Genomic DNA, 57,671 nt, shown 5'->3' on the forward strand with positions numbered 1-57,671 from the left:
CCGGCATCGAGGAACACAACAACTACGCCGTCGATTTCATCAACGCCACGCGCTGGATCAAACAGAATCTGCCGTATGCGAAGGTGAGCGGCGGCGTGTCGAACGTCTCATTCTCGTTCCGGGGCAACGATCCCGTGCGCGAAGCGATTCACACCGTGTTCCTCTACCACGCGATTCAAGCGGGCATGGACATGGGCATCGTCAACGCGGGGCAACTCGGCGTCTACGCCGATCTCGATCCCGAATTGCGCGAGCGCGTGGAGGACGTCATCCTCAACCGCCGCGACGACGCCACCGATCGTTTGCTCGAAATCGCCGACAAGTTCAAGACTGGCGCCGCGAAGAAGGAGGAAAACCTCGAGTGGCGCAATCAGCCGGTCGAGGCCCGGCTCGCCCATGCGCTCGTGCACGGCATCACGAATTTCATCGTCGACGATACGGAAGAGGCACGCGCGAAGATCGCCGCAGCGGGCGGGCGGCCGATCAACGTGATCGAAGGGCCGCTCATGGACGGCATGAACATCGTGGGCGACTTGTTCGGCCAGGGCAAGATGTTCCTGCCGCAAGTGGTCAAATCGGCGCGCGTGATGAAGCAGGCCGTCGCGCATCTGATTCCGTTCATCGAAGAAGAAAAGAAACGGCTGGCCGAAGCGGGCGGCGACGTGCGCGCCAAAGGCAAGATCGTGATCGCCACCGTCAAGGGCGACGTCCACGACATCGGCAAGAACATCGTGTCGGTCGTGCTCCAGTGCAACAACTTCGAAGTCGTCAACATGGGCGTGATGGTCCCGTGCAACGAGATCCTCGCCAAAGCGAAGGTGGAAGGCGCCGACATCGTGGGGCTCTCGGGCCTCATCACGCCAAGCCTCGAAGAGATGGCCTACGTCGCATCGGAGATGCAACGCGACGAGTACTTCCGCATCAAGAAGATTCCGCTGCTGATCGGCGGCGCGACCACGTCGCGCGTGCACACGGCCGTGAAAATCGCGCCCAACTATGAAGGACCGGTCGTCTACGTGCCCGACGCCTCGCGCTCGGTTTCGGTCGCATCGAGCCTGCTGTCGGACGAAGGGGCAGCCAAGTATCTCGACGAGTTGAAGGCCGACTACGATCGCATCAGGCAGCAGCACGCCAACAAGAAGGCGCAGCCGATGGTGACGCTCGCGGCCGCGCGCGAGAACAAGACCAAGATCGATTGGGCGGCATACCACCCGGTCAAGCCCGCGTTCGTCGGCCGGCGCGTGTTCAAGAACTACGATCTGAACGAGTTGGCGCAATACATCGACTGGGGGCCGTTCTTCCAAACGTGGGATTTGGCCGGCCCCTACCCGGCCATTTTGAACGACGAGATCGTCGGCGAATCGGCGCGGCGCGTGTTCTCCGACGCGAAATCGATGCTCGCGCGGCTGATCCAGGGCCGTTGGCTAACGGCGAACGGCGTGATCGCACTGCTTCCCGCCAATACCGTCGGCGACGACGACATCGAGATCTACACCGACGAATCGCGCACGCAGGTAGCGCTGACCTGGCACAACTTGCGTCAGCAAAGCGTGCGGCCAGTCGTGGACGGCGTGATGCGGCCGAATCGCTCGCTCGCCGATTTCATCGCGCCGAAGGATTCTGGCGTGGCCGACTACATCGGCATGTTCGCCGTTACAGCCGGCATCGGCGTCGAGGCCAAAGAAAAGCAGTTCCTGGCCGACCTCGACGACTACAGCGCGATCATGCTCAAGGCCCTCGCCGATCGCCTGGCCGAAGCGTTCGCCGAAGCCTTGCACGCCCGCGTGCGGCGCGAGATCTGGGGGTATGCGGCAAGCGAGGCGCTCGATAACGAAGCGCTGATCGCGGAGCAGTACGCCGGCATTCGTCCCGCCCCGGGGTATCCCGCTTGCCCCGACCACCTCGTCAAGCGCGACTTGTTCGCCGCACTCAGGGCCGACGAAATCGGCATGACCGTCACCGAATCGCTCGCCATGCTGCCTGCCGCGAGCGTGTCGGGTTTCTACATCGCCCATCCCGAGAGCCGCTATTTCTCGGTGGGCAAGATCGGGCGCGATCAAGTCGAAGATTTCGCACGCCGCAATGCGCTCAGCCTGCCCGAAGCGGAGCGGGCGCTCGCGCCGCTCTTATGAGCGTCGGCGGCAGGCGGCGTATAGGCAGGCATCGGAAGCTGGACGCGGCCGCGCCCCATAAAGGAAAGCCCGGCGCACGCGCTCACGTATGCCGGGCTTGGAATGCGATCGACTGCCTTTGATCCGACAAAAGCGCCAATGAAAGCGGCTCGTCTGCCGCGCCGCCGTTCGGGCTCGGCGCCAGCTTGCGCGACCTGGAACGTTTAGGGGCGTTCTTGGGGGCGCTTCACACGCCCCACAGGACGTCGGAGTTTTCGCGGTGCGCGGCCCGCAGCATGTCGAGGAACGGGAAAGCGCGCTGCGCGAGACCAATCGGTAGCTCGTGGTGCTCGTGACCCTCTTCGCCCTCGTGGAAGTGTCCTTCGTGCTCGGCGATTTCCTGCTTATCGGTCACGATCGCCGCCTCGAGCTTCGAGATGGCCGCGGGCAATTCGTCGTGGGTGATGACGCCACGCGCGCCCAACTGCTTTCCGATGATCCCGACGAGGTACTGGGCCAGATTTTCGAGCATAACCACTTCCGGCGCCGCACGACACTTGAATGTAATCAACATGATGGACCCGTTTCGTTCTGTTTACTTTCGCCTGACGGCGCCCCGCCGCATCGCTTACCGCGCGCATTCGGCGCGCCAGGCAGCATGCGAACCGAGCCACCCTTGCCGGGCGCCTCATTGAGACATATTAGCACCTGCTAAAATCCGCCTAGACTCAAACGCGCACCTTTGCGGCCCGCGCCCGTCATCGCTGCGGGCGCTGCCTTCCCGCCTCGCGCCAACCTTCCGCGTCCGCCCGGCGGACTGCCACTGCCGAACCGATCGAAACAGCATGCTGCCTGCACACAAACAAAGTCTCGAAGCCTTGCTCGCCGCCAGCGTCAAGCAAGTTGTCACCGAAGCAAACGGCGATGCCGCCGCGGTGCCCGCCATCGCTCTGGAGCGCCCGAAGGCGGCTGCGCATGGCGACGTCGCCTGCAACGTCGCCATGCAGTTGGCTAAACCGCTGCAGAAGAACCCGCGCGAGCTCGCTCAGCGCATCGTCGACGCCCTGCTCGCCCATGAGGGCGCGAAGGACTTGATCGAGACGGCCGAGATCGCCGGTCCCGGCTTCATCAACGTGCGCCTGACGCCGCACGCGAAGCAGGCGGTGGTCGCCGCCGTCATCGCCGAAGGCGCCGCATTCGGCCGCTCGGCGCACGCCGCGGGCAAACGCGTCTTGGTCGAGTTCGTGTCCGCCAATCCCACCGGCCCGCTGCACTTGGGCCACGGCCGGCAAGCCGCGCTCGGCGACGCCCTCGCCAACGTGCTCGCGAGCCAAGGCTACGACGTACATCGCGAGTTCTATTACAACGACGCGGGCGTGCAGATCCAGAACTTGGCGATTTCGACGCAAGCGCGCGCGAAGGGTTTGAAGCCCGGCGACGCCGGCTGGCCCGAGGCCGCTTACAACGGCGAATACATCGCCGACATCGCGCACGACTACCTGGCCGGCGAGACGGTCGCGGCCAAAGACGGCGAGCCCGTCAAAGGCACCGGCGACATCGACGATCTGGACGCCATCCGCAAGTTCGCCGTCGCCTATTTGCGCCACGAGCAGGACATGGATTTGCAAGCGTTCGGCGTCAAGTTCGACCGCTATTACCTCGAATCGTCGCTCTATACGGAAGGCCGCGTCGCCAAGACGGTCGACGCCCTGATCGCGACGGGCAAGACCTTCGAGCAAGAGGGTGCGCTGTGGCTGCGCACGACCGAATACGGCGACGACAAAGACCGCGTGATGCGCAAGTCCGACGGCACCTACACGTATTTCGTGCCCGATATCGCCTATCACGTCACGAAGTGGGAACGCGGCTTCTCGAAGGTCATCAACGTGCAGGGCTCCGATCACCACGGCACCATTGCACGCGTGCGCGCGGGCCTGCAAGCGCTCGGCGTGGGCATCCCCGCGGGCTACCCCGACTACGTGCTGCACAAAATGGTCACCGTCATGCGCGACGGCCAGGAAGTGAAGATCTCCAAGCGCGCCGGCAGCTATGTGACGGTGCGCGACTTGATCGAATGGTCGGGCGGCGCGCAGCCGGGGCAAGAGGCCGCGCCGGATTTGCTCGACGAAGCGACGATCCAGCGCGGTCGCGACGCCGTGCGCTTCTTCCTGATTTCGCGCAAGGCCGACACGGAGTTCGTCTTCGACGTCGATCTCGCGCTCAAGCAGAACGACGAGAACCCCGTCTACTACGTGCAGTACGCGCACGCGCGAATCTGCTCGATTCTCGCCGAATGGAAAACGCGCTTCGGAGGCGACGAAGCCGCCTTCCCGCAGATGGACGTGTCGGCGCTCACGAGCGTGCGCGCCATGGCGCTCATGCATAAGCTCGCCGAGTACCCCGACATGCTCACGCACGCGGCCTCCGAGCTCGCACCGCACGCGATCGCGTTCTACCTGCGCGAACTCGCGGGCGAATTTCACTCGTTCTACAATGCCGAGCGCGTGCTCGTCGATGTGCAAGCCGAGCGCGACGCGCGCATCGCGCTGTTGGCGGCCACACGGCAAGTGCTCGCCAACGGTCTCGCGATGATCGGCGTTTCGGCGCCGGCCAAGATGTAACGTTGCGCACGTTCGCCGCGCGGCTTAACGCACCGTCGCTATAATCGATGCCGCCGCCGCGCGGCATTCGCTTGGCGTGTGCCGCCCCCCGTGTTTCTTTCGCAGGTGATTCAGATAATGGCAAAACCGAGCCGCACTTCGCCACGCAATCCATCCAAGCACTCGAAGCAAAGCGGGGGAACATTCCTCGGCGTCGTGCTGGGCTTGATCGTCGGCCTCGCGATCGCTGTCGTCGTCGCGCTGTACATCACGCGCGCGCCCACGCCGTTCGTGGCGAAGGTCGCGCCGAACGCGGCATCCGAGGCAGGAACGGTCGAGCAGCAGTTCGACCCGAACCGGGCGCTGCAGGGCAAGACGCCGGGCCAGCCGGTGCCGCAGGCCGCTCAGCAACCGCCCGCCCCGCCCAATACCGCGCCGGGGCAATCGTCGGTGCAGCCGCAAGCGCCTGGCTTGCTGCAAGAGCCGCAAATCGTCGAGGTGCCGCCGTCGGGTGCGTCGAGCGCCAACGGCAACGCTCCTGCACAGCAGCAACAACAGCAGGCGCAGAACCAGCCGAACGCGGCCGCTCAGAAGAAGCCGCCTCAGGTGGCCAACGTGCCGCCGGCGGCCACGGGCAGCGCGCCGCATGCGAACAATGGCGCGCCGGCTGCGGCCGATGCGAACACGGGCTATTTCCTGCAAGTGGGCGCGTATAAGACCGCCGCCGACGCGGAGCAACAGCGTGCCCGACTGGCCTTCCAGGGCTTCGAATCGAAGGTGTCGCAGCGCGATGCGGGCGGCGTGACGTACTATCGCGTCCGAATCGGGCCGTTCTCGAAGTTCGAGGACATGAATTCGACGCGTCAGCGTCTGTCCGATGCAGGCATCGACACGGCTGTGATTCGCTTCGCCAAGCAGTAACCCCAATGACGGTCCTCGCCGTGCGCCACTGAACCAATCGCGCACGGCGTGGGTCTGAACCGGCAGTGCGTCGATGCGCACACGCGCCGCGGCGCGTCGAGTAGGTGCTTCATTTCCACCTGAACCCAACATGAAAAAACTGATCCGCACGCTGTTGTTTTCCGTCAGTCTGAGTGTCCTCGGCGTGGGCTTTGCCCATGCGTCGCCCGCGGCACCCGTCGCTGGCAAGGACTACACGATTCTGAAGACGCCGCAGCCCGTCGATGTCCCGGCCGGCAAGATAGAGGTGATCGAATTCATGTGGTACGGCTGCCCGCACTGCAATGAGTTCGACCCGTATTTGGAGAAGTGGGTCAAGGCGCTGCCGCCCGATGTGGTCTTCAAGCGGGTGCCCGTTGCCTTTCGCGACGATTTCATTCCGCATTCGAAGCTCCTTCACGCGCTCGATGCGATGGGTCTCGTGCAGCAGTTGACGCCCGATATCTTCCATGAAATCCATGTCAACAAGAACTACCTGTTGACGCCGGACGATCAAGCCAAATTCCTGGCGACGAAGGGCGTCGACTCGAAGAAATTCTTGGCCGCTTATAACTCGTTTTCGACGCAATCGTCGTTGAACCGCGATAAGCAACTGATTCAGGACTATAAGATCGACGGCGTGCCCACGATTGCAGTGCAAGGCAAGTACGAAACAGGCCCCGCCGCCACCGACAGTCTGCCGGGCACCATCCAAGTGCTCGATTACCTCATCTCGCAGATTCGCGCGAAGAAGATGTAAGCGGTTGCGCGCCGGCATGACTTCATCGTTGAAGGTTTTCATCACCGGCGCGTCCAGCGGCATCGGCCTCGCACTGGCCGCGGAATATGCACGGCAAGGCGCAACGCTCGGGTTGGTTGCGCGCCGCTTCGACGCGCTGTCCGAGTTCGCTCGGCGTTTTCCTCATCTATCGATTTCGGTCTACGCGGCGGACGTACGCGACGATGCCGCGCTGGCGGATGCGGCGGCGCTATTCATCGGCGAGCACGGGTTGCCGGATGTCGTCATCGCCAATGCGGGCATCAGCAAGGGCGTTGCCACGGGGCATGGCGATCTCGCGGCGTTTCGCGAAGTCATGGACGTGAACTGCTTCGGTATGGCTGCGACGTTCGAGCCGTTTGCGAGGGCAATGAGCGAAGCGCGACGCGGCACGTTGGTCGGCATCGCGAGCGTGGCCGGCGTGCGCGGGTTGCCGGGCTCCGGCGCGTATAGCGCCTCGAAGGCGGCGGCACTGACGTACCTCGAATCGCTGCGGGTCGAAATGCGCCCGTTCGGCGTGGCCGTGGTGACGATCGCGCCGGGTTATATCCGTACGCCGATGACCGCGCACAACCCTTACCCGATGCCGTTTCTGATGGACGCGGAGCGCTTTGCCCGCAGGGCTGCCGGCGCGATTGCTCGGAAGCGGCGATTCGCCGTCTTCCCTTGGCCGATGCGGCTCGTCGCGATGCTGCTGCGGTGCTTGCCGCGCTGGATGTATGATCGGGTCTTCGAGAAAGCACCGCGTAAGCCTCGGGCGGTGGGGTAGAGGAACCGCCCTCGATCCGAAGTACCATTCCCCGCTTCATCCCCAATGCGTGCCATCCCATGAGCCGAATCGATGCCGCCGGAGTCGAACATCCGCGCGCGAGCAATAACGCCCGCATCGTCTCCCTCGTCCCCAGCATCACCGAACTCCTATTCGCATTGGGGCTAGGCGAGCGCATCGTAGGTCGCACGGGGTTTTGCGTGCATCCGCGCGACGCCGTGCGCGCCGTTCCCAAGGTGGGCGGCACCAAAGCAGTCAAACTCGATGCCGTGCGCGCACTCGCGCCGACCCACGTCATCGTCAACATCGACGAAAACGAAAAGCCCACGATCGACGCGCTCGCCGAGTTCGTTCCGCATGTCATCGTCACGCACCCTCTCGCTGCGCACGATAACCTCTCGCTCTACGCCATGCTCGGCGCGATCTTCGGCCGAGAACAGGCAGCGCAAAGCCTAGGCGGGGCGCTGTCCTCACGGCTCGATGCCATCGCACACGCGCCCTGGCCCGAGCGGCGCGTGCTTTACGTCATCTGGCGCGATCCTTGGATGACGATCGCGCGCGACACCTATATTTCTTCGATGCTTCGCCTCGTCAACTGGCACACTTGGCCCGACATCGAAGGCGGCTACACCGGCGGCAACCGCTACCCTACGTTCGATTTCGACGACCCTGCCCTCGCCAGCGTCGAGCGCATCCTGCTCTCGTCCGAGCCGTATCGCTTCACCGCGAAGCATCGCGACGAACTGGCCGCGGACGCACGGCTCGCGGGCAAGACCGTGCAACTCATCGACGGTGAACTGACCTCGTGGTACGGCTCGCGCGCAATCGAGGGCATCGACTACTTGCGAGGACTTGCCGAAGCGGTAGCACGCGGCATTTAGCGCACGCGCGTCATGGGAGCCGATGCGGGTCGACTCGCGCTGCGTCGCTCATCGGTTCATCGGTTCATCGGTTCATCGGTTCATCGGTTCATCGGTTCATCGGTTCATCGGTTCATCGCCTCATCGCCTCATCGCCACAGCCCTTCGATCGCCAAACAATCAGCGCTCGCAGCGAGACCCCATATCCATATAAAGGGCCTATCGTTGTCGACACCGCGCGCTTGGGCTAAGCTCGTTGGCTCGACCCAGCCGCATCCACTATTTCCGGCCGTCCCTCGACCCACTTGGAGTTTCCATGCGCGTCAAACTGCTCGCCGCCACGCTCGCCGTCTTGCCCGCCCTCGCGCTCGCCAAGCCGCTCACCGTTTGCACCGAGGCGAGCCCCGACGGCTTCGATGTCGTTCAGTTCAATTCGCTCGTCACGACCAACGCCTCGGCCGATGTGATCTTCAACACGCTAGTCGACTACGACGAAGCGAACAAGAAAGTCGTGCCGTCGTTGGCCGAGAAGTGGGAAGTGAGCAGCGACGGTCTCTCCTACACGTTCCATTTGCGTCCGAACGTGGCGTTCCAAAGCACCGATTATTTCAAGCCGACACGGCCGCTCGATGCCGACGACGTCGTCTTCACGTTTGATCGTATGCTCGACGCGGCCAACCCCTGGCACAAGGTGGCCGGCCCCAACGGCTTCCCGCACGCGCAATCGATGGGGCTCGTGAAGCTAGTGAAAGCCGTCAAGAAGCTCGACGAGCACACGGTGCAATTCGATCTGAACGAGCCGAACGCCACCTTCCTGCCCATGCTGACGATGGGCTTCGCCTCGATCTATTCGGCCCAGTACGCCGATCAGTTGCTCAAGGCCGGCACGCAAACCGATCTGAACGCCAAGCCCATCGGCACCGGCCCCTTCGTCCTGAAAAGCTATACGAAGGACGCCGTGATTCGCTATGACGCCAATCCCACCTACTGGGGACCCAAGCCAAAGGTCGATCGGCTCATCTATGCGATTACGCCCGACCCGTCGGTCCGCATGCAAAAGGTCAAGGCCAACGAATGCCAGATCGCGCTCTCGCCCAAGCCAAGCGACGTTGCGCAAGCGAAGGAAAGCAAATCGCTCGCGGTCGTGCAGACACCCGCATTCATGACGGCGTTCGTCGCGCTGAACACGCAACACAAGCCGCTCGACGACGAGCGCGTGCGTCAGGCCATCAACATGGCGTTCGATCGCGCCAACTATCTGAAGGTCGTCTTTGAAAACACGGCGGCGCCGGCAGTCAATCCGTATCCGTCCAACACGTGGAGCTACGACAAAGCGATCGCCGCTTACCCCTACGACCCGGCCAAAGCCAAAGCGCTGCTCGCGCAAGCCGGATATCCGAACGGGTTCTCGACGACGATTTGGGTGCGCCCGCAAGGCAGCGTGCTCAATCCGAAGCCCAAAGTCGGCGCGGAATTGCTGCAAGCGGATCTGGCCAAGATCGGCGTGAAAGCCGAGGTCAAGATCATCGAATGGGGCGAACTCATCAAACAAGCCAAGCAAGGCGAGCACGACATGCTGTTCATGGGCTGGGCCGGCGACAACGGCGATCCCGACAACTATCTCACGCCGCTGTTCAGTTGCAACGGCGTCAAATCGGGCATCAACTTCGCCCGCTATTGCAACGACACGCTCGATAAGCTGATCGCGGATGCCCGATCGAAAACGGATCAAGCGGCGCGCGCCACGGACTATGAAGCGGCGCAGAAGATCATCCACGATCAAGCGCTTTGGATCCCCCTCGGCTATCCCACGGCGAGCGCCATCACTCGCAGCACCGTGACGGGCTACAAGGTCAGCGCGTTCGGCCGGCAAAACTTCGGGGCCGTATCGGTGCAATGACGCGGCGCGCAGGGCGTGCGCGACGAACGGCGGCCCGTTGACGCTTGTCACACAGCCGCCGTAACCTAGCGCACGGTCAAGCGCCGATCGGTCGACGTTCCGCACGTGGCGTCGCGTGTTCACGCTCGCCGCCGCGTGGCGAAGCCTCGCGATGGCACGGGCGCGCCTGCCCAGGCCCAACATGGCCCGGCCTAGAGCGCGGCGCAAGTGCGCTACGGAAAACCACACGTCGATTCACGCATTACGGGGTAGTCATGCGAAAACTCGGCCGCGCGGTGGCGGCTTTCACGATCTGGACCGCGGCTAGCGCCGCCTTCGCTCAATCCGCCGCGCCCGACGCCGAGGTCCCCGCCTCCGTTGCAGTCACGCCGATGCTCGTCACGCAGGTGAACGTCGCATCCGAACCGGCAACGGCGACGCCCACCGCGCCAATCGCCGCGCCGCACTCCGGGCCCGCGCCCATCGTCGCGGTGCCGGGCGCCGTCTACGTCACTCACTTCATCGCCGCCCCGGCGGGCGCGGCGCCTTCGGGCCTGCTCGCCCGGCTGCGCGCGGCCTTGCATGCGCGCGCGGCAGGCCGGGACGCGGGACTCGTCGCCCAAGCTGTCGTCCAACGGCTCAACCATGCGGGGGTGGCCGCGCGCTACCTCGCGCCGGGAGAGCCGCCTCCCGTGACGGGATGGCTCATCGGCGGCGTCTTCCACCTGCAAAGCGAAGCAACGGCAGCCGCTTCCGATAGCGCCGTGCCCGAGGCCGAACGGGAAGCGGCGGGCGCCGAGGTTTCCATCACCGTCGCCGATCTCGAACACAGCGCCGATACGCCGTTCGCCGTGCTCGGCGCGCCGCTCGTCGCCAGCGGCGCACAAAACGCTCAGAGCGTTCAGGGCGAGTGGCGTCCGTACGTCGTGCCGGCCAAGCTCGCCTTCGAGCGCGCCGATCGGAACACGGCCGTCGCCGCGCTCGCCCAGCAGATCGTCGATGCATTCGTCGGCAATATGACCGCGCTGCGTCAGGCCGACGCCCGCTCGATCGAGCCCTGAAGGCCGCCGAACGCCTGCGAGGGCGGGAAGGCCTGCGCTGCCTAGCGCCCTCGCCCTCGCGTTCGCGTTCGTCCACCGCCACCGCCAAATCCCAAGCGCCAAGCCGCCCTGCGCACTTCGTGGCGGCGCCGGCGCGGCTGCACTATCCTTCAGGGCGAACGCAGCGCCGCCCCGGCGCGATTTTTTCGGAGTTGGCCATGTCTTATCTGCTGTTGATCATGGAGCCGATCGGCCAGCGCGCCGAGCGCACGTCCGAGGCCTCGCATGCCGCTTACGACACGATGGTTCGCTTTGGCGAAGCGTTGAAAGAACGCGGCGTGCTCGTCGCGGCGCAGTCGCTTGCCTCGACGCAGGAGGCCGTAAGGGTGGAGGTGCGCGACGGCGAGCGTCGCTTCATCGACGGTCCGTTCGCCGAGGCCAAGGAAATGGTTGGCGGCTTCTATCTGCTCAACTGCGAGCGAGAAGAAGACGCGCTGGCGATCGCCGTCGAATGCCCAGCGGCACAATGGTGCACGGTCGAAGTCAGACGGCTCGCGCCCTGCTACGAGTGAGGCCCGCGGCCTTTGCCACCTCAGGCGCCGGCCATTTCGACACTTTCCGCGATTTCCCCGGTTTCCCAAAAATAGCCAAGCCGATGTCGATTTGCGCTCGCTCGGTTCGTCGTGAAGTCAGGAGCCGGTGAGCGGTCTCCGTCAACTTCGAGGAGCGCAACGATGCGATTCATGATCATGGTTCGGGCCAACGGGCAAAGCGAATCGGGCGCCATGCCCGAGGAGAAACTGATGGCGGCGATGGCGACGTATCACGAGGAACTCGCCAAAGCGGGGGTACTGCTCGATGCGAACGGGCTGCAGCCCAGTTCCAAAGGCTGGCGCGTGCGCTATGCGGACGGCAAGCGAACCGTCATCGACGGGCCATTCGCGGAGACCAAGGAACTGATCGCCGGCTATACGCTGATCCAGGTGCGCTCGCGCGAAGAGGCGCTCGAATGGGCGCGGCGCTTCCCGGCGCCATTCGGCGAAATGGCGGAAGGCGAAATCGAGGTGCGCCCGCTGTACGAATTCGACGATTTCGAGCCGAGCGCAGCGGTCGAGCGCATTCGCGAAATCGACGCCAACCTAGGCTGAACGATGTCGAATCCCACCCATCGCGCGATCGAAGCCGTCTGGCGCATCGAAGCGGCCCGCGTCGTCGCTTATGCGGCGCGCTTCGTGCGCGATATCGGCGTGGCCGAGGAACTCGCGCAAGACGCGCTCGTCGCCGCGCTCGAGCATTGGCCGCGCGATGGCGTGCCCGACAATCCCGGCGCCTGGCTAATGGCGACGGTCAAGCATCGGGCGCTCGATAAGCTGCGCCAGGATGCCCTTCACGCGAAGAAGCATGAAGCGATGGGCCGCGACTTGGACGCGCTCGAAGCGCACGTGGTGCCCGATTTCGTCGACTCGCTCGACGCCGCGCGCGCCGACGACATCGGCGACGACTTGCTGCGGCTGATTTTCACCGCATGCCATCCGGTGCTGTCGACCGATGCGCGCGTCGCGCTCACGCTGCGTTTGCTGGGCGGGCTGGCGACGCACGAAATCGCACGCGCGTTCCTCGCCCCCGAAGCGACGATCGCGCAGCGGATCGTGCGCGCCAAGCGCACACTGCGCGAGGCGCGCGTGCCGTTCGAGGTGCCGCGCGCCGACGCGCGCGAAACGCGCATGGCATCGGTGCTCGAAGTCATCTACCTGATCTTCAACGAAGGCTATTCGGCCACAGCGGGCGACGATTGGATGCGGCCCGCGCTGTGCGACGAAGCGCTGCGCGTCGGCCGGATTCTCGCCGAACTGGCGCGCGAGGACAGCGAGGTGCATGGGCTCGTCGCCCTAATGGAGCTGCAGGCCTCGCGCCTGCACGCACGCGTCGATGCAAGCGGCCGCCCCGTGCTGCTCGCCGAGCAGGACCGCTCTCGCTGGGACCCGCTCTTGATTCGCCGCGGCCTTGCGGCGCTCGCGCGCGCCGAAGCGCTGGGCGGCGCGCTGGGTCCTTATGCACTGCAGGCCGCGTTGGCCGCTTGCCATGCACGCGCGCACCGCGCCGAGGATACCGATTGGGCCCGGATCGTCGCGCTCTACGATGCGCTCGTGCAAGTTGCGCCTTCGCCCGTCGTCGAGCTGAACCGCGCGGTAGCCGTCGGCATGGCGTTCGGCCCGCAGACGGGTTTCGCGATCGTCGAGGCGCTCGCCGCCAACCCCGCGCTCGCCCGCTACCACTGGCTGCCGAGCGTGCGCGCCGATTTTCTGGCCAAGCTCGGGCGGTTCGACGAAGCCCGCGCGGAATTCGAGCGGGCCGCCGCGATGACGCAGAATGCGCGCGAGCGAGACTTGTTGCTCGTGCGTGCGAACGAAATGGCTTCGGATCGACGCTAGCCCTCGCCCATCCTGTGCTTTCCCGCGGAAAGCAGGGCGCGGCGCACCCGCATAGCCCGCCTGACTCACCCCGGTTAGCCCCATCGACGGCTTCCGGCGAATCGCCGCCCTTGGCTGCGGCACTTCATCCGTATGCCCGACCGCGCAGCATCGCGCATGCGCGCCGGCTCGAGCGCGATACGGGGAAACTGCGACTGCAGGTAGCTTGGGCGCCGGGAACGCTACGTGCTATGAAAGCTTTCTATTTGCTTTCACCCCGAGCACATAGGAGCGCTCATGACACCTGCCCGATGCATCACGAATCGTTTTGTCGTCGCGTTGCTCTCGCTCGCTCCAGCGATGCAGGACACGCGCGCGGCCGACACCGCCACCCCCGTCCTTGCCGAGCGAGTCTCACAGTTCATCGTGAAAGTCAAAATGCCGGCGACCGCGCAATCTATACAGACGGGCCCCGCCGACCGCGATGCGCATGCGGCGCTCGCCCGGCGCGTGATCGAACGCGTAATCGCCGAGGGCAGGGAACCATCGCCCGCGCGCCCGTCGCCGAGCGGCCGAAGCGATCGCCGACATTCGGCCGATGTCCGGCGGCGCGCACGTCGCTACGCTCGGCTCGCCCATCAGCGATGCCGCGGCCACTACGATCGCCGAGCGGCTTCAGGCGCAGCCGGAGGTCGAATACGCCGAGCCCGATTATCGGTTGCACCGCCAGCTTGCGCCCACCGACCCGCTGTACGCCCAACAATGGGGCTATCGCGATGCAACGGGCGCAGCCCGTTTCGAGACTGCGTGGGAGACGGCGACAGGTTCGGCCGAAGTCGTGATCGCCGTGGCCGATACGGGTTACCGTCCGCATCCCGATCTCGCGGCGCACTTGCTGCCCGGTTACGACTTCGTCAGCAATCCGCTTTTCTCCAACGACGGCGACGGCAGAGACGCCGACGCGTCCGATCCCGGCGATTGGGTAACGGCCGAAGAATCGCGCCAGTGCGACGGCACCGATCTTTGGGTAGGCAACAGTTCGTGGCACGGCACGCATGTGGCGGGCACGATCGGCGCGGTGGCGAACAACGAGATCGGCGGCGCGGGCGGGCTTTGGCACACCCGAATCCTGCCGGTGCGCGTGCTCGGCAAATGCGGCGGCCCGGCCAGCGACATCATCGACGCCATGCGCTGGGCCGTGGGGCTGCCCGTGCCGGGGGTGCCCGACAATCCGCATCCGGCCAAGATCGTGAACGTGAGCTTGGGCACTTCGCAACCGTGCAGCCACGCCATGCAGGCGGCGATCGACGATGTGATCGTGCGCGGCGCGAGCGTCGTGGCGGCGGCGGGCAATAGCGGGGCCGAAGTCGGGGAACCGGCAAGTTGCCGCGGCGCGATCGCCGTGGCCGCCATCGACGAAAAAGGCGAGAAAGCGCCGTTCAGCAATGCCGGGGCGCGCATCGATTTGGGCGCGCCCGGCGTCGGCATCGTATCGACGGCCAATGCCGGGCTGACCGTGCCCGCCGAAGATAACTATAAGCGCTACAACGGCACGAGCATGGCAGCGCCGCATGTGTCGGCCGCGATCGGACTGATGCTGGCCGTCGACCCCAAGCTCACGCCCGAATCGATTCGCGAAAAACTCGTGGGCGCGGTGCGCCGCTACCCGGACGGTTCGACCTGCGCGAAGACGGAGACGGGCACGCTATGCGGCGCGGGCATGCTCGACGCGGCGGCGGCGGTCGAAGCGGCCCGCGCAGCATCCATGGCGGGCAACGGCGGGCGCGCTTCAGGCGGATAGGACGGCAACGGGGCCGGCCGGCGCGAACCGCACCACCCCGTCCGCGTCCTCCCGGCGCGCCAACTCGCCCGCGAGCCACAGCAAGTGCAAGTGGGCGAGCGCCTCACCCATCGCGAACGTCATCTGATGAATGTCGAGCGCACGCTTGAACATCATCGGCACGATTTCGGCCGCGCTCATCGGCCGGGCGGCGCACGCCTCGCGCACTTCGGCGAGCCGCGCGTCGTGATGCGCGCGCAGTTGTGCGATGCGCGTGTGCAGGCCGCGAAACGGTTTGCCATGCGACGGCAGCACGAGTGTATCGGCCGGCATCGTCAAATAGCGGCCCAGCGATTCGAGGTACAGCGCGAGCGGGTTGCCTTCCGGTTCGATGTCGAACACCGAAACGTTGGTCGAGATGCGTGGCAATACCATGTCCCCGGAAATGAGCACGCCCGCGGATTCGCAAAAGAGCGCCGCGTGCTCGGGCGAGTGCCCATATCCGGTAACGATGCGCCAGTCGTTCGCGCCGATCCGCACGACATCGCCTTCGCGCAAGCGACGGAACTGCGAAGGCATCGACGGCACGAGTTTCGAGTAATAGTCGCGCCGGTTGCGCAGTTTTTCGAGCGAAACCGGATCGGCCAGGCCATGGCGCTCGAAATGGCGCGCCGCGCCTTCGCCGCCCGCATTCGAGCCGTCGCCCGCGGCCATGACGCGCCCGAGCATGTATTCGCCGAGCGTAATCCATAGGCGCACATTCCAGCGCTCGCGCTCGCCGCCGCGGCAGATCCAATCGGCCAGCCCCTGATGATCGGGATGGCAATGCGTCACGATCGTGCGCAACACCGGCAAGCCGCCCAGCTCCCGCTCGAAAATCCGCTCCCAGTTGGCCTTGATCGAGGCGTCGGCAATGCCGCAATCGACGACGGTCCAACCGGACTGGCCGTCGATTTCGTCGCGCAACAGCCAGAGATTGATGTGATCGAGCACGAACGGCAACGGCATCCGCACCCAGTAAACGCCCGGCGCCACTTCGAGCAGACGGCCCGGCTCAGGCAAAGTATCGGCGAACGGATAGTCGAGTTGATGTTCCAATGCATTCATCAGGAGCGTCCTAGGCGAACGGCCGGACCGGCCAGTTGCGCTTTGTCGAAGTTGACGATAACGTAAACGTTCATCGATTCTACCTGATCGACGGCGTTAAAATCACGAGCCGCCTTCCGCCCCGGCCGCCCGCCGGCGCCGTTTATCCGACGCGTTCGACCATGACCCAGCACTTTACGATCACCGAGCTTGCGCGTGAATTCGATGTCACGCCCCGCGCCATTCGCTTCTACGAGGATCAAGGGCTGCTCGCGCCGAGCAGGGAAGGCGCAAGCGGCCTACGGCGCGTCTACTCGAGCCGCGACCGCACGCGGCTCAAGCTCACGCTGCGCGGCAAGCGGCTCGGCTTCACGCTGTCGGAGATTCGCGAATTGCTCGATCTGTACGAATCGCCCACCGATACCGTGCCGCAATTGCACGCGTTCCTCGCGACCATCGCCGAGCACCGCCAAGTGTTGGAGCGCCAACTGGAGGATTTGAACGCGACGCTGGAAGATCTTGCACAGTACGAGTCGCAGTGCCGCTCGATGCTGGCCGAAAACGGCGTGGACGCCGGGCGCGCGAGCGCCGCAATCGAGCGCGCCGCGCAATCAGAGGGACCATGAAGCACTTTCCTAAGCTGCTGTCGTCGCAGATCGGCTTCGATGTCGCGCAAACGATGCTCGAAGGCTTCAACCGCCACTACAGCCACTTTCGCGCTGCAGCCGTGCACGCCAAGACGCTGTTCGAGACCGCCGACTGGCTCGCGCTGCAAAAACTCGCACGCGATCGGATCGCCTCCTACGACGATCGCGTCGACGAATGCGTGCGGCTGCTCGAAGACGAATACGACGCCGAAAACATCGACGACGAAGTCTGGCAGCAGATCAAGCTGCACTACATCGGCCTGCTGACGCACCATCTGCAGCCCGAATGCGCCGAGACGTTCTTCAATTCGGTGTGCTGCAAGATCTTGCACCGGTCGTATTTCAACAACGACTTCATTTTCGTGCGGCCCGTCATCTCCACGGAATATTTGGAGAACGAGGAACCCGCGGCAAAGCCGACCTATCGCGCGTACTACCCGGGCAAGGATGGGCTGGCCGCCACGCTAGAGCGCATCGTCACGAACTTCCAACTCGACCACCCGTTCGAGGATTTGAAGCGCGACGTCGCCTGCATCATCGATGCGATCCACGAAAACTACGGGCCGTTTGCGGAAGCGTTCAACTTCCAAGTGCACGTGCTCTCGTCGCTGTTCTTCCGCAACAAAGCGGCCTACATCATCGGCCGCATCATCAACGGCGAGGTGCTGCTGCCTTTCGCCGTGCCGATCCGCCATGCAGCGTCGGGCCAGCTCACGCTCGACACGGTTCTGCTCAAGCGCGAGCAGTTGCAGATCATCTTCAGCTTTTCGCACTCGTATTTTCTCGTCGATATGGACGTGCCTTCCGCCTACGTCGACTTTCTCGGCACGATCATGCCGGGTAAGCCGAAAGCGGAAATCTACACTTCCGTCGGCTTGCAAAAGCAAGGTAAGAACAACTTCTACCGCGATCTGCTCAGACATCTGTCCCACTCGAGCGATCATTTCATCATCGCGCCCGGCATCAAGGGGCTCGTGATGGTCGTATTCACGCTGCCCTCGTTCCCGTACGTATTCAAGATCATCAAGGACGCATTTCCCGCGCCGAAGGACACCACGCGCGAGAAGATCCAAGAGAAGTACCAGCTCGTGAAACGACACGACCGGCTGGGCCGCATGGCGGACACGCTCGAGTATTCGAGCGTCGCGTTGCCGCTCGCGCGTTTGGACGAGCAGCTCATTCGCGAGTTGGAGAAAGAAGCGCCGTCGATGATCGAGTACGAGGGCGATTGCCTCGTCATCAAGCACGTCTATATCGAGCGGCGCATGGTGCCGCTCAATCTGTTCCTGCAAAACGGCACCGAAGCCGACATCGAGCACGCCATCAAGGAATACGGCGATGCGGTCAAGGAGCTCATGCAAGCGAACATCTTCCCGGGCGACATGCTCTACAAGAATTTCGGCGTGACGCGCCACGGCCGCGTCGTGTTCTACGACTACGACGAGATCGAATATCTGACCGACTGCAACGTGCGCCGCGTGCCGCAGGCGCAAACCGAGGAAGACGAGTTGTCGGCCGAGCCGTGGTACGCCGTGGCGCCCAACGATATCTTTCCCGAAACCTATTCGACGTTTCTGCTCGGCGACCCCACCGTGCGCCGTTATTTCATGCGCCATCACGCCGATTTCTTCGATCCCGCGCTTTGGCAAAAACATAAGGAATTCCTGCTCAAGGGCGAATTGCCCGACTTCTTTCCCTACGACCAAAGCGCCCGCTTCTGCGTGCGCTATCCGGAGCGCTTCGCCCAGCCGCAAGCGGCCGGCGCAGCAGGCGCGGCGCAGCACGCGCCGCCCGGTGCGCCGCGCAGCGGCGGCGGACCGGATGCGGCGCGCGCGGCATGAGTTCGGCCGCGCGCCCATGGTCGCATCTCTCATCGCCCTAGCCCGTTAGGGTCCAACCGCCACGACGCACTATGAACGATCAGAACCATCCGCTAGCTCAGCTGTTCGCCAACAACGAAGCGTGGGTCGAGCGCAAGCTCGCCGAAGACCCGCAATACTTCGCCCGCCTTGCCGATCAGCAAGCGCCAGAGTACCTGTGGATCGGCTGCTCCGATTCGCGCGTGCCCGCCAATCAGATCATCGGGTTGCCGCCCGGCGAGGTATTTGTTCATCGCAACATCGCGAACGTCGTCGTCCACTCCGATCTGAATTGCCTGTCGGTCATTCAGTTCGCCGTCGACCTGCTCAAGGTCAAGCACATCATGGTCGTGGGCCACTACGGGTGTTCCGGCGTCGGCGCGGCGCTGCACGATCGGCGCGTGGGCTTGGCCGACAACTGGCTGCATCACATTCACGACGTACGCGCCAAGCACGCCGCGCTGCTCGAACAGTGGCCCATGGTGGCGCGCCATCGGCGCTTGGTCGAACTGAACACGATCGAGCAGGTCGTGAACGTGTGCCGCACGACCATCGTCAACGACGCCTGGGCGCGCAGCCAGCCGCTCACCGTCCACGGCTTGGCCTACGGCGTTCACGACGGGCGCGTGCGCAACCTCGGCATGACCATCTCGAACGCCGACATGCTCGATTCGACCTATCGACGCTGCGTCGCCGCGCTCTCGGCGCAGCAAGCCGGCTCGGCGCAAAACGACGTCGTCGCTGCCGATGCCGCCACGCTCGCCAATATCGAGCAAGTCGTACAGGGTGTGATCAAGGAGATCAAACATGACTGACGCCATGCGCAACACGAACGATCCGATCGTCATCGTCTCGGCGGCCCGCACACCGATGGCCGGCTTCCAAGGCGAATTCGCTTCGCTGACCGCGCCGCAACTCGGCGCGGCGGCGATCGCCGCTGCGTTGGAACGCTCGGGACTGACGCCGCAGCAAGTGGAAGAAGTGCTGATGGGGTGCGTGCTGCCCGCCGGCCTCGGCCAGGCGCCCGCGCGCCAAGCGGCGCTCGGCGCGGGCCTGCCGCTCGCGACGGGCTGCACGACCGTCAACAAGATGTGCGGCTCGGGCATGCGCACCGCCATGTTCGCGCACGACATGCTCGCGGCCGGCTCGGTCGAGGTCGTGGTCGCGGGCGGCATGGAGAGCATGACCAATGCGCCATATCTGCTGCCCAAGGCGCGCGCCGGCATGCGCATGGGGCACGGCCAAGTGCTCGATCACATGTTCCTCGACGGCCTGGAAGACGCTTACGAGAAAGGCCGCCTCATGGGCGCCTTCGCTGAGGAGTGCGCGAGCGCCTACGGCTTCACGCGCGAAGCGCAAGACGCCTTCGCCGTCGAGTCGCTCGTGCGCGCCAAGCGCGCGAACGAGGACGGCTCGTTCGCCTGGGAAATCGCGCCGGTGAAGGTCGCGGGCCGCAAAGGCGACGAGGTCACGATTTCGCGGGACGAGCAGCCGTTCAAGGCCAATCTCGAGAAGATCGCGACGCTCAAGCCTGCATTCAGCAAGACGGGCACCGTCACCGCCGCGAATTCGTCGTCGATCTCCGACGGCGCCGCGGCGCTCGTCATGATGCGCGCCTCCACGGCCGAGCGGCTCGGCGTCACGCCGCTCGCGCGCGTGGTCGGGCATGCGACGTTCGCGCAAGAACCGTCGAAGTTCACGACGGCGCCCGTCGGAGCGATTCGCACGCTGTTCACGCGCAACGGCTGGCGCGCGGGCGAGGTCGATCTCTATGAAATCAACGAAGCGTTCGCGGTCGTGACGATGGCCGCGATGAAAGACCATGAGATCCCCCATGAGAAGGTGAACGTCAACGGCGGCGCATGTGCGCTCGGTCACCCCATCGGCGCCTCGGGCGCGCGCATTCTCGTTACGCTGATCGGCGCGCTACGCGCGCGCGGCGGCAAGCGTGGCGTGGCGAGCCTGTGCATCGGCGGCGGCGAAGCGACGGCGATGGGCATCGAACTCGTCTGAGAGCGCGCACCGCTTGGGGCATGCGCCTCGTTTGTTCCGATCGGTTGAGGAGGCATTGATGAAGACAGCACTGATCGTCGGCGCATCGCGCGGCATCGGCCACGAGTTCTTGCGCCAGTACAGCGCCGCGGGCTGGCGCGTGATCGCTACGGCGCGCGATGCTCGTGCGCTGGCCGAACTCGAGGCGCTCGGCGCGCAAACCCTCGCGCTCGACGTCGCCGAACCCGTCGACATCGCGGCGCTCGAAGAAAAGCTGGCGGGCGAGCGGCTCGATTTGGCGCTCATCGTCGCCGGCGTCTATGGTCCCGCAACCGAAGGCGTCGAGGCGTTCAGCGTCGAGGACTTCGACTACGTGATGACGACGAACGTGCGCGGGCCAATGATGCTGATGCCGATATTGTTGCCGCTCGTCGAATCGGCTCAAGGCGTGTTCGGCGTGCTGTCGAGCCGCATGGGCAGCATCGCCGAAGCCACGGGCACGACGGGCTGGCTTTATCGCGCGAGCAAGGCCGCGCTGAACAGCGCATTGCGCACGGCCGCCTTGCAAACGCGACGCGCGACCTGCATCGCGCTCCATCCGGGCTGGGTGCGCACCGGCATGGGCGGTGCCCATGCGGCCATCGACGTCGAGCGCAGCGTTTCAGGCATGCGCACGGTCCTCGCCGCGGCGGCCGTCGATCGCGAAACCTATCACGGACGATTCGTCCAGTACGACGGGACGAGCATCGATTGGTAGGACCCCGTCATAGAAACTCGTAGGCAGTCCTAAGCATTTAAGATCATCGATAAGGAGACGTCGACATGGTGCTCGACCAGGATCACACAATGATCCGCGACGCTGTGCGCACCTTCGTGCGCGACGCCATCGCACCGCATGCGGCCGCATGGGACCGCGAGCGCACGTTTCCCAAAGACGTGCATCGCCAGTTGGCCGAACTTGGCGCCTATGGCGTGCTGGTTCCGACCGAATACGGCGGCGCGGGGCTCGATGCGCTTGCGCTCGCCGTCATTCTCGAGGAAATCGCGGCCGGCGACGGCGGCACCTCCACCGCCATTTCGGTCAACAACTGCCCTGTTTGCAGCATCTTGCTCGCATACGGCAGCGAGCAGCAAAAACGCGACTGGCTCACGCCGCTCGCGCGCGGCGAGATGCTCGGCGCGTTTTGCTTGACCGAACCGCAAGCGGGCTCGGACGCATCGGCGCTGCGCACGGGCGCCGTGCGCGACGGCGACGGTTATGTGATCGACGGCGTCAAGCAATTCATCACGAGCGGCAAGCACGGCGATGTCGCCATCGTCATGGCCGTCACCGACAAAACCGCGGGAAAACGCGGGATCAGCGCGTTTCTCGTGCCGACCGATACGCCCGGCTACATCGTCGCGCGGCTCGAAGACAAGCTCGGCCAGCATTCGTCGGACACGGCGCAGATCGTGTTCGAAGGCTGTCGCGTGCCGGCCGCCAATCGGATCGGCGAAGAAGGCGAAGGCTATAAAATCGCGCTCTCGGGGCTCGAGGGCGGACGCATCGGCATCGCGGCGCAAAGCGTCGGCATGGCGCGCGCCGCATTCGAGGCGGCGCTCGCTTATGCGCGCGAGCGGCAAAGCTTCGGCCAACCGCTCTATGCGCACCAAGCCGTGCAGTTCCGGTTCGCGGAAATGGCCACGCAGCTCGAAGCCGCCCGCCAGCTCGTGTGGCACGCCGCATCGCTCAAGGACGCAGGCCTGCCGTGTCTGACCGAAGCGGCGATGGCAAAGCTCTTCGCGTCGGAAGCAGCCGAACGCATCTGCTCGGCGGCGCTGCAAGCGTTCGGCGGGTACGGCTACGTCAGCGACTTCCCCGTCGAACGCATCTATCGCGATGTGCGCGTCTGCCAAATCTACGAGGGCACGAGCGACATCCAGAAAATCTTGATCGCTCGAGGCCTGAGCGCATGACGGGCTCGGCCAAGCGGCCAGCGCCGCTCGATTGCCCGTGCGGCGGCGCGGCCCCGGGGCGTCCGCCCTCGGCCCGTGCCCCGCGCTTCGCGGCCTGCTGCGGTCCCTACCTCGACGGACGAGCCATCGCACCGAGCGCGCTCGAACTCATGCGTTCGCGCTACTCGGCATATGTGCTCGGCCACACGGACTATCTGCGCGCGACGTGGGATCCTGCCACCTGCCCTGCCGATCTCGACGCCGACCCGGACGCACCCGATGCGCCGCGCTGGCTCGGCTTGCAGATCAAGCGCTTCGAGCAACGAGACGCGCGTCATGCGATCGTCGAATTCGTGGCGCGCTACAAGAGCGGCGGGCGCGGTCACCGCCTGCACGAAGTAAGCCGCTTCGTGCGCGACGATGGCGATGAACGCTGGCGCTACGTGGACGGCGACGTTAGCGAGCGCTGACTTACCTCTACCCGTCGGCGGTCTTTGTCACGGCAAAGATTGCCGATGCCGCCACTCGGGCCGCGCCGCGCCCCGGGTTCTCCTGCATTGCACGAAATATTTCGGCGACGCTACGATGACCTCGCTTGTGATGCATCGGCTCGGACGTCCCGCGACGCCCCGGCGCGCACCCATGCCGGCGACAACCCGCTTGCTCGAGGCTAGTAGTAACCCTTAGCAAATCGTCGCCATGTAGCACCTTTCCGTTGTTTTGCACCATCGGCTGCCGTGATTTCGCCGCCGAAGGGACGAATTGCGGCCCGCGTCGGCCTCTTTTCGCGCAACGGGGCCGCGAGCGACTCGCGGATACTAATCGAGCCGAGCGGAAAAGCAATGCCAGCTTGGAAGTCGCGATGCATTTTTGGGAATTGGGGCAGACACGCGCATGAGTTTGAAGAACGTATTCGTCGGTTGTTTGTGTGCGTGCGCATGGGCCGGCGCTTTCGCCGGTTCGGCCGGAAGTGCACAGTCGGCCGGCGAGGCGATGCGCGAAATCTCGCTCGCCTCGAACGACGCTCGCCCGCTTTCGCGGGCATCGATCGCCCCGCTCGAATTCGGCCACGGGCCCTACGCCCTGCCTGCGCTCGCCGGCAATCTCAACGAGCAGATCGTGCGCATTCCCGTCGATGCCGAGGGGACCATCACGCTCGAGGCGACCATTTACAAACCCGACGGCGCGGGGCCGTTCCCGCTCGTCGTGTTCAATCACGGAAAAATCGAAGGCGATCCGCGCGCGCAATCGCGCAGCCGGCCGTTGTCGTTCGCGCGCGAATTCGTTAAGCGCGGATACGCCGTCGTCGCACCCAATCGCGAAGGCTTCGCGGGCTCGGGCGGCACGTACCGTCAAGAAGGCTGCAACGTCGAGCGCAACGGCATCGCGCAAGCGCAAGACGTGAAAGCCACGATCGCCTATATGTCGGCACAATCGTATGTCGACGCATCGCACATCGTCGTCGCCGGCACCTCGCACGGCGGACTCACCACGATCGCTTATGGCATGGATGCCGCCCGAGGCGTGCGCGGTCTCATCAATTTCTCGGGCGGGTTGCGGCAGGACGCCTGCGCCGGCTGGCAAGACAATCTGACGCGTGCGTTCGAGCAGTACGGGCAAGCCGTGCGCTTGCCGTCGTTGTGGATCTACGGCGACAACGATTCGGTGTGGAGCCCCGATTTGACGCAGCGTATGTACGCCGCTTATGTCGCGCACGGCGCGCAAGCGAAAATGGTCGACTTCGGCGATTACAAGAACGACGCGCATCGGCTCGTCGTCGATCGCGACGGCGTGAGAGTCTGGTGGCCGGCCGTGGACGCCTTCCTCGAGCGCATCGGCATGCCGACGCACGTGCAATACCAGGTCAAAGGCCCCGCGCTGCCGCCCGCGTCGGGATACGCGACCGTCGATTCCATTCGCTCGGTTCCTTATGTCGATGCGGCGGGACGCGAGGCGTATCGCAAGTTCCTGAGCCAGTACCCGACGCGTGCGTTCGCTGTGTCGTCCTCGGGCGCATGGTCGTGGGCGGAAGGCGGGGACGATCCGATGTCGGTCGCGCTCGCGAACTGCCGCAAAGAAAACGGCAATTCGCCTTGCCAGCTCTATGCGGTCGATAACGAGGTCGTCTGGCACGACAAATCGGCGAGTTCGCAAACGGCCTCGTCGAACGCGCACGAAGACGCGCCTGCGATGGCTATGGAACAGCCGGCGCTTGCAAGCCGGGACTGAGCCGATCGCCCCTCGCGACGCAAACCGCGCTTTCCCGTCTTCATCCTTCCCTCCAAACGCCGTGATGGCCTGCTCCACGCAGGCTGGCATTTCAGCAGTCAAACCTCACACGTTTGAGCACGGCCCCTCGATTCAGCTTTCGCGCATCGCGTGTAAATCGGTTCCATCCCGGGCCGCCATAAATTTTTTTCCGAGGCCGGACTCACTCTGACGTCGTCAATTCAGTCCATCTCGATCGATTTGATTCGAAGCGTCGCGAGCTGCGCCGAACTGCCCGGAACGAGCACTTCGCGCGCGCCATTCGGGTAGGTGCAATCGCTCGCCGAACGCGCTAATCTCACGCCGGTTTTGTCCGTGAGGCGCGGCCCTACAGATGCGAATAGACCAACCTGTCACGCATTTTCGTAGCAGCGAGCGGTACGACGCGGACGTTCATCCCATGGAGCGGTGATTGAATACGCAAGTCGTCGACGATCGAAATACGCAGGCTAGCGACTGGGTTGCGCGCAGCCTGCGCGCCGTCTGGCACCCCTGCACGCAGATGAAGCATCACGAGCGCCTGCCGCTCGTCGCGCTCGCGCGCGGCAAGGGCGCATGGCTTTACGACCGCGACGGCCGCCGCTATCTCGATGCCATCAGCTCTTGGTGGGTCAACCTCTTCGGTCACGCGAACGAGGACATCAACGCGGCGTTGAAGACGCAGCTCGAAACGCTCGAGCACGCCATGCTGGCAGGCTGTACGCACGAAAGCGCGGTCGAACTCGCCGAGCGTTTGTCGGCGCTCACGCAGGGCACGCTCGGACACGCATTCTTCGCCTCGGACGGCGCTTGCGCCGTCGAAATCGCGCTGAAGATGAGCGCGCACTACTGGCGCAATCGCGGCCGCGCGGAGAAACGCGAATTCGTCTGCGTTGCGGGCGGCTATCACGGCGAAACGATCGGTGCGCTAGGCGTGACGGACGTCGCGTTGTTTAGGGATGCTTACGATCCGCTCATACGCGGCGCACACGTCGTCGCCTCGCCCGACGCACGGTCGGCCGAGCCGGGAGAGCGCGCTGCCGACGTCGCCGCGCGCGCGCTCGAACACGTGCGCAAGCTGTTCGACGCGCGCGCTTCGCACCTCGCCGCGCTCATCGTCGAGCCGCTCGTGCAATGCGCGAGCGGCATGGCGATGCACGACACGTCGTACATCGCGGGCCTGCGCAAGCTGTGCGATGCCTACGACGTGCATTTGATCGCCGACGAGATCGCCGTGGGCTGCGGCCGCACCGGCACCTTCTTCGCGTGCGAGCAAGCACAGGTGTGGCCCGACTTTCTGTGCTTGTCCAAAGGCATTAGCGGCGGATACCTGCCGTTATCGCTCGTGCTCTCGCGCGACGCGATCTATGCCGCGTTTTACGACGACGACACCACGCGCGGCTTCTTGCATTCGCATTCGTACACGGGCAATCCGCTCGCTTGCCGCGCCGCGCTTGCTACGCTCGATCTCATCGAGCGCGGCGACGTCTTGGCCTCGAACGAAAGAAAATCGGCCGCGTTGATGGAGGCGCTCGGGCCGTTGAGGGCGCACGAGCGCGTGCGCCACTTGCGGCGCAGGGGCACGATCGTCGCGTTCGACGTCGTGCTCGAACGCGCGGCCGCCAGCGCGTTTTCGCGGCGCTTTTTCGAGCAAGCGTTATCGCACGAATTGCTGCTGCGCCCGATCGGCACGACGGTCTACTTGATGCCGCCATATATTTTGGACTCCGAAACGATCGCGCTGCTCGCCTCGCGCACGCTCGCGACGCTCCAAGCAACGCTCTCGGACGGAACTCACTGATGCTACTGCTCGATACCTTGCATGAAGGCCTTGCGGATCTCGAAGCGCGCGGCTTGACGCGTCGGCGACGGATCGCCGATACGCCGTGCGCGGCGCGGATGACCGTCGATGGCGAGGCGATCGTCGGCTTCGCGAGCAACGACTATCTCGGGCTCGCGGCGCACCCTCGCTTGAGCGAGGCCTTGGCCGAAGGCGCGCGCCTCTATGGCGCGGGCAGCGGCGGCTCTCATCTGCTCGGCGGGCATTCGCGTGCGCATGCTCGCCTCGAAGAGGAACTCGCCGCCTTCGCCGGCGGCTTCGTCGACGCGCCGCGCGCGCTGACGTTCTCGACCGGCTACATGTCGAACCTGGCGACGGTGACGGCGCTCGCCGGACGCGGCGCGGCATTGTTCTCCGATGCCCTCAATCATGCGTCGCTAATCGATGGGGCGCGCCTTGCGCGCGCCGACGTCCACATTTATCCGCACGCCGATACCGAAGCGCTTGCCGCTATGCTCGACGCGTCCGACGCCGCGACCAAGGTCATCGTCACCGACGCCGTGTTCAGCATGGACGGCGATATCGCGCCCCTTCCCCGGCTCGTCGAGCTTGCCGAGCGCCACGGCACGTGGCTCGTCGTCGACGACGCACATGGCTTCGGCGTGCTCGGCCCGCAAGGGCGCGGCGCGCTCGCGCAAGCCGCGTTGCGCTCGCCGCACCTCGTCTACTTGTGCACGTTCGGCAAGGCAGCGGGCGTGGCCGGAGCCGGCGTCGTCGCGCACGAGACCGTGATCGAATGGCTGCTGCAACGCGCGCGGCCTTATATCTTCACAACGGCCGCCCCCCCGGCCGTCGCACACGCGGTATCGGCCAGTCTCGCACTGATCTCGGGCGAGGAAGGACAGACGCGGCGCCAGCACCTCGCAGGGTTGATCGCACGCACGCGCGAAATCTTGCACGAGACGCCTTGGCGGGCGATCGATTCGCCGACCGCCGTGCAGCCCCTCGTGGTGGGCAGCAACGAAGACACGCTCGCACTTGCCGCCCATCTCGGCGAGCAAGGTTTGTGGGTGCCCGCGATCCGGCCGCCGACGGTGCCGGCCGGTACCTCGCGCTTGCGTATTTCGCTGTCGGCCGGGCACGGCTTCGACGACCTCGACCGGTTGCAAGCGGCCCTCGTCCGCACGGGAGCATTCGCTTGAACCCCGCTCTTTCGCTTTTCGTGACGGGCACCGATACGGAGATCGGCAAAACGCTCGTCTCCTGTGCGCTGTTGCGCGGCTTTGCTCGAACCGGCCTGTCCGCGGCCGCCATGAAACCGATCGCCGCTGGCGCGCATTTCGATGCGGAAGACGGGCTGTGGCACAACGAGGATGCCGACCAACTCGATGCCGCCGCCGGCGCCATCTTGCCGCCCGACGTGAGAACGCCCTATCTGCTCAAGGCGCCGGCCGCCCCCCACATCGTCGCGGCGCGGGAAGGCCGATCGCTGGAACTTGCGCCGATCGTCGACTGTCATCGCGAAGCGATGCGGCGCGCCGATGTGGTCGTCGTCGAAGGCGTGGGCGGTTTTCGCGTTCCGCTCGACGACGAACGCGATACGGCCGACCTCGCCGTCGCGCTCGCGCTGCCGGTGCTCCTCGTGGTCGGCTTGCGCTTGGGCTGCATCAATCACGCGCTGCTCACGGCCGATGCGATTGCCGCGCGCGGCTTGCGCCTCGTCGGCTGGGTCGCCAACATCGTCGACCCCGCCATGCAGTTCATCGACGAGAACATCGACACGGTGCGCGCGCGGCTCGAACGTGAACATCGCGCGCCGCTCATCGGCACGGTGCCGCACCTGACACCGCCCTCGCCCGAGCAGGCCTCGACCCATCTGGACATCGACGGGCTCGTGCGCGCGTTGCAGCCGAACGCTTGAGCGGCCCTCATCCCTTGCCTTTCGATTCGATCGAATCCCAACCAGGACGAACGACATGACAGAAGCTCAACACGCTACGCCCGCAGCGCCCGCCATCACCGAGACGACGCAGGTTCCCGATGCGGCGCGCACCGCCCAGCGCTGGCGCGTCGCCGACGTGATCGCGCTCTACGAACTCCCGTTCAACGACCTGCTCTATCGTGCGCAACAAGTCCATCGCGAGCACTTCGACGGCAACACGGTGCAGCTCTCGACACTCCTTTCGATCAAGACGGGCGGCTGCGAGGAGGATTGCAAGTACTGCTCGCAGTCATCGCACTACGACACGGGTTTGAAAGCGGAAAAGCTGATGGACGTCGAAGCGGTGCTCGACGCCGCACGCCTGGCCAAGGAAAACGGCGCTACGCGCTTTTGCATGGGCGCGGCTTGGCGCAGCCCGAAGGATCGCCACCTCGAACCGATCAAGGAGATGATTCGCGGCGTGAAGGCCATGGGGATGGAAACGTGCATGACGCTCGGCATGCTCGAATCGCATCAAGCACATGCGCTGCGCGAAGCGGGGCTCGATTACTACAATCACAACCTCGATACGTCGCCCGAGTTCTACGGGCAAATCATTTCCACCCGCAGCTATCAGGAGCGGCTCGATACGCTCGACCATGTGCGCGACGCCGGGATCAACGTCTGCTGCGGCGGCATCGTCGGCATGGGCGAATCGCGCCGCGAGCGCGCGGGCCTCATCGCGCAACTCGCGAACATGGACCCTTACCCCGAGTCGGTGCCGATCAACAACCTCGTTGCCATCGAAGGCACGCCGCTCGGTCATGTCGATCCGATCGACCCCTTCGAGTTCGTGCGCACGATCGCCGTGGCCCGCATCACGATGCCCCGCGCCGTCGTGCGCCTCTCTGCGGGCCGGCAACAGATGGACGATGCGCTGCAGGCGCTCTGCTTTCTCGCCGGGGCCAACTCGATGTTCTACGGCGATCAATTGCTGACGACTGGCAACCCGCAAGCCGATGCCGATCGCAAGTTGCTCGAGCGGCTCGGGATTCGCGCGCAGAGCGCGCAGGCCGCTGCCGCAGGCTGACGGCCTCGAACGAGTGAGCGCTGGGAGCGTGGCTGGGAGCACGCTCCCAGCCGCGCCTTACTCGGCTTCGTCCGCGAAGCGAATCACGCGAAACCGGCTCGCCTCGTCGGCGCTAGCCGCGCTGGCGGCAAGATGTTCGTGAGGGCGGCCGATGTCGATGCGCGACACGTATCCGTCATTGCCGTTGCGCAACGTCATCAGCGTCTGATCGGCATCGGCGTACGCATAGGAAAATTCGGTCCAGCCGTCCTTGCGCGCCGTGAGGAGGTGCGCCACATGCGGCGTGGCAGGGTCCGGCGCGACGTTCCAATATCGCTCCGTTGCCGCGTTGTAGAGCGCCACGGTGGCATCGCCGCCGCCGAACGTCGCGCTCAACTTGCAACTGTCGTCCGCTCGATTCTTTTTGATCGTGACGTCGCCGTACGGGCTCGTGCAGACGAACCGGCCATTCTCGGTCATGAGGTAAATCGTTTCGGTATGCATCGTTTGACTCGATTCGGTTAGGAGGCGACATCATCGGGCCGATTGGCGCGCGCGGGCGGGATTGCGCTGGATTTCGGATCGAATCACGGGGTGATGCCATCACCGATCGGTCGCCGATTGCCTGCGCGACGCCGCGACGTTGGCCGTAAAATAGCGGCCAACGTCCATCGATACGGGCCGTGCGTTCCTCGTGCACCCTAGGGGCTGGCGGCCAGCGCAAGCCCGTTATTAGCGTAAACATGCCCTAGCATGAAGATCGTCTTTTACACCCCGCAGGCCGACGACGCGCCGGCCTGGCTGGCGTCGCTCGCGCGCGCGTTGCCCGCGGCCGATGTGCGTCTATGGACGCCCGGCGACACGGCTGCCGCCGACTTCGCCATCGTCTGGCGCCCGCCCGCCGAGTTATTTGCCCCGCGCGAGGGCTTGCGCGCCATCTTCGTGCTCGGCGCGGGCGTCGATGCGTTGCTCTCGCTCGAACGAACGAGACCCGGTACGCTGCCCCCCGATGTTCCGCTCGTGCGGCTCGAGGATACGGGCATGGCCGCGCAAATGGCAGAGTACGCCGTGTACGCCGCGCTGCGCTACCTGCGCCGCTTCGACGAATACGACCTAGCGCAGCGGCAGCACGACGAACGAGCACGGTGGCGCGTGCTCGAACCGCATGCGCCCGAAACGTTCCATGTGGGCGTGCTCGGCCTGGGGGCGCTGGGGGCGCAGGTCGCGAAGTCGCTGGCATCGTTCGGCTTGCCCGTGCGCGGTTACAGCCGCAGCGAAAAAACGATCGACGGCGTCGCGACGTTCGCCGGCGAGCGCGAACTGCCAGCGTTCTTGGAAGGCCTCAAGCTCGTCGTCAATCTGCTGCCGAGCACGCCCGCGACCGACGGCATCCTGAACCGGACGACGTTTTCTCGTCTCGCTCACGGCGCCTACCTCGTCAACCTGGCTCGAGGCGCGCATCTGATCGAACGGGATCTGATCGACGCCATCGATACGGGCCGTCTCGCGGCCGCCACGCTCGACGTCTTTTGCGAGGAGCCGCTGCCACACGATCATCCGTTCTGGCGCATGCCGCGCGTGACGATCACCCCGCATATCGCGGCGCTGACGTTGCGAGAGCCTGCCGTCGAACAAATTGCGCGTAAGATTGACGCACTCGCGCGCGGCGACGCCATCGGCGGCATCGTCGACCGCCGGCGCGGTTACTAGCATTCACGGATTCAAGCATACGAAGCTGAGCAACCGAGTGTGCGCTTTCACAGCGTCTAACCGATTTGCTTAGTATTCCGAACGAGTTTATCGAGGAGACATTCCATGTCTTTGCCGACTGCAGTCAAAATCGTCGAAGTCGGCCCGCGCGACGGGCTGCAAAACGAAAAGCAGTTCGTGCCCACCGAGGTCAAGATCGATCTCGTCAATCGTCTGTCGGCAGCAGGGTTTCGCAATATCGAAGCGGCGGCGTTCGTCTCGCCGAAATGGGTGCCGCAGATGGCCGACGGCGCGCAGGTCATGAGCGCCATCGAACGCCGCGAAGGTACGATCTATTCGGTGCTGACGCCGAACATGAAAGGTTTCGACGGCGCCCTTGCCGCGCATGCCGATGAGATCGTGATCTTCGGAGCGGCAAGCGAAGCGTTCTCGCAGAAGAACATCAACTGCAGCATCGCCGAGAGCATCGCGCGCTTCGAACCTGTCGCGCGCGCCGCCAAGGAGTCCGGCATGCGCGTGCGCGGCAGCATCTCTTGCGCGCTCGGCTGTCCGTATCAAGGCGACGTACCGGTTCCGTCAGTGGTCGACGTCGTGCAGCGCATGGCCGCGCTCGGGTGCGATGAGATCGATATCGCCGACACGATCGGCGTCGGCACGCCGGGACGCACGCGCGAAGTGTTCGCCGCCGTCACGAAGGTGTTCCCGCGCGAGCAATTGTCGGGGCATTTCCATGACACCTACGGGCAGGCGCTCGCGAACATTTACGCATCGCTGCTCGAAGGCATCGAGATTTTTCATGCATCGGTGGCTGGACTTGGCGGTTGTCCTTACGCCAAGGGAGCGACCGGCAACGTCGCAACCGAGGACGTCTTGTATCTGATGCACGGTCTCGGCATCGACACCGGCATCGACTTGGACGCGGTGGTGGCGATCGGCGATTTCATTTCGTCGTCGATCGGCCGGCAAAACGCCTCGCGCGCGGGCCGCGCGCTGCTCGCCAAAGCGGCCAACGCCGCATGCGCATCATGAACGTGACCGCGCTGCCCGAGACGGCCCGCCGCGTCGCACTGCTGCTGCGCGAGCGCGGTCATGAAAAGCCGGTCGTCATGTTGTCGCAAACGGGGAAGACTTCAGCCGAGGCCGCGGCGGGACTCGGTTGCTCCGTCGCGCAAATCGCCAAATCGATTCTGTTTCGCCGCCGCCACGACGATGCGCCGGTGCTCGTCGTGGCAAGCGGCGTCAATCGTGTCGACGAAAAGAAGGTGGCGCAGCACGTGGGCGAGATCGGGCGCGCCGACGCAGCGTTCGTGCGGGAGAAAACGGGCTATGCGATCGGCGGTGTGTGTCCGATCGGACATCTCACGCCACCCGTCACGCTGATCGACTCCGATTTGTTGCAGCTCGACAGCCTATGGGCTGCGGCGGGGCATCCGCACGCAGTCTTCAATCTATCGCCGCAGGAACTGATCGCGCTGACCGGCGCGCCGGTGGCCGACGTCGCACTACGCGCCTAGCGCCGAACCGCCCCGGCAACCGTCGAGGCGGCGGCGCGCGGCGCGCACATCTTGACGCTGCAGGCGCGCACAAAAAAAGAAAGCCGTTCATCAACGAGGACGAACGGCGCAATTTTCGACGTGATCAGCGTCAGCGGTCATGATACCGATGCGCACCGACGCCACGCATCGGTGATTTCCCTGCAGAGCGGCAGGCGCGCCCTCACTCGCCCTTTGCACCGCGGTACGCGGCCGGCCCAGCGGCGATACGCCGCGGGGGCAGGACACGCCAGCCGAAATTGACGCCCGCTGCCGCGAGCAAGATCAGCGCGGCGCCGGCGAGTTGCACCCACGCGAGCGTCTGGCCGAACGCGAACCGGTCGCAGACGATCGCCACGATCGGATAGATGAACGAGAGCGCGGCCGTCATCGCGGTGGGCAGCTTTTGGATCGCGCCGTAAAGCAAGACGTAGACAAGCCCGGTATGCACGACGCCGATCGTGGCCAGATCGGCCCACGGCATGAACGACGTGGGCAGCGCATGCAGCGTCACGAACGGCGCGAGCAAGAAGATGCCGAGCGTGACCTGGATCAGCGCGATCAATTGCGGGGGCGTACCCTTGAGCCGCTTCGTGATGATCGATGAAACGGCGTAAAAGAAGGCGGCGGCGAGCGCATAGCCGATTCCCAGGAGGTACTGCCCGGGCACGGCCAATACCGCCGGCTCGACTTTGACGACGAGCACGAGACCGACGAAGGCGAGCGCGAGCCATGCGGCCGTCGACGCGGTGATCCGCTCGCGAAACACGACGACGCCGAGCACCACGAGCATGAACGGCTGCGTGTTGTAGGCCACGGTGGCCATCGAAATCGAAGCGCGCGAATACGCCGCGAACAGCAACACCCAGTTCGCGACGATCGCCGCGCCCCCTAGCGCCGCGAGACCGAGCACGCGCCAGGACAGCACGTCGCGACGAATCAGCCCGAGGGCTACGCAAATCGCCGCGAGCGTCGGCGCGCCGAGCAAACAACGCACGAATACGACGTTTTGCGGCGATTGCCCCGATGCAACGACGAGCCATCCGATCGTGCCCGAGATCAGCATCGCGGCGATCATCTCGATCGCGCCGCGCCGGATTTCCTTTGCTGCTTCGTTAGTCGCCACGTCAGCACCTGTCCATTTCTTGATTTTGCATTGCCCGCATTGCGCCGACGATCCTTCTTTCGGACCGCCGCCGCAACGCATCGGTCGAACGTCATGCGAATCAGTCTAGCGATTTGCGTTCGACGGCGACATAGCTAAACTTAGGAGAAATTCTGATTTTCTCTTTGAAACGAAGGCGATCATGACCAAACGCCTTTCCGGCGATGCAACGGCCTCGCTGGACGACACCGATCGGACGTTGTTGCGCCTGCTCGCACAAGACGCTCGCACAGCCACCGCCGATCTAGCGCGCGAGGTGGGGCTCTCGGCCCCGAGCACGGCCGAGCGGCTACGGCGGCTCGAAGCGCAAGGCGTCATCGAGCGCTACACGGTGCAGGTCGACCCGCGCTCGCTCGGCTACACGCTGCAGGCGATCGTTCGCGTCAAACCGCTGCCGGGGCAGTTGCATCTCGTCGAAGACGAAATCCGCCGCATTCCCGAATTCGTCGAATGCGACAAAGTGACAGGCGACGATTGCTTCGTCTGCCGCCTGTTTCTGCGCAACATCGAGGAACTCGACGGAATCTTGTCGAAGGTGGGCGAGCGAGCGGAGACGAGCACGGCCATCGTGAAGGCGACGCCAGTCGCGCGGCGCCTGCCGCCGCTCGCGCCGGGCGAGCCGCGCAAGGTGCGCGCGGCGCTCGACGCGGGGGCGGCGGCTCAGCCCAAGCCGCGAGCGCCCAAAACGCGTTCGCCCGATTCGTCGGTTTCGAAGAAATCGTGAATTTCGGCGATGAGCGCATCGGGCGCTTCTTCGGGAATGTAATGGCCGCAAGCGAGCGCGCGCCCGCTGACGTCGCGCGCGACGCTGCGCCATTCGCGCAGCGGATCGAAGCAGCGCGCGACGACGCCCTGCTCGCCCCACAGCACGCGCACGGGGCAGCCCACCTTGCGGCCGCGCTCGAGATCGGCCCGGTCGTGCTCGAGATCGATCGTGGCCGAAGCGCGATAGTCTTCGCACATGGCATGCACGGCGCCCGGCGCCGACAACGCATCGCAATAGGCTTGCAGCGCATCCGGGTCGAACGGCGCGAGCCCCGCGTGACGGCTGCCCATGACGCCCTTGACATAGGCCGCCGGATCCGCGCCGATCAGGGTTTCGGGCAAGGGCTGCGGCTGAATCAAGAAAAACCAGTGAAAGTAGGCGGTGGCGAACGCCCGGTCGGTGCCTTCGTACATCGCGAGGGTGGGTGCGATGTCGAGCAGCATCATGCGCTCGACGGCGTCCGGATGATCGAGCGCCATCCGATGGGCCACGCGCGCGCCGCGATCGTGCGCGCACACGAGAAACCGCTCGAAGCCGAAGTGACGCATGACGGCGACTTGGTCGGCGGCCATGGCGCGCTTCGAATAAGGCGCGTGCGTCTCATCGCTCGGCGGCTTGCCCGATCCCCCGTAGCCGCGCAAGTCGGTCGCGACGACGGTGAAATGCGCGGCCAAATGCGGCACACAGCGTTCCCAGATCCGGTGCGTTTGCGGATGTCCATGCATCAGCAATAACGGAGGACCTTCCCCGCCCCTCGTGCCAAAGATCTCGACGCCACCGGCGTCGACGCGAAACGGGGTAAAGTCGGCAAAACTCATCACGCTCACTCCTGCTGCTTATCGTTGTTCGAACTTCTCGTATTCTAGGCGGCCCGATGACGCGCGCTCGTTCGCCGCGCCACGAAACGTAGAAGCAGAGCACTTCTTCCAACGCCGAGCCCGCCCTTCGGCCGCTTCGCATCCCCTATAATCGAACGATCGTTCTTTTGGAAAGCAAGGAGACACGCGTCATGGCCCTGCCCGCCGTCTTACAGAATCTGACGCTGCCTGTCGTGGCGTCGCCGATGTTCATCGTCAGCTACCCCGAGCTCGTCCTGGCGCAATGCAAGGCTGGTATCGTCGGCTCGTTTCCCGCGCTGAATGCTCGGCCCGCCGAATTGCTGAACGAGTGGCTCACGCAGATGAACGAGGAGTTGGCCGCCTATCGGTCAGCGCATCCCGCTGCACGAATCGGGCCGATCGCCGTGAATCAAATCGTGCACCAGTCCAACGTGCGACTCGAGCAGGACGTGCGCGTATGCGTCGAGCACAAGGTGCCGATCTTCATCACGAGCTTGCGCGCCCCAGCCCAAGAGATCATCGACGCCGTCCACAGCTACGGCGGCATCGTACTGCACGACGTGATCAACTTGCGTCATGCGCAGAAGGCGCTCGAGGCCGGCGTGGACGGTTTGATTCTCGTGGCGGCGGGCGCGGGCGGGCACGCGGGCACGACTTCGCCGTTCGCGCTGGTGGGCGAAGTGCGGCGCATCTTCGACGGGCCGATCGTGCTCTCTGGAGCGATCGCCAATGGCGGTTCGATTCTCGCGGCCCAAGCGATGGGCGCCGATCTCGCCTACATGGGCACACGCTTCATCGCGACGCAGGAAGCGCATGCCGTCGACGATTACAAGCGCGCCATCGTCAACGCAAGTGCGTCGGATATCGTCTACACGAACTTGTTCACCGGCGTGCACGGCAACTATATCCGCGAGAGCATCGTCAACGCCGGGCTCGATCCCGAGGCGCTGCCGCAGTCCGACAAAACGCAGATGAATTTCGGCGGCGACAAGGCCAAAGCGTGGAAGGACATCTGGGGCGCGGGGCAAGGCGTCGGCTTGATGGATGACGTGCCTACCGTGGCGGAGCTCGTCGCGCGCCTCAAGCAGGAATACGACGACGCCCTTTCCCGCCTCGTCGCGGCGCGCTGAGCCTCGCCGGGCGAGACGGCGGTCTCGCTCGCGATCCATTCGCGGAACGCGTTCGCGCCGCCGTTCGCATGTTCGCACGTTCGCGCCTCGGCGGTACGCGCTTGCGCCGCTCACATGTTGCGCCGGTACTGTCCGCCGACTTCGAACAGCGCGTGCGTGATCTGCCCGAGCGAACAGACGCGCACCGCATCCATCAGCACAGCGAATACGTTCTCCCCATCGATGACGGCGCGCCGCAAGCGCTCGAGCATCGGCGCCGCTTCATCGCAATGGCGAGCGTGAAACGCCGCCAGCCGTTCGCGCTGACGCTCTTTTTCCTCCGTCGTCGAACGATCCAAGGTCAACGGGCCCGCCCGCTCGGTTTCTCGTTCGCCGACGAACGTGTTCACGCCCACGATCGGATAAGAGCCATCGTGCTTGCGATGCTCGTAACGCATCGATTCGTCTTGGATTCGTCCGCGCTGGTAGCCCGTCTCCATCGCACCGAGCACTCCGCCGCGAGCCGTCAGCCGGTCGAACTCGTCCAGCACCGCAGCTTCGACGAGATCAGTCAATTCCTCGATGACGAAGCTGCCCTGATTCGGATTTTGATTCTTCGCCAAGCCCCATTCTCGATTGATGATCAGTTGCACGGCCATTGCGCGGCGTACCGACGCTTCCGTCGGCGTCGTGATCGCTTCGTCGAACGCATTCGTATGCAGCGAGTTGCAGTTGTCATAGACGGCGATCAGCGCCTGCAGCGTCGTGCGGATATCGTTGAACTCGATCTCCTGCGCATGCAGGCTGCGGCCCGATGTCTGCACGTGGTACTTGAGCTTTTGACTGCGTTCGTTGGCGCCGTATTTGTCCCGCAAGGCAATCGCCCAAATCCGGCGCGCCACGCGGCCAAGCACCGTGTACTCCGGCTCCATGCCGTTCGAGAAGAAGAACGACAGGTTCGGTGCGAAATCGTCGATCTCCAGATGCCGTGCCAAGTAGGCTTCGACGTAGGTGAAGCCGTTGGCGAGCGTGTAAGCGAGCTGCGTGATCGGGTTGGCCCCCGCCTCGGCGATGTGGTAGCCGGAGATCGACACCGAATAGAAATTGCGTACGCCGTGTTCGATGAAATAGGCCTGCACGTCGCCCATCATCTTCAAGCTGAAGTCGGTCGAAAAAATGCAGGTGTTTTGGCCCTGATCCTCTTTGAGGATGTCCGCCTGCACGGTGCCGCGCACTTCGCGCAACGCATTGGCGCGCGCTTGCTCGATTTCCCCGGCGCTCGGCGTCCGGTTTTGCGCAGCGCATTGCGCGCGAAGACGCGCCAGTTGCTGATCGATCGCAGCGTTGAAGAACATCGCGAGGATCGTGGGCGCGGGACCGTTGATCGTCATCGAGACCGACGTTGCCGGATCGCACAAATCGAAGCCGTCATAGAGCGAGATCATGTCGTCGAGCGTTGCCACCGACACGCCCGAGTTGCCGATCTTGCCGTAAATATCGGGGCGCTCGTCGGGGTCTTCGCCATAGAGGGTGACCGAATCGAACGCCGTCGACAAACGTCGCGCCGGCATGCCCTGGGAAAGCAGCTTGAACCGGCGGTTCGTGCGCGGCGGGTCGCCCACGCCCGCGAACATGCGCGTGGGATCTTCGTTCTCGCGCTTGAACGGAAACACGCCGGCCGTGAAGGGGAACGCGCCCGGCAGGTTTTCCAGCATCAACCAGCGCAGCGTTTCGCCCGGATCCGCGAACTTCGGCAACGACACCTTGCGCAATCGCGTGCCGGACAGCGTGGTCTCGGTCAGTTTCGTGCGAATCTCGCGACCGCGGATCGACACCACGCGCTCCTCGCCCGAATATTGCGCGACGGTATGCGGCCATGCATCGAGCAACGCGCCCTCGCGGGCGCCGAGCCGCGCTTCGCGCTCGGCAATCAACGCGTCCAGGCGGGCGGCGACCGGATCGGATGTCGGCGCGATTGGAGCGGCCGAAGCAGCCGCCGAATTCGCAGCGGCCGCGTCATGCGTGGCAGGCTCGCACCCGGCGTCGCTTCGGCCCGCACGGTGGCTCGTCGCCATCGCCATCCGTTTGGCCTCGCACAACTGCCAACGCTCGCGCGCGCATTGCGCCTGCTCGTCGGCCCGGGCGCGGTAGGCGCGCACGGTCGCGGCGATCTCGGACAAGTAACGAACGCGGGCCGCGGGCACGATCGCGCCGCCCTCGCGCGAGTGGCGCACATCGACGCGCGGCAAGCGCGGCCCGAGCGCGGGCGAGCGCAGTCCGCACTCGCCGAGCGCGAGCGCGATGCGCTGGTAAAGCGCCGTGACGCCCTCGTCGTTGAAACGTGAGGCGATCGTGCCGAACGCGGGCATGGCGTCCGGCGCCACATCGAACGCGCCTTGATTGCGTTGCATCTGCTTGGCGACATCGCGCAGCGCATCGAGCGCGCCGCTGCGATCGAACTTGTTGATGGCGACGAAGTCGGCAAAGTCCAGCATGTCGATTTTTTCGAGTTGGCTCGCCGCGCCGAACTCCGGCGTCATCACGTAGAGCGAACGATCCGCCACCTGCGCGATCGCGGCGTCGCCTTGGCCGATGCCCGAGGTCTCGACGATGATCAGGTCGAAACGCGCCGCTTGGCAGGCCGCGATTGCATCGGGGATGGCATCGGGCAATTCGGTCGCCGCTTCGCGCGTCGCGAGCGAGCGCATGAACACGCGAGGCCCGCGCCCCCAATCGCCGATCGCGTTCATGCGAATCCGATCGCCAAGCAAGGCGCCGCCCGACTTGCGCCGCGACGGATCGATCGCAAGGATCGCAATCGCGAGCTCGTCGGCATAGTCGAGCCTAAAACGCCGCACGAGTTCATCGGTCAACGACGACTTGCCGGCCCCGCCCGTGCCTGTCACGCCGAGCACCGGCGCGAGCGCCCCCTGCAAGCGGGCACGATCGCGCAGCGCTGCCCGCACCGCCGGATCGACGCGATCGTCTTCGAGTGCGCTGATCAGCGTGGCCAAGGCGCGCCAAGCCCGATCGCCCGCGGTCGCCAGCGTCTCGATTGGCGGCAGCGCACCGGGCGGCAAAGCGGCCGCGCTGCCGCAGCGCGCGATCATGTCGTCGATCATCCCTTGCAGGCCCAGGCGTTGCCCATCTTGCGGAGAATAAATGCGCTCGACCCCGTAGCGCTCGAGCGCCTCGATCTCTTCGGGCACGATCACCCCACCGCCGCCGCCAAACACGCGAATCCGTTCGCCGCCGCCATCGCGCAGCGCGTCCACCAGATACTTGAAGTATTCGATGTGGCCGCCTTGGTAGCTGGACACCGCCACGCCGTCGGCGTCCTCATCGAGCGCGGCGCGCGCGACCTCGGCCACAGAACGGTTATGACCGAGATGCACGACTTCGACTCCGCTCGCCTGCAAGATTCGCCGGATGATGTTGATCGCGGCGTCATGGCCATCGAACAGCGCGGCGGCCGTCACGAAACGCAACCGGGCGGCAGGACTCGGCCGAGCCGGGCCGAGACGTTGCGGCGTCGAAAGATCGGTCATGGTTCCCTCGCTAGCGCATGCCGGCTGCGCGCCTAATGTTCGAAGTATAGGCAACGGCGCCATGCCGGCCCATCGATTGCAGCGCCGCCGCAATGCCATTACGCCCGTAATTGCCGGTGCGATTTATGGCGAATCAGGCAAGCTCGGTGAAACCCGAATGCGTTAATATCGTGGCTCGACACCATCCCATCGAAACGAAGCATGCCTATATCTGCGCTCTGCCCTTTTCGCATGGATTTATCGATCCTCTGCCATCGCGCAGCCTACACAAAACAGACACGTCTGTTTTCGTTGAATGTGGCTATCGGCCAATAGGCTCGCCGAGGCATCACGAAGAACGCGCCATGTATTCGCTCTTACCCGCCTTCGTGTCGGCGTTGTTTCTGGGTTTCGGTGCTTATGTGCTGGTAACCGAGGGTTTCACGCGGGTGGCGACGCCATTTATCGCGATGTGCGGGACGACATTCGTCTGGCAAGCCACCTGGGCATTTTTGTTTCAGACCACGGACCCGCATGTGGCGAGCGAGCTCGTGAAGATCGGCTATTTGTTCATCTTGTTCTTGCCGACCACTTTCTATCACTTCGTGGTGGAAGTTGCCGCAGCACGCGCGGAAAAGTGGCTATTGACGGTGTCTTACGGGCTATGCGCGGCACTTGCGGTGTTATTGCTGAGCGGCAATGAAGTGATCGACGGCTTTCGCTCGTTTTTTTTCGGATACTACCCGAAGGCCGGCCCATTGCATCCGGTTCACGTCGCGCAAACGGTTTTTCTGGCCGGGCGCAGCGGCTGGCTGTTAATTAGGGAAATGCGCAGGGCGCGCGCCTCGCGGCCCCGGAAGCTGCTCGATTTGTGCCTCGTCAGCCTCGGCCTTTATTCCTTTGCCGCAACCGATTACGCCGTGAATTACGGCTATGCGTTCTACCCGCTCGGCGCCGTCTTCATCGCCGTAAGCCTCGGCATACTTGCGGTCTCCATCGTCCGCTACGGATTGATGAGTCCTCGCCTCATGCTGGCGACGGTCGCGCACGAAGTCGCAACGCCGCTTGCGACGATCGGCCTGCATGCCGACGAACTGCGCCGCGCACTGCCAGAACTGATGCACGGCTATCGGCTGGCGGTGCAACATCGGTTATGCGGCGACGGCCTCTATCTGCGAGAAGAGCCTGACAGATTGCCTGCGCTTGCATCGGCGATCCGGCGTCAGGTCGACAGCACGAGCACCGTGATCGAGATGTCGCTCGCATCGCTCACCTTGAACCGGCTCGATCCGCGCACATTCTCCGCCCATGCCATCGGCACCTGCATCGAATCGGCTCTGGAGCGCTATCCGTTTCGGGCGGGAGAGCGAAATCTGGTTTCGGTGGCGCAGATCGACCCCGCGATCCAATTCGTCGGCTCGGATTCCTTGCTGATCTTCGTTCTCTTCAACTTGTTGAAGAACGCGATTCACGCGATCCAGGCCGCAGGCAAGGGCGATATCGCCATCAACGCATGCCGCCGCGAGGGCTACTGCGTCGTGCGCTTCAGCGATAGCGGCTGCGGCATCGACGCCGACGCACTGCCCAGGATCTTCGATCCGTTCTACTCGACGAAGGCTCACGGACGAGGGGCGGGCGTCGGCCTGACCTTCTGCCGCCGCGTCTGCGAAGCGTTCGGCGGCGGCATTTCATGCGAGTCCGCGCCCGGCGTGCACACGACCTTCACGCTGCGTCTGCCGGGGCCGCGATGAACGGCGGATCATGGCGCCGCACGATCCGCCGTTCATTGGCCGACGCTAATCGGCCGGGTCAACCGAGCGCATTGCGCGCGATCAATCCCGATCGGACGGCAAGTCCAACTCGTATTCGGTCACGCGCTCGATCACGCCAGCGGGGAAACGCCGAATGCGCTTGTCCGGGCCTGCGAACAGGATCTGCTGATAGCCCATCGAAACGGGCCGGCCGCCGACGTAGAACCGGAACAGCAAATAGGAGGAGCACTGCCTGACTTTTACCGTGTTCAGATAACAGTCGACTCGCTGGAACGGAAACGTCTCCTGGACATACTCCTGATGAGCGCGTTTCGTGACGAATGCGCCGCCCGCGCCGAGCAGATTATTGTCGATGCATTCGTAAAACCAGCGTTCGCGGCAGATTCCCTGCCATTCGAAATATCGGGCGAAATAGGTGTTCATGAATGAATTGGAGTCCTTCAGATAGATGTCGATCGTATGGTGGAAAGTCTTGGGCGCCGCAACATCGAGCGCCTCGGGCGTCAAGAGCGCCGCACCATTGGAAAGAAGGTGCGGAACGGTTTCTCGCGTCAACATGGATAAACTCCTCGGAAATTGCTACGAGCGGTAGCGCGCATTCCCCAAAAGCCTGGGGAATGTGCGATTCTTACCCCGCCTATTTTTCGAGGACCGTAATCGGTAACAATTGGGCCGAGCGCCGACCGCGGTGTCGCTCCGCTTTTCTTTTTTCACGAGGCCGGTATGAGTTCTTTTGTCACGCAGCCGCTGTTCTATCCCGCATCTGCGGTTTTTCTCGATGACAGCGCCGATTTTCTGGATGGGTTACGTGGAGTTTTTCGAGACAGGCAACTGAACCGCTTTTTCATGCACCCCGAGGCGGCGCTCGATTTCATGCGTTCGCGAGATCGCAGCGTCCCGCTTATCCGAATGGCGGGCGAAGGGTATTCTCGAGTGGAACGAGGCGGCGGTAATGCGCTCGGCAAGGATGCGCTGTGCGACCCAACGAGATTCGAAGAAGTGGCGGCGGTCGTCGTCGATTATGAAATGCCGGGGATGGACGGCGTCCAATTTCTCGAATCGATCAGCGATATCGTTTGCACGAAAATCCTGTTGACCGGAGCGGCGGGCGACCGGCAAGCCGTGGATGCCTTCAACGCAGGACTCATCGATATTTATCTGCGCAAGGGCGATACGGTCATGCCGGCCACCTTGGCGGGCGCACTACGCGAGGCGAATAAAAAACACTGCAGATTGCGCGGGTGCATCGGCGTCCACGACGTGGGGGCGACCTATTGCGATCCTCGAGTCGTGCAAGTCCTCGACGATTTGGCCGCCCGCGGAAACTTCGTCGAATATTACTGGCGCCCGGAACAGGACGCGGTGCTCCTGTTCGATGCAGCGGGCAAGCCCAGTGTTTTCGTGGCCTGGGATGCCGACGAATGGGCGTTCCAGTGCGATACGGTAGCCGACGCCGGCGGGCCCGACTGGATGCGCAAGGGGATGGAAAAGCGATCGCTGATGCCGCTGTTTTGGCCCGATCAAGCATATCGCCCGAATCGGGCCATCGTGCCGACTGCGCAGCCGATACCGGTGCCGGGATGGGAGCGTGCTTTCTACAGTCTCGCGCCGCTCGACGCGTCGGCGGTGGAAGCGGGCCTGTCGACCTACGCGAGTTGGCGCCAACGGCGGCGCCAGTTGCATTGACCAGGTTGACGGCACTGACGGCTTGACCGGGCGATCGCATCGCCCCAGCAGCGCCCCGACTCGGCCGCAAGGCCGCATCGCCGCCGCCCCGGCCCGAGCGCCGAGGATGGCAGCGGCCCAGCAGCCGATCAGAACTTGGCCCGGATTCCCGCACCGACCGTTTGGCCCGTCGACAGGCCGCTGATCTGGTCGTTCATATAAGCCGCGTACAGGTCGGTCCGCTTGGACAACGGGTAATCGTAGCCGAGCGCCCAGGTGCGACGGGTTTGATTCAAGCCGCCGCTGTCGCGCGAGTACGCGTACGAGGCCATCGCGGTACCCGGTCCCACGGGCACGGTCACGCCGCCTTGCCCCGTGTTCACGTGCCAACCGCCGCCCGTCAACGCGTCGTTCTTCGTGTACATGTACTGGCCGTAGAACTTCACGAACTTCAGATCGTAGCTGGCGCCGAACTGCGCCACGCCCTGGCTCTTGAACGGCACGATCGTGCCGAAGGGCGTGACCTGACGCAAGTCGTTAGGCGCGTTGTTGAAATTGACGTATTGGTAGACGCCGGTCGCGGCGAATGGGCCGTGGAAGTAGAGGAACTGCGCGCTCCACTTTTTCGCCCCGTTGTTGCCGGCTTGATTGCCCAGGCCGTACATGACGCTGCCCGACAGGCCGTTGTAGTTCGGCGTGGAATATTGAACCGCGTTGTTCCAGCCGGAGTCGCCCACGACGCCCGTATCCGTCGCGTACGTCGCGCCGGACGGAACCGCGGTATTGCCGAGGAACACGTGATACACCATCGGCGAGAACGTGTACGAATCGATGAACGGGTTGAACAGGATCGTCGAGACGAACAGGTGCGTCGTCAATCGGCCGGCCGTCACCGTGCCATAGGGCGATTCGATCCCCACGTACGCGTTGCGGGCAAAGAACGTATCGCCCGAGAAGCGGCCGTAATTGCCGCTTTGGGGCAGGAAGAAGTCTTCCAACGTGAAGACGGCGCGATAGCCATTGCCCAAATCTTCGGCGCCCTTCATGCCCCAGTAGGACGTCGACATCCCGCCGCCGCCTTCCACCCACGCGCGCTTACCGCCGGGGAACTGCTGCATCCCGGCCCAAGCGTCGACTTGCCCATACAGTTGCACGCTCGATTGCGCGTGGGCGATCTCGCCCCCGGCGGCCAAAGCGGCGAGCGCCGCCATACGAAGCATTGTTTTCAGCGCGCGGCTGACGTTGGCTTTCATGAGTTCTCCTGTCTTTGTCAAAAAATGAAGCGCGCGAACCGTTCTCGGGGCCTGGGATCGCCTTGACTAGCTAGTTCGGGGGCGGATCCATCGTTACGGACCATTTTTCTGGACAAAATTACGTCCGCTTATTGCCGGTATAGCGGTTTGCTTAAGCCCGCGCCGAGTCGGGGCGCGGCCGCCCGCACGCGGTGCGGCGCGCACCGTCGCGGCGCCTGCCGGGCGCCTGGCGACCGGCCGGAGAACCGCGTCGACGCTCGCTCGCAAGCATTCGGACGAGATAGGTGGAAATAGTGACGCAGGCTCGCGCGACGACAAAATGATTTCGTCCGAGGACCCCTTTCCCGTGACCTCGAAGCGCAGTTTCGGCGGCAAAAGTGTGGCGTATTTGCATCACCCCGAAGGAAGGCGGCGAACGCAAAGCGAGGCGTCGAGCCGGCGAACGGCGAGCCGCGCCGGAAAGACCCGCCTCGAGAAGGAGGGGAAACAGAAAGAGCCGTCTAAGATCGGCTCGGTGCGCCGCCGGGGGCGTCAGTTGCGAAAACCGGACATCGCTTGAGGCGGACGGCCGCCCGCGGAAGGGGGACGAGGCACGCGGGTCGGGCCGCGCTCCTCGTTGTAGCGGGCGATATCGGCGCGGATGGAACCCGCGCGCAGGAACGCGGCGCCGCCGTCGCGCGCCAGAGCGCGCGCTTCGTCGCTGACCGGCCGGAACGGGGTGGCGGCCGCGGCGATCGACGGCGCGGGCGCCACGCGCGGGCCGCCGTGACCGTAGGGGTTCGTCGTGACGACGAACGAACGTTGCCCGCCGCCGCGACCGCCATGCGAACCTTGCGGCGGCCGAGCATAGGCGAGCGAAGCCGCGGCTGCGCACAACGCAACCGCGGCCCAACGCAAAAAGGTATGAAATGCCGAATCGGCCATGATCGATGCACTCGCCAACCATCCTCTCGGAGGCCGTCGCGCATCGGCGCGCGGCGGGGCGCCTCCTTCACCGAGCGGTCGTCAGATAAATCGGTGCTCCGAGGGATTTCTTCGGGTAATTTATGGGCCGCCCGTTCAGGTGTCGAGGCAAAAAATGTTAGGCGAGCAACGCCGTTGTAACGTGGTGTTACTGTGGCGGTTTTGTCGATGCGGCGGTATTCGTGCGACCATTTTCGGCCGCTGCCGCCACGGTTTTGTTTGCCGATTTTTTTTACCGCTTCATGCGCGTTTTTTGCCGCGCGTTTTTTATCGCTTACGAGAAGCTTTACCCATGCGTCGTCCTTCTTTTCTGGTGCCAGACAACTTCACGCTCGCCCTGATCGGCACGGTGGTGCTGGCGAGCATTTTGCCCTGCCGCGGTGAAACGGCCGTGGCCATCAATTGGCTGACGAATATCGCCGTCGGTTTGCTGTTCTTTCTGCACGGCGGGAAACTCTCGCGCGAAGCGGTCGTCGCGGGCGCGACGCATTGGCGGCTGCATGCGCTCGTGCTCGTGAGCACCTTCGTCATGTTTCCGCTGCTCGGCTTGGCGATGAAGCCCCTCGCCGCCCCGCTCGTGACGCCCGAGCTTTACACGGGCATCCTGTTTCTCTGCACGCTGCCCTCGACGGTCCAATCTTCGATCGCATTCACATCGATCGCGCGCGGCAACGTACCGGCCGCCGTCTGCAGCGCCTCGGCCTCTAGCCTCATCGGAATCTTCGTCACGCCCGCGCTCGTGAGCCTAATCATCACGAATCATGCAGGGGCGTCCGGCTCCGGTTGGCACACCGTCGGCGCGATCGTCATGCAATTGCTCGTGCCGTTCATCGCAGGCCAGTTGCTGCGGCCGCTCATCGGCCCGTGGCTCGACCGCAACCGGCGGGTCCTGCGCTTCGTCGATCAAGGCTCGATTCTGCTCGTCGTCTACACGGCATTCAGCGCAGCCGTGAACGAGGGCCTTTGGCGTCACCTTTCGCTCGGCGCGCTGGCGGGGCTGTTCGTCGTCAACGCGCTATTGCTCGCCGCGGCGCTCGCGCTCACCTCGCTTGCCAGCAAGCGGCTCGGCTTCAATCGCGAAGATAGGATCACGATCATCTTCTGCGGCTCGAAGAAGAGCCTCGCATCGGGCATCCCCATGGCGAAGGTGATCTTCGCCTCGCAAGCCGTCGGCGCGGTGGTCTTGCCGCTCATGCTGTTTCATCAAATCCAACTGATGGTCTGCGCAGCGCTCGCCCAGCGATGGGCTGCGCGCAACGTCCACGATGAAGGGCCGCGGCCGGCGGCGCACGCCGAACACTGAATGACAGGGCGCGGGCCACATCGCCGCGCCCGCCGCCGGCACGCAGATCGGCTTGCGCCGAAAATCGGCCCGAATCACGAAAGGCGATAACCACGCAAAGGTTTTTGCGACGAAAAAACCGCATTGCAAACGGCAAACGTTTGCGGTTTCTTCGATACCCAAATTCTGTGAAACGCGCAGCGTCCAAAGTACCGGGCGGGTTATCGCAGCACGGCGCCGGAGCACCGCCGGATAACGCTTACAAGGCGACGACGCCGTGAGCGGCCAACTGCCACTCATAAATCTTCTTAAAATCGTCCCATTCGGCATTTAGCGCTATTAGAATGGCGCGACGGAACGGGGTGCCGATAAGATTTTTCAGTAAATGCCGAAGTTGCACGTCCAAGCGAGAAAATAAATGAGCAGCGAGGATCGATCCGACGACGAACGCCAGGAAGGGGCGGCGCGCCGCGTACGGCGCATCCGGGGGCAGCGCGCCAAGACCATCGAGGCGCCGGAAGACAACCAATCGTTCGAAGACTACGCGGCCCATCGCCTGTGGTCGTTTCTCTGCGCCCAGCTTGCGACCGCGCTCGTCGGCTACGTCGTGCTGGTGGTCGGCGACGCTTGGCTCGACAATCAACGCATGGCGCCGGCCGCGCTCGCGAGTTCCTTGCCTGCGCTGCCGATGGCGGCCTCGCTCGCCGTGGCTTGGACCAAAGGCAGCGGGCTGCGGGCAAGTCTGGCCGCGCTCGCTTTCATCGCTTCGCTCGAAGCGGGCATCGTGTTGCACGCGTTGCAATGGGGCGACGGCATGCTGATCGTGCTCCCAGCATTCGTGCTGATCCCGCTGACCTTCAGTCCCGTGCTGCTGCGCGGATGGGATTTTCCGGCCACGGCCGCGCTCACCATTGCCGGCCCGCTCGCGCTGGTCGCGCTCAGTAAGCCCCCCGCCGTCGAGCAGTTCGGCGTCGTGCTCTCCATGTTCATCGCCATTTCGACGAGTCTCGTCACGAACCTGTTCGCGCTGCGCTCGCAGAAGAAAAGCTTCCGGTTGGAGCGCCAGCTGCGCGCGTTCGCCGACATCGACGAGCTGACGCAGTTGCCCCGCAGGCGCCGCGTGTTCGAACTGGGGCGCCGCATTCTGCTGCGCACCGAGCGCTTAGGTCAGCCCTTTTCCGTGCTGTACATCGACGCCGATCACTTCAAGTCGGTGAACGATCGCTTCGGCCACGACACGGGCGATCGCGCGTTGCAATTGATCGCGCGGCATATCCAAGACAGCATGCGGCCGACCGACGTCGCGGGCCGTTTCGGCGGCGAGGAGTTCGTCGTGCTGCTGCCCGCCGCCGATCAGCACGACGCGGCGCGCGTCGCCGAGCGGCTGCGCAAACGGATCGAAGATGCCCGCCAGCTCGAAGTCACGTTGACCATCAGCGTGGGCGTCGCGCAACACGTGCGCGGCGAGCCGATCGAGCGCGTGATTCGGCGGGCCGATAGCGCATTGCTAGATGCGAAGGACAGCGGCCGCAACCGCGTCGTCATCGCAGAGCGCACGCACGATGCCGCGCCGGCCATAGAAGCCGAGCCGATCGCTATCGCCGATCTCGTGCGCGAACATGCAGGCATCGCCGCGGCGAACGACGCAGTCGCCCAGCCCGGTTGCGAACCGGTAGCCGACTAGCTCCCGGGAGCGGCGTGCGCCGCGATGCACCGCAGTGGTGCATCGCTTCACCAAAAATTCACTCAACTCTCAATCGACAACGTCGATAAGCCGACTATCCAATCCTTTCCGGCTTGTCGCTTCGTCATGTCATTGAGCCAGTCTTCGCCGCGCGGCGAGCCATCCGTCACCGAGCTGATCGCTCGGCGCGCGCTCACCGCCGTGTTTCAACCGATCGTCGATTTCGACGGCGGCACGATCCTCGGCTACGAAGGGCTCATCCGCGGCCCGGCCGGATCCTCTCTGGAATCGCCGGGCGCGCTGTTCGATCGCGCCGCCCGCCAGGGGCAATCGGTGGCGCTCGAGCATGCCGCGGCGCGCACCTGCGCGACGGCGTTTGCGCAACTCGGATGCGAAGGCAAGCTGTTCCTGAACTTCAGCGCCGACGCCCTCGTCGCGCTGCAGGCGACGCACGAGCGCATGATCGATTGGCTGCAGCAATGCGGCGTGGCGGCCGAGCGTCTGGTCGTCGAGCTCACCGAGCAAAGCACGATTGCCGACGTACGCAGTTTCGCACCGGCCGTTGCGTCGCTACGCGAGACTGGCATCCAATTCGCACTCGACGATTACGGCACGGCGAACGCGAGCATGAATCTTTGGGTGCGCCTGCAACCGGACGTCGTCAAAATCGATCGTTTCTTCATCGACGATATCGCCAACGACCCGCTCAAGTTCGAGGCCGTTCGCGCGATGCAGCATTTCGCGGAAGCGAGCGGCGCACGCCTCGTGGCCGAAGGCATCGAAAACGCGGCCGATCTGATCGTCGTGCGCGACATGGGAATTGCGCTCGGCCAAGGTTTTTTACTCGGCCGGCCCGATCCGAGCGCTTCGCGCAAGCTCGCCGAACCCGCGCGCAAGGCCCTGGGCGCCGATCACATTGCCGTATTCCCAGGGGCGACGCGCACCTCGATCGCCGCATCGCCCTCGGGCAGCATGGCTGCCGCGAAAATGATCGTCCCGGCGCCCGCGTTGCCCACGAGCGCGACGAACAATGACGTCCTCGCTCTGTTCAATCGCCTGCCGACGCTGCATGCGCTCGCCGTGGTCGAGCAAGACGAGCCGATCGCGCTCATCAATCGGCGCAGCTTCATGGACCGCTACGCCCTGCCTTATCACCGCGAGCTGTTCGGCAAACGCCCGTGCATGCTGTTCGCCAATGCGCCGCCCGTCGTCATCGAAAAATCCATGACCGTCGAGCAGATGGCCAAGCTCCTTGCGAGCGACGACCAGCGCTACCTCGCGGACGGCTTCGTCATCACCGACGAAGGGCGCTACGTGGGCCTGGGCACGGGGGAAAGCCTCGTCAGGGCCGTCACGGAAGTGCGCATCGAAGCGGCCCGCTACGCCAATCCGCTGACCTTTCTGCCCGGCAACATCCCGATCAGCTCCCATATCTCGCGGCTCATCGGGCATCGGGTGCGGTTTCATGCCTGCTACGTCGATCTGAACCATTTCAAGCCTTTCAACGATCGTTACGGCTACTGGCAAGGCGACGAAGTGCTCAAGTTCGCGGCGGCCGTGCTGGCCGACGTGTGCGATCCGACGCGCGACTTTCTCGGCCACGTCGGGGGCGACGACTTCCTGATCCTGTTCCAAAGCGAGGACTGGCATGCGCGCGTGTTGCGCGCGGTCGATGCGTTCAACACGGGCAGCCTGCATTTCTATGCGGACGAGGACCGAGAGGCCGGGGGCATTCATGGCGAAGACCGGCGCGGCAACCCGACGTTCTTCGGCTTCGTGACCATGGCGATCGGGTGCGTGCGCGTGGAACCGGCTCGCGGCGAGGATGCGCGCTATGGCAGCGAGGAGATCGCCTCGGTGGCCGCGCTGGCCAAGCACCGCGCAAAACAGGACGCGACCGGGGTATTCGTCATCGATCTCGACGAAGGCGCTGCGCTCATGCATGCACGCGAAGGGCACGTTTAGTAATTTTTACTAAACAGAAAAATGTTCCTGAATCATTGATGGGTGAACGCATAAGGACAATCATGTAGCTCATATGGCGGTCTTTTTTGCGGTTTTTACTATACAATCCCCGCACCGAGACCCTAGGAACGAGCGACCATGGCCACCACGATTCGCGATATCGCCCGCGCGGCGAACGTGTCGATCGGCACCGTGTCGCGCGCCCTGAAGAACCAGCCGGGGCTGTCCGAAGCCACGCGGCTGCGCGTCGTGGAGACGGCTCAACGGCTCGGCTACGACGCGGCGCAATTGCGCCCGCGCATCCGCCGCCTCACCTTCCTGCTGCACCGGCAGCACAACAATTTCGGCGCGAGCCCCTTTTTCTCGCACGTCCTGCACGGCGTGGAAGATGCTTGCCGTGCGCACGGCATCGTGCCCTCGCTGCTGACGGCCGGTCCGACCGAAGACGTGGCCGAGCAATTGCGCCTGCACGCGCCCGACGCCATCGCGGTGGCGGGCTTCGTCGAGCCGGAAACGCTGGCTACCGTGGCCGCGATGCAGCGCCCGCTGGTATTGATCGATCTGTGGGCGCCGAATATGCGCTCGGTCAATCTGGACAACGCCCAGGGCGCCATGCTGGCGATGCGGCACTTATTCGCCCTCGGGCGCAAGCGCGTCGCGTTCATCGGCGGCTCGCTCGCGCATTACAGCATCGCGCAGCGCGCCCTCGGCTACCGGCGCGCCTTCTTCGAAGCGGGGCTGCTGTTCGACCCGTCGCTCGAGACCTCGATCGACGCCCACCTGCCGCCCGACGAAGGCGCCGAATTGGCGATGCAACGGCTGCTCGACACACAAGGGCCAGAACGCATACCCAACGCGGTTTTCGCCTATAACGACGTTGCAGCGCTCGCCGCGATGCGCGTCGCGCTAGCACGCGGCTTGCGCGTGCCCGAGGACATCGCGTTCGTCGGCTTCGACGACATTCCCGCGGCTTCCCACGCTACGCCCGCACTGACGACGATCGCGATCGACAAAGAAGCCCTCGGCGCGCGCGGCGTGCAGTTGCTGCTCGAAGATACGCCCGTCGAGTTGACGGTACGACTGCCGGTGCGGCTCGTCGCGCGGGCCAGCACGGTCGGCGGCGCCGGCGCGCAGCACGCGCTCGGTCAAGCCGGCATCGAATCGGAAATCACATCATGACGAAGCTTCCCAACGCCACTCGAGGCATCAAGCCGGCGCCCGGCACCGTCCACACGAACGCCCTCGTACCGCCCGTCGACGATTTTCGGGATCGCGCGTTCTTGCTCGAGCACGTGGCCGATACGCTCGGGTTCTACGCGCCGACCGTTTACGACGCCTCGGGGGGCTTCTTCCATTATTTCAAGGACGATGGCACGGTCTACAACCGCACCTCGCGTCACCTGGTGAGCAGTTGCCGCTTCGTCTTCAACTACGCGATGGCCTACCGGCACTTGCGCGATCCGCAATACTTGGAATACGCGCGTCACGGCCTCGCATTCTTGCGCGATGCCCACTGGGACCCGGAACATCGCGGCTACGACTGGGAGATCGAATGGCGCAACCGCGATAAGCACACGGTGGACGGCACCCGGCACTGCTACGGCCTCGCGTTCGTCCTGCTCGCGCAAGCCCATGCGGCGATGGCCGGGATCGAAGAGGCGCGGTTGCAGATCGCCGAAACGTTCGAGCTGATGGAGCGCCGTTTCTGGGATCCGGCCGCCGGGCTCTACGCCGATGAAGCGACGCCCGACTGGCACGTCTCGACCTATCGCGGGCAGAACGCGAACATGCATGCGACCGAAGCGCTGCTCGCGGCCTACGAGGCGACCGGGCACCTCGTCTATCTCGACCGGGCCGAACGCGTCGCCACCCACATCACCGAGCGGCAGGCCAACCTTTCGCACGGGCTCGTCTGGGAGCACTTCCACGCGGATTGGTCGGTCGATTGGCACTACAACGAAGAAGACAGCTCGAACATCTTTCGGCCCTGGGGCTTTCAGCCCGGGCATCAGACGGAATGGGCCAAGCTGCTGTTGATCCTCGAGCGCCATCGCCCCCTGCCCTGGCTGCTGCCGCGCGCCGTCGAGCTGTTCGATGCGGCGCTCACGCACGCGTGGGACGACGAGCACGGCGGCCTTTGCTACGGCTTCGGCCCCGACGGCAAGATCTGCGATCACGACAAGTACTTCTGGGTGCAGGCCGAAACGCTGGCGGCCGCCGCGCTGCTCGGCCATCGCACCGGCAGCGAGCGTTTTTGGGACTGGTACGACGAGATCTGGAGCTACAGCTGGACGCATTTCGTGGACCATCGCCATGGCGCCTGGTATCGCATCCTCACATGCGACAACCGCAAATACAGCGATGAAAAAAGCCCGGCCGGCAAGACCGATTACCACACGATGGGCGCATGCTACGAAGTGTTGAACGCGCTTGGCGAAAGCCACGTGAACGGCGATGCGAATGCAATCGGCAACGGCCTCACCCCGGCTTCTAGCCTGCAGGCGGCCACCGGCGACGGACATGGCCGCGGAACTGCCAATGGCAATGGCAACGGCAGCGGCTTGACGAGCCGCGCTTGAACGGCTTGAACGGACGATCTATGCAAACCCCGAGCGCTTTGAGCGCATCATCGGCCGCCGCGCACAGCGAGCGGCCCGCCCTCCCGATGTTCGTCAGCGCGGGCGACATCCTGACCGATCTCGTCCGCACGGACGGACCGCACTGGACCTCTCACCCGGGCGGCGCCGGTTGGAACGTGGCGCGCGCCGTGGCGCGCCTGGGCGTGCCGACGGCATTTGCGGGCGCGATCGGCGTCGACTGCTTCTCCGACGATTTGTGGCGCGCGAGCGATGCGGCGGGCCTGGACTTGCGCTTCTTGCAGCGCGTCCCCCGGGCGCCGCTGTTGGCCATCGTGCATCGCACGCATCCGCCAGCTTATTTTTTCATCGGCGATGCGAGCGCCGACCTCGCGTTCGACCCCGAGTCGCTGCCGCAAGGCTGGACCGGCGCGGCACGCTGGGCGCACTTCGGCGGCATCAGTCTTGCGCGCGCGCCGCTGTCGGCCACGCTATCGAGGTTGGCGGCCGAGCTGCGCGCGCAGGGCGTGCGCATCAGCTTCGATCCGAACTATCGCAACGTCATGGAGCACGGCTATCGGCCCATGCTCGAAACGATGACGGCGCTCGCCGACCTCGTCAAAGTCTCCGACGAAGATTTGCGTTGCCTCTTCGGCACGGACGAAGACACGGCGCTCGACACGCTGCGCGCGATGAACCCTGCTGCAACCGTGCTCGTCACGCGCGGCTCGGGCGCCGCGACGTTGATCGCCCCGGGCGAGACGATTGCGGCGATGCCGCCGCGGGTCGAAGTCGTCGATACGGTGGGCGCGGGCGACGCTTCGATCGGCGGCCTGCTGTTCAGCTTGATGCAGCGGCCCGAACGCGGCTGGCGCGATCACTTGGCGTTCGCATTGGCGGCGGGCGCGGCGGCGTGCCGGCATGCGGGGGCGCATTCGCCGTCGCTCGACGAGATCGTTGCGCTACTCGAGTAGGACGGCGCCAAGCCTCGTGGGATAAAGACGCCCAGTTCCATTTCGATCGCCGCCACTCGAGCTTGACGCCGGTGCACACTACCCGCGCGTGCTACGATGATTTCATGCGTCCCGGACAGGAGCGTCATCATGGAAGACGTCACCTACACCAAAGGCATCTACACGGCCACGGCCGGTGTTCAGCAACTCGACGACGGCCGGTTTCAAGGCGTCGTTCACCTGGCGCGCGACGACGCGGCCGAACCCGAGACGACGGTCTATGAAGTCAAGGGCGTGAGCGCAACCGTCTCGGAGGCGCTCGAAGAAGCCAAAGCGCTCGCCCATCAAATCCTCGGCGAAATCGAGTTGTAGCGCGAGCTGCGGTGCGGCGGCGCGTCCATTGCACCGGGCGCCGCCTCGGCTTCGAACGCTGACCGAAGCAAGGCGAATGGAGGTTCGACATGACCGAAGAGAGCTACGTCTACGGCGTCTATTCGATTCACGTGCGCCCCATCGAGCTCGAAGGCTCGCGCTGGGACGCCGAGTATGAAATCCGGCAGCAGGACAAACCCGTGCAGCGCTGGACGACGGTGGGCGGCGACACGGGTTATCCACAGGCCGCCGAGGCCATCGAATCGGCGCGCTTGCAAGCTCAAGCCGACATCGAGCACGGCGCCGGCGTGCCCAAGCCCAGAGCATTTCCGTAGTCGCGCCCCGAAGCCGCGCGTGCTACGCTGCGCCCGTTCCCGATGAAGCGCAGCATCGATGTCGACCGAGACCCATCCACCCGAGTCGGCCCCGCCCGCGGGCCAAGCCACCTGCGAGCGCGCCGCGCCGCGCGTGCCGCGCTCGCCCCATGCCCGTCCCGCCCCGAAAGCGGCCAAGCGTGCGCGCGCCGGCGGCCGAGGCGGCCGCATCCTGCGCACGGGCACGGGCACGGTCGTCACGCACGGATTGCCGGGCCGCGCGAGCCTCGATCTGTACCATCGCGCGCTAACGGCGAGCTGGCCGATGTTCTTCGGCGCACTCGCCGCTTTCTTCGTGCTGCTGAACGCCGCATTCGCCGCGCTCTACTCGTTCGGCCACGCACCGATCGCGAATCAAGCCCCCGATGGCTTTCTCGGCGCGTTCTTCTTCAGCGTGGAAACGCTCGCGACGGTCGGCTACGGCGACATGCACCCGCAGACGGTCTACGCGCACGCGATCGCGACGCTCGAAATCTTCACCGGCATGTCGAGCATCGCTTTGGCGACGGGCCTCATCTTCGTGCGTTTTTCCCGCCCCCGGGCTCGCATCATCTTCGCGCGCTATGCCGTCGTGCGCCCGCTCGATGGCAAACCGACGCTGATGCTGCGCGCCGCCAACGCGCGGCAAAACTTCATCGTGGAAGCCAAGGCCAAGCTTCGGCTGATGCGCTACGAGCGCAAGCCCGAGGGCTATCCGCTGTGGCGCATCCAGGACCTAAAGCTCGTGCGCGAGCAGCACCCCACCTTCCTGCTGGGTTGGAATCTGATGCACGTGATCGACGAAACGAGCCCGCTCTACGGGGAAACGGCGGAAAGCCTCGCCGCCAGCGAAGCGTCGCTAATGTTGATGATCGAGGGGGCCGACGAAACCACCACGCAGATGATGTACGGCCGCCGTTCGTGGGGCCATGAGGAGATTCGCTGGCAGCAGCGATTCGTCGACTTGCTGCACGAGGACGAGGACGGCATCACGCACATCGACTACGCGCAATTCGACGAAGTCGTTGCGCTGGACGATGAAAACGAGGCAGGCACACAGGCCTCGAACCCGGCATAACCTGCCCTCGCAATCCCCTCAGCGAAAAATTCCTCTCCAATCCCAGCCTTGGCGCGGACAAATTGCCGCACCTGCGTGTCGCCATCGACGAGATAGAAAAAATCCTCCGGCTGCCTCGCTAAAGAATAGAGCCTTCGCTGCCCCTCGTCGGACGGGCGTTACCCCCTTTTGCCGGACACCGGTCTTGGATGGGGCAAAAAAAAGCTTGAAGGAGACACACCATGACCGCCCGCCCGCCGATCGACGGCACGCCCGCTCTATCGGAATACCGCCTCACCGATAACCTGACCGCCACGCGCGGCCGCATCTTTCTCACCGGTACACAGGCGCTCGTGCGCATCATGCTGATGCAGCGCGAGCTCGATCGCGCGCTCGGCTGGAATACGGCAGGCTTCGTCAGCGGCTACCGCGGCTCGCCCCTCGGCATGGTCGATCAACAGATGTGGAAGGCCAAGAAGCTGCTCGATGCGAACGATGTGCGCTTTTTGCCCGCGATCAACGAAGAACTCGGCGGCACGGCCGTGCTCGGCACGCAGCGCGTCGAAGCCGATCCCGAACGCACCGTCGATGGCGTCTTCGCCATGTGGTACGGCAAAGGCCCAGGCGTCGACCGCGCGGGCGACGCGCTGAAGCACGGCAACGCCTACGGCTCGTCGCCGCACGGCGGCGTGCTCGTCGTGGCCGGCGACGATCACGGCTGCGTATCGTCCTCGATGCCGCATCAAAGCGACTTCGCGCTCATGGCGTGGCACATGCCGATCGTCAACCCGTCGCACATCGCCGACATGCTGGAATTCGGCGCATACGGCTTCTCGCTCTCGCGCTTCTCGGGCGCATGGGTGGGCTTCAAAGCGATCTCCGAGACGGTCGAATCGGGCGCCACGGTCGATCTAGACGCCTTGGCCTCGCACTGGCCCGCCCCCACCGATTTCGCGGTGCCCGCGGGCGGCCTGCACAATCGCTGGCCCGACTTGCCGAGCCTAACCATCGAAGCGCGTCTAGCCGCCAAACTCGATGCCGTGCGCGCGTTCGCCCGGGTCAACAGCATCGACAAATGGATCGCTCAAAGCCCGAACGCCAATATCGGCATCGTCACCTGCGGCAAAGCGCATCTCGATCTGATGGAGGCGCTGCGCCGGCTCGATCTGACCGTCGCCGATCTCGACGCCGCGGGCGTGCGCATCTACAAGGTCGGGCTCTCGTTCCCCCTCGAACTATCGCGCATCGATACGTTCGTGCAGGGACTCTCCGAAGTGCTCGTCATCGAGGAGAAAGGCCCGGTGATCGAGCAACAAATCAAGGACTACCTGTACAACCGCCCGGCGGGCGAGCGCCCGGCGATCGTCGGCAAGCACGATGCAGGCGGCGCGCCGCTGCTGTCGGAGCTCGGCGAGCTGCGTCCCT

Annotated in this window: 49 protein-coding genes and 1 pseudogene (2 of these 50 running past the window's edge); 41 read left to right on the forward strand and 9 right to left on the reverse strand. The window is 64.7% G+C overall.

Annotated features, from left to right (window positions below; genetic code table 11):
- Positions 1 to 2,132, forward strand: the 3' portion of a protein-coding gene (gene metH, locus MMB74_RS04930; RefSeq protein ID WP_277427474.1) for a methionine synthase. 586 nt of this gene lie to the left of the window's left edge; 2,132 of the gene's 2,718 nt are visible here — the last part of the coding sequence; its start codon lies beyond the left edge, outside the window; its stop codon occupies positions 2,130 to 2,132.
- 226 nt (positions 2,133 to 2,358) lie between these two features.
- Here metH and MMB74_RS04935 read toward each other — a convergent pair whose 3' ends face one another.
- On the reverse strand, positions 2,359 to 2,685 hold the full coding sequence (locus tag MMB74_RS04935) for a DUF1840 domain-containing protein (RefSeq protein WP_277427475.1): 327 nt from the start codon (positions 2,683 to 2,685) through the stop codon (positions 2,359 to 2,361).
- Between the two features lie 271 nt (positions 2,686 to 2,956).
- Here MMB74_RS04935 and argS point away from each other — a divergent pair, with 271 nt between their 5' ends.
- From argS to MMB74_RS04990, 11 genes are all read left to right on the forward strand, one after another.
- Entirely contained in the window at positions 2,957 to 4,732 is a 1,776-nt protein-coding gene (argS, locus tag MMB74_RS04940) for an arginine--tRNA ligase (protein WP_277427476.1), read from the forward strand.
- A 117-nt stretch (positions 4,733 to 4,849) separates the two neighbouring features.
- The gene (locus tag MMB74_RS04945; RefSeq protein WP_277427477.1) at positions 4,850 to 5,632 is read left to right on the forward strand and encodes an SPOR domain-containing protein; all 783 of its coding nucleotides are present in this window, start codon (positions 4,850 to 4,852) and stop codon (positions 5,630 to 5,632) included.
- A 130-nt stretch (positions 5,633 to 5,762) separates the two neighbouring features.
- A complete protein-coding gene (locus MMB74_RS04950) occupies positions 5,763 to 6,410 on the forward strand; it encodes a thiol:disulfide interchange protein DsbA/DsbL (protein ID WP_277427478.1) in 648 nt (215 codons plus the stop codon).
- A gap of 16 nt (positions 6,411 to 6,426) precedes the next feature.
- Positions 6,427 to 7,197, forward strand: coding sequence for an SDR family oxidoreductase (locus MMB74_RS04955; RefSeq protein WP_277427479.1), 771 nt, complete (start codon positions 6,427 to 6,429; stop codon positions 7,195 to 7,197).
- A gap of 59 nt (positions 7,198 to 7,256) precedes the next feature.
- Positions 7,257 to 8,078, forward strand: coding sequence for a helical backbone metal receptor (locus MMB74_RS04960; RefSeq protein ID WP_277427480.1), 822 nt, complete (start codon positions 7,257 to 7,259; stop codon positions 8,076 to 8,078).
- A 295-nt stretch (positions 8,079 to 8,373) separates the two neighbouring features.
- Positions 8,374 to 9,957 (forward strand): ABC transporter substrate-binding protein, encoded by a 1,584-nt coding sequence (locus MMB74_RS04965; protein WP_277427481.1) that lies wholly within the window; start codon positions 8,374 to 8,376, stop codon positions 9,955 to 9,957.
- 254 nt (positions 9,958 to 10,211) lie between these two features.
- The gene (locus MMB74_RS04970) at positions 10,212 to 10,997 is read left to right on the forward strand and encodes a hypothetical protein (RefSeq protein ID WP_277427482.1); all 786 of its coding nucleotides are present in this window, start codon (positions 10,212 to 10,214) and stop codon (positions 10,995 to 10,997) included.
- 197 nt (positions 10,998 to 11,194) lie between these two features.
- Positions 11,195 to 11,548, forward strand: a complete 354-nt coding sequence (locus MMB74_RS04975) for a YciI family protein (RefSeq protein WP_277427483.1) — start codon at positions 11,195 to 11,197, stop codon at positions 11,546 to 11,548.
- A gap of 162 nt (positions 11,549 to 11,710) precedes the next feature.
- The gene (locus MMB74_RS04980; RefSeq protein WP_277427484.1) at positions 11,711 to 12,124 is read left to right on the forward strand and encodes a YciI family protein; all 414 of its coding nucleotides are present in this window, start codon (positions 11,711 to 11,713) and stop codon (positions 12,122 to 12,124) included.
- Positions 12,125 to 12,127: 3 nt separating this feature from the next.
- Positions 12,128 to 13,408: an RNA polymerase sigma factor gene (locus tag MMB74_RS04985; RefSeq protein WP_277427485.1), complete on the forward strand. Its 1,281-nt coding sequence runs from the start codon at positions 12,128 to 12,130 to the stop codon at positions 13,406 to 13,408.
- Between the two features lie 577 nt (positions 13,409 to 13,985).
- The gene (locus MMB74_RS04990; protein WP_277427486.1) at positions 13,986 to 15,188 is read left to right on the forward strand and encodes a S8 family peptidase; all 1,203 of its coding nucleotides are present in this window, start codon (positions 13,986 to 13,988) and stop codon (positions 15,186 to 15,188) included.
- On the opposite strand, the gene MMB74_RS04995 is transcribed toward MMB74_RS04990, so the two are convergent.
- The gene (locus tag MMB74_RS04995) at positions 15,177 to 16,274 is read right to left on the reverse strand and encodes an MBL fold metallo-hydrolase (RefSeq protein ID WP_277427487.1); all 1,098 of its coding nucleotides are present in this window, start codon (positions 16,272 to 16,274) and stop codon (positions 15,177 to 15,179) included. The two genes, MMB74_RS04990 and MMB74_RS04995, sit on opposite strands and share 12 nt — an antisense overlap.
- A 161-nt stretch (positions 16,275 to 16,435) precedes the next feature.
- On the opposite strand from MMB74_RS04995, the gene MMB74_RS05000 reads away from it, so the two are divergent.
- From MMB74_RS05000 to bioB, 12 genes are all read left to right on the forward strand, one after another.
- Positions 16,436 to 16,879, forward strand: coding sequence for a MerR family DNA-binding transcriptional regulator (locus MMB74_RS05000; protein ID WP_277427488.1), 444 nt, complete (start codon positions 16,436 to 16,438; stop codon positions 16,877 to 16,879).
- On the forward strand, positions 16,876 to 18,741 hold the full coding sequence (gene aceK / locus MMB74_RS05005) for a bifunctional isocitrate dehydrogenase kinase/phosphatase (protein WP_277427489.1): 1,866 nt from the start codon (positions 16,876 to 16,878) through the stop codon (positions 18,739 to 18,741). Before MMB74_RS05000 ends, aceK begins: the two co-directional genes overlap by 4 nt.
- A gap of 71 nt (positions 18,742 to 18,812) precedes the next feature.
- Positions 18,813 to 19,574: a carbonate dehydratase gene (gene can, locus MMB74_RS05010; protein ID WP_277427490.1), complete on the forward strand. Its 762-nt coding sequence runs from the start codon at positions 18,813 to 18,815 to the stop codon at positions 19,572 to 19,574.
- The gene (locus MMB74_RS05015) at positions 19,567 to 20,772 is read left to right on the forward strand and encodes an acetyl-CoA C-acetyltransferase (protein WP_277427491.1); all 1,206 of its coding nucleotides are present in this window, start codon (positions 19,567 to 19,569) and stop codon (positions 20,770 to 20,772) included. The genes can and MMB74_RS05015 overlap by 8 nt, the downstream gene beginning before the upstream one ends.
- Before the next feature lie 58 nt (positions 20,773 to 20,830).
- Positions 20,831 to 21,508 (forward strand): SDR family oxidoreductase, encoded by a 678-nt coding sequence (locus MMB74_RS05020; RefSeq protein ID WP_277427492.1) that lies wholly within the window; start codon positions 20,831 to 20,833, stop codon positions 21,506 to 21,508.
- 65 nt (positions 21,509 to 21,573) lie between these two features.
- Complete coding sequence (locus tag MMB74_RS05025; RefSeq protein ID WP_277427493.1) at positions 21,574 to 22,707, forward strand: acyl-CoA dehydrogenase family protein; 1,134 nt, start codon at positions 21,574 to 21,576, stop codon at positions 22,705 to 22,707.
- Positions 22,704 to 23,156, forward strand: coding sequence for a YchJ family metal-binding protein (locus tag MMB74_RS05030; protein WP_277427494.1), 453 nt, complete (start codon positions 22,704 to 22,706; stop codon positions 23,154 to 23,156). Before MMB74_RS05025 ends, MMB74_RS05030 begins: the two co-directional genes overlap by 4 nt.
- A gap of 424 nt (positions 23,157 to 23,580) precedes the next feature.
- Complete coding sequence (locus MMB74_RS05035; protein ID WP_277427495.1) at positions 23,581 to 24,915, forward strand: alpha/beta hydrolase; 1,335 nt, start codon at positions 23,581 to 23,583, stop codon at positions 24,913 to 24,915.
- 451 nt (positions 24,916 to 25,366) lie between these two features.
- Positions 25,367 to 26,734 carry an adenosylmethionine--8-amino-7-oxononanoate transaminase gene (bioA, locus tag MMB74_RS05040; protein WP_277427496.1) on the forward strand — a complete coding sequence of 456 codons (1,368 nt, stop codon included), beginning with the start codon at positions 25,367 to 25,369 and terminating at the stop codon, positions 26,732 to 26,734.
- A complete protein-coding gene (gene bioF / locus MMB74_RS05045; protein WP_277427497.1) occupies positions 26,734 to 27,915 on the forward strand; it encodes an 8-amino-7-oxononanoate synthase in 1,182 nt (393 codons plus the stop codon). Before bioA ends, bioF begins: the two co-directional genes overlap by 1 nt.
- The gene (bioD, locus tag MMB74_RS05050; protein WP_277427498.1) at positions 27,912 to 28,634 is read left to right on the forward strand and encodes a dethiobiotin synthase; all 723 of its coding nucleotides are present in this window, start codon (positions 27,912 to 27,914) and stop codon (positions 28,632 to 28,634) included. Before bioF ends, bioD begins: the two co-directional genes overlap by 4 nt.
- A gap of 55 nt (positions 28,635 to 28,689) precedes the next feature.
- Positions 28,690 to 29,724 (forward strand): biotin synthase BioB, encoded by a 1,035-nt coding sequence (gene bioB, locus MMB74_RS05055; protein ID WP_277427499.1) that lies wholly within the window; start codon positions 28,690 to 28,692, stop codon positions 29,722 to 29,724.
- A 57-nt stretch (positions 29,725 to 29,781) separates the two neighbouring features.
- On the opposite strand, the gene MMB74_RS05060 is transcribed toward bioB, so the two are convergent.
- The gene (locus MMB74_RS05060; protein WP_277427500.1) at positions 29,782 to 30,207 is read right to left on the reverse strand and encodes a hypothetical protein; all 426 of its coding nucleotides are present in this window, start codon (positions 30,205 to 30,207) and stop codon (positions 29,782 to 29,784) included.
- Between the two features lie 249 nt (positions 30,208 to 30,456).
- Between MMB74_RS05060 and MMB74_RS05065 the strand changes: the two genes are divergently transcribed.
- From MMB74_RS05065 to MMB74_RS05075, 3 genes are all read left to right on the forward strand, one after another.
- Positions 30,457 to 31,413 carry a glyoxylate/hydroxypyruvate reductase A gene (locus MMB74_RS05065; RefSeq protein ID WP_277427501.1) on the forward strand — a complete coding sequence of 319 codons (957 nt, stop codon included), beginning with the start codon at positions 30,457 to 30,459 and terminating at the stop codon, positions 31,411 to 31,413.
- A gap of 105 nt (positions 31,414 to 31,518) precedes the next feature.
- Positions 31,519 to 32,442 carry a hydroxymethylglutaryl-CoA lyase gene (locus tag MMB74_RS05070; RefSeq protein ID WP_277427502.1) on the forward strand — a complete coding sequence of 308 codons (924 nt, stop codon included), beginning with the start codon at positions 31,519 to 31,521 and terminating at the stop codon, positions 32,440 to 32,442.
- On the forward strand, positions 32,439 to 32,927 hold the full coding sequence (locus MMB74_RS05075; protein ID WP_277427503.1) for a YbaK/EbsC family protein: 489 nt from the start codon (positions 32,439 to 32,441) through the stop codon (positions 32,925 to 32,927). The genes MMB74_RS05070 and MMB74_RS05075 overlap by 4 nt, the downstream gene beginning before the upstream one ends.
- A 202-nt stretch (positions 32,928 to 33,129) precedes the next feature.
- Here MMB74_RS05075 and MMB74_RS05080 read toward each other — a convergent pair whose 3' ends face one another.
- Positions 33,130 to 34,071, reverse strand: a complete 942-nt coding sequence (locus tag MMB74_RS05080; protein ID WP_277427504.1) for a DMT family transporter — start codon at positions 34,069 to 34,071, stop codon at positions 33,130 to 33,132.
- Between the two features lie 181 nt (positions 34,072 to 34,252).
- Between MMB74_RS05080 and MMB74_RS05085 the strand changes: the two are divergent.
- Positions 34,253 to 34,717 (forward strand): annotated as a pseudogene (locus MMB74_RS05085) (Lrp/AsnC family transcriptional regulator); the annotation flags it as partial.
- A gap of 53 nt (positions 34,718 to 34,770) precedes the next feature.
- Here MMB74_RS05085 and MMB74_RS05090 read toward each other — a convergent pair.
- Positions 34,771 to 35,694, reverse strand: a complete 924-nt coding sequence (locus tag MMB74_RS05090) for an alpha/beta hydrolase (RefSeq protein ID WP_277427505.1) — start codon at positions 35,692 to 35,694, stop codon at positions 34,771 to 34,773.
- A gap of 191 nt (positions 35,695 to 35,885) precedes the next feature.
- Here MMB74_RS05090 and MMB74_RS05095 point away from each other — a divergent pair, with 191 nt between their 5' ends.
- Positions 35,886 to 36,845 (forward strand): nitronate monooxygenase family protein, encoded by a 960-nt coding sequence (locus tag MMB74_RS05095; RefSeq protein WP_277427506.1) that lies wholly within the window; start codon positions 35,886 to 35,888, stop codon positions 36,843 to 36,845.
- A gap of 110 nt (positions 36,846 to 36,955) precedes the next feature.
- Here MMB74_RS05095 and icmF read toward each other — a convergent pair whose 3' ends face one another.
- Positions 36,956 to 40,372 (reverse strand): fused isobutyryl-CoA mutase/GTPase IcmF, encoded by a 3,417-nt coding sequence (gene icmF / locus MMB74_RS05100; RefSeq protein ID WP_277427507.1) that lies wholly within the window; start codon positions 40,370 to 40,372, stop codon positions 36,956 to 36,958.
- 344 nt (positions 40,373 to 40,716) lie between these two features.
- Here icmF and MMB74_RS05105 point away from each other — a divergent pair, with 344 nt between their 5' ends.
- A complete protein-coding gene (locus MMB74_RS05105) occupies positions 40,717 to 42,102 on the forward strand; it encodes a sensor histidine kinase (RefSeq protein WP_277427508.1) in 1,386 nt (461 codons plus the stop codon).
- 81 nt (positions 42,103 to 42,183) lie between these two features.
- On the opposite strand, the gene MMB74_RS05110 is transcribed toward MMB74_RS05105, so the two are convergent.
- Positions 42,184 to 42,681, reverse strand: a complete 498-nt coding sequence (locus MMB74_RS05110; protein WP_277427509.1) for a thioesterase family protein — start codon at positions 42,679 to 42,681, stop codon at positions 42,184 to 42,186.
- A gap of 165 nt (positions 42,682 to 42,846) precedes the next feature.
- Here MMB74_RS05110 and MMB74_RS05115 point away from each other — a divergent pair, with 165 nt between their 5' ends.
- Positions 42,847 to 43,809, forward strand: coding sequence for a response regulator (locus MMB74_RS05115; protein WP_277427510.1), 963 nt, complete (start codon positions 42,847 to 42,849; stop codon positions 43,807 to 43,809).
- A gap of 128 nt (positions 43,810 to 43,937) precedes the next feature.
- On the opposite strand, the gene MMB74_RS05120 is transcribed toward MMB74_RS05115, so the two are convergent.
- Together MMB74_RS05120 and MMB74_RS05125 are read right to left on the reverse strand one after the other, a co-directional pair.
- Positions 43,938 to 45,041 carry a porin gene (locus MMB74_RS05120; RefSeq protein WP_277427511.1) on the reverse strand — a complete coding sequence of 368 codons (1,104 nt, stop codon included), beginning with the start codon at positions 45,039 to 45,041 and terminating at the stop codon, positions 43,938 to 43,940.
- Between the two features lie 531 nt (positions 45,042 to 45,572).
- Positions 45,573 to 45,965, reverse strand: coding sequence for a peptide-binding protein (locus MMB74_RS05125; RefSeq protein WP_277427512.1), 393 nt, complete (start codon positions 45,963 to 45,965; stop codon positions 45,573 to 45,575).
- A gap of 331 nt (positions 45,966 to 46,296) precedes the next feature.
- Here MMB74_RS05125 and MMB74_RS05130 point away from each other — a divergent pair, with 331 nt between their 5' ends.
- From MMB74_RS05130 to MMB74_RS05175, 10 genes are all read left to right on the forward strand, one after another.
- On the forward strand, positions 46,297 to 47,307 hold the full coding sequence (locus MMB74_RS05130; protein WP_277427513.1) for a bile acid:sodium symporter family protein: 1,011 nt from the start codon (positions 46,297 to 46,299) through the stop codon (positions 47,305 to 47,307).
- 397 nt (positions 47,308 to 47,704) lie between these two features.
- Entirely contained in the window at positions 47,705 to 48,970 is a 1,266-nt protein-coding gene (locus tag MMB74_RS05135; RefSeq protein WP_277427514.1) for a diguanylate cyclase, read from the forward strand.
- Between the two features lie 126 nt (positions 48,971 to 49,096).
- On the forward strand, positions 49,097 to 50,935 hold the full coding sequence (locus MMB74_RS05140) for a phosphodiesterase (RefSeq protein ID WP_277427515.1): 1,839 nt from the start codon (positions 49,097 to 49,099) through the stop codon (positions 50,933 to 50,935).
- 138 nt (positions 50,936 to 51,073) lie between these two features.
- Complete coding sequence (locus tag MMB74_RS05145; RefSeq protein ID WP_277427516.1) at positions 51,074 to 52,114, forward strand: LacI family DNA-binding transcriptional regulator; 1,041 nt, start codon at positions 51,074 to 51,076, stop codon at positions 52,112 to 52,114.
- Complete coding sequence (locus MMB74_RS05150; protein ID WP_277427517.1) at positions 52,111 to 53,514, forward strand: AGE family epimerase/isomerase; 1,404 nt, start codon at positions 52,111 to 52,113, stop codon at positions 53,512 to 53,514. Before MMB74_RS05145 ends, MMB74_RS05150 begins: the two co-directional genes overlap by 4 nt.
- Positions 53,515 to 53,534: 20 nt before the next feature.
- Entirely contained in the window at positions 53,535 to 54,485 is a 951-nt protein-coding gene (locus tag MMB74_RS05155; RefSeq protein ID WP_277427518.1) for a carbohydrate kinase, read from the forward strand.
- Between the two features lie 129 nt (positions 54,486 to 54,614).
- Entirely contained in the window at positions 54,615 to 54,836 is a 222-nt protein-coding gene (locus MMB74_RS05160; protein ID WP_277427519.1) for a hypothetical protein, read from the forward strand.
- Positions 54,837 to 54,925: 89 nt separating this feature from the next.
- Positions 54,926 to 55,171: a hypothetical protein gene (locus MMB74_RS05165; RefSeq protein ID WP_277427520.1), complete on the forward strand. Its 246-nt coding sequence runs from the start codon at positions 54,926 to 54,928 to the stop codon at positions 55,169 to 55,171.
- Positions 55,172 to 55,229: 58 nt separating this feature from the next.
- Positions 55,230 to 56,267, forward strand: coding sequence for an ion channel (locus MMB74_RS05170; protein WP_277427521.1), 1,038 nt, complete (start codon positions 55,230 to 55,232; stop codon positions 56,265 to 56,267).
- Between the two features lie 221 nt (positions 56,268 to 56,488).
- Positions 56,489 to 57,671, forward strand: partial view of an indolepyruvate ferredoxin oxidoreductase family protein gene (locus MMB74_RS05175; RefSeq protein ID WP_277427522.1) — the 5' end (the start) only. Its footprint extends 2,414 nt past the window's final position; 1,183 of the gene's 3,597 nt are visible here — the first part of the coding sequence; the start codon lies at positions 56,489 to 56,491; its stop codon lies off the right edge, out of view.

This window comes from Trinickia sp. Y13 (assembly GCF_029522115.1).
Taxonomy (GTDB): domain Bacteria; phylum Pseudomonadota; class Gammaproteobacteria; order Burkholderiales; family Burkholderiaceae; genus Trinickia.

Bases quoted from the DNA above. Each gene is read 5' to 3' on its own strand.
- MMB74_RS04935 (WP_277427475.1), bottom strand. From the start codon at position 2,685: ATGTTGATTACATTCAAGTGTCGTGCGGCGCCGGAAGTGGTTATGCTC.
- argS (WP_277427476.1), top strand. From the start codon at position 2,957: ATGCTGCCTGCACACAAACAAAGTCTCGAAGCCTTGCTCGCCGCCAGC.
- MMB74_RS04945 (WP_277427477.1), top strand. From the start codon at position 4,850: ATGGCAAAACCGAGCCGCACTTCGCCACGCAATCCATCCAAGCACTCG.
- MMB74_RS04950 (WP_277427478.1), top strand. From the start codon at position 5,763: ATGAAAAAACTGATCCGCACGCTGTTGTTTTCCGTCAGTCTGAGTGTC.
- MMB74_RS04955 (WP_277427479.1), top strand. From the start codon at position 6,427: ATGACTTCATCGTTGAAGGTTTTCATCACCGGCGCGTCCAGCGGCATC.
- MMB74_RS04960 (WP_277427480.1), top strand. From the start codon at position 7,257: ATGAGCCGAATCGATGCCGCCGGAGTCGAACATCCGCGCGCGAGCAAT.
- MMB74_RS04965 (WP_277427481.1), top strand. From the start codon at position 8,374: ATGCGCGTCAAACTGCTCGCCGCCACGCTCGCCGTCTTGCCCGCCCTC.
- MMB74_RS04970 (WP_277427482.1), top strand. From the start codon at position 10,212: ATGCGAAAACTCGGCCGCGCGGTGGCGGCTTTCACGATCTGGACCGCG.
- MMB74_RS04975 (WP_277427483.1), top strand. From the start codon at position 11,195: ATGTCTTATCTGCTGTTGATCATGGAGCCGATCGGCCAGCGCGCCGAG.
- MMB74_RS04980 (WP_277427484.1), top strand. From the start codon at position 11,711: ATGCGATTCATGATCATGGTTCGGGCCAACGGGCAAAGCGAATCGGGC.
- MMB74_RS04985 (WP_277427485.1), top strand. From the start codon at position 12,128: ATGTCGAATCCCACCCATCGCGCGATCGAAGCCGTCTGGCGCATCGAA.
- MMB74_RS04990 (WP_277427486.1), top strand. From the start codon at position 13,986: ATGTCCGGCGGCGCGCACGTCGCTACGCTCGGCTCGCCCATCAGCGAT.
- MMB74_RS04995 (WP_277427487.1), bottom strand. From the start codon at position 16,274: ATGAATGCATTGGAACATCAACTCGACTATCCGTTCGCCGATACTTTG.
- MMB74_RS05000 (WP_277427488.1), top strand. From the start codon at position 16,436: ATGACCCAGCACTTTACGATCACCGAGCTTGCGCGTGAATTCGATGTC.
- aceK (WP_277427489.1), top strand. From the start codon at position 16,876: ATGAAGCACTTTCCTAAGCTGCTGTCGTCGCAGATCGGCTTCGATGTC.
- can (WP_277427490.1), top strand. From the start codon at position 18,813: ATGAACGATCAGAACCATCCGCTAGCTCAGCTGTTCGCCAACAACGAA.
- MMB74_RS05015 (WP_277427491.1), top strand. From the start codon at position 19,567: ATGACTGACGCCATGCGCAACACGAACGATCCGATCGTCATCGTCTCG.
- MMB74_RS05020 (WP_277427492.1), top strand. From the start codon at position 20,831: ATGAAGACAGCACTGATCGTCGGCGCATCGCGCGGCATCGGCCACGAG.
- MMB74_RS05025 (WP_277427493.1), top strand. From the start codon at position 21,574: ATGGTGCTCGACCAGGATCACACAATGATCCGCGACGCTGTGCGCACC.
- MMB74_RS05030 (WP_277427494.1), top strand. From the start codon at position 22,704: ATGACGGGCTCGGCCAAGCGGCCAGCGCCGCTCGATTGCCCGTGCGGC.
- MMB74_RS05035 (WP_277427495.1), top strand. From the start codon at position 23,581: ATGAGTTTGAAGAACGTATTCGTCGGTTGTTTGTGTGCGTGCGCATGG.
- bioF (WP_277427497.1), top strand. From the start codon at position 26,734: ATGCTACTGCTCGATACCTTGCATGAAGGCCTTGCGGATCTCGAAGCG.
- bioB (WP_277427499.1), top strand. From the start codon at position 28,690: ATGACAGAAGCTCAACACGCTACGCCCGCAGCGCCCGCCATCACCGAG.
- MMB74_RS05060 (WP_277427500.1), bottom strand. From the start codon at position 30,207: ATGCATACCGAAACGATTTACCTCATGACCGAGAATGGCCGGTTCGTC.
- MMB74_RS05065 (WP_277427501.1), top strand. From the start codon at position 30,457: ATGAAGATCGTCTTTTACACCCCGCAGGCCGACGACGCGCCGGCCTGG.
- MMB74_RS05070 (WP_277427502.1), top strand. From the start codon at position 31,519: ATGTCTTTGCCGACTGCAGTCAAAATCGTCGAAGTCGGCCCGCGCGAC.
- MMB74_RS05075 (WP_277427503.1), top strand. From the start codon at position 32,439: ATGAACGTGACCGCGCTGCCCGAGACGGCCCGCCGCGTCGCACTGCTG.
- MMB74_RS05090 (WP_277427505.1), bottom strand. From the start codon at position 35,694: ATGAGTTTTGCCGACTTTACCCCGTTTCGCGTCGACGCCGGTGGCGTC.
- MMB74_RS05095 (WP_277427506.1), top strand. From the start codon at position 35,886: ATGGCCCTGCCCGCCGTCTTACAGAATCTGACGCTGCCTGTCGTGGCG.
- icmF (WP_277427507.1), bottom strand. From the start codon at position 40,372: ATGACCGATCTTTCGACGCCGCAACGTCTCGGCCCGGCTCGGCCGAGT.
- MMB74_RS05105 (WP_277427508.1), top strand. From the start codon at position 40,717: ATGTATTCGCTCTTACCCGCCTTCGTGTCGGCGTTGTTTCTGGGTTTC.
- MMB74_RS05110 (WP_277427509.1), bottom strand. From the start codon at position 42,681: ATGTTGACGCGAGAAACCGTTCCGCACCTTCTTTCCAATGGTGCGGCG.
- MMB74_RS05115 (WP_277427510.1), top strand. From the start codon at position 42,847: ATGAGTTCTTTTGTCACGCAGCCGCTGTTCTATCCCGCATCTGCGGTT.
- MMB74_RS05120 (WP_277427511.1), bottom strand. From the start codon at position 45,041: ATGAAAGCCAACGTCAGCCGCGCGCTGAAAACAATGCTTCGTATGGCG.
- MMB74_RS05125 (WP_277427512.1), bottom strand. From the start codon at position 45,965: ATGGCCGATTCGGCATTTCATACCTTTTTGCGTTGGGCCGCGGTTGCG.
- MMB74_RS05130 (WP_277427513.1), top strand. From the start codon at position 46,297: ATGCGTCGTCCTTCTTTTCTGGTGCCAGACAACTTCACGCTCGCCCTG.
- MMB74_RS05135 (WP_277427514.1), top strand. From the start codon at position 47,705: ATGAGCAGCGAGGATCGATCCGACGACGAACGCCAGGAAGGGGCGGCG.
- MMB74_RS05140 (WP_277427515.1), top strand. From the start codon at position 49,097: ATGTCATTGAGCCAGTCTTCGCCGCGCGGCGAGCCATCCGTCACCGAG.
- MMB74_RS05145 (WP_277427516.1), top strand. From the start codon at position 51,074: ATGGCCACCACGATTCGCGATATCGCCCGCGCGGCGAACGTGTCGATC.
- MMB74_RS05150 (WP_277427517.1), top strand. From the start codon at position 52,111: ATGACGAAGCTTCCCAACGCCACTCGAGGCATCAAGCCGGCGCCCGGC.
- MMB74_RS05155 (WP_277427518.1), top strand. From the start codon at position 53,535: ATGCAAACCCCGAGCGCTTTGAGCGCATCATCGGCCGCCGCGCACAGC.
- MMB74_RS05160 (WP_277427519.1), top strand. From the start codon at position 54,615: ATGGAAGACGTCACCTACACCAAAGGCATCTACACGGCCACGGCCGGT.
- MMB74_RS05165 (WP_277427520.1), top strand. From the start codon at position 54,926: ATGACCGAAGAGAGCTACGTCTACGGCGTCTATTCGATTCACGTGCGC.
- MMB74_RS05170 (WP_277427521.1), top strand. From the start codon at position 55,230: ATGTCGACCGAGACCCATCCACCCGAGTCGGCCCCGCCCGCGGGCCAA.